Origin of the sequence: Streptomyces rishiriensis, from assembly GCF_030815485.1 — a bacterium.
GTDB lineage: Bacteria > Actinomycetota > Actinomycetes > Streptomycetales > Streptomycetaceae > Streptomyces > Streptomyces rishiriensis_A.
Genome location: NZ_JAUSWV010000002.1, coordinates 3782619 through 3840096, shown reverse-complemented (window position 1 = coordinate 3840096; position 57478 = coordinate 3782619). Strand labels below are relative to the sequence as shown.

Annotated in this window: 49 protein-coding genes and 1 pseudogene (2 of these 50 only partly in view); 29 read left to right on the top strand and 21 right to left on the bottom strand. The window is 72.6% G+C overall.

Annotated elements, in window-relative coordinates:
• Window positions 1–714: the 3' portion of a formyltetrahydrofolate deformylase gene (gene purU / locus QF030_RS19465; protein WP_307163947.1), read on the top strand. Its footprint begins 171 nt before the window's first position; 714 of the gene's 885 nt are visible here — the last part of the coding sequence; the start codon falls outside the window, past its left edge; its stop codon occupies window positions 712–714.
• Window positions 715–866: 152 nt separating this feature from the next.
• On the opposite strand, the gene QF030_RS19460 is transcribed toward purU, so the two are convergent.
• Both QF030_RS19460 and QF030_RS19455 read right to left on the bottom strand, forming a co-directional pair.
• The gene (locus tag QF030_RS19460; RefSeq protein WP_307167625.1) at window positions 867–2216 is read right to left on the bottom strand and encodes an anti-sigma factor family protein; all 1350 of its coding nucleotides are present in this window, start codon (window positions 2214–2216) and stop codon (window positions 867–869) included.
• 284 nt (window positions 2217–2500) lie between these two features.
• On the bottom strand, window positions 2501–3091 hold the full coding sequence (locus QF030_RS19455) for an RNA polymerase sigma factor (protein ID WP_307163946.1): 591 nt from the start codon (window positions 3089–3091) through the stop codon (window positions 2501–2503).
• A 319-nt stretch (window positions 3092–3410) separates the two neighbouring features.
• Here QF030_RS19455 and QF030_RS19450 point away from each other — a divergent pair, with 319 nt between their 5' ends.
• Window positions 3411–3791 (top strand): STAS domain-containing protein, encoded by a 381-nt coding sequence (locus QF030_RS19450; RefSeq protein WP_307163945.1) that lies wholly within the window; start codon window positions 3411–3413, stop codon window positions 3789–3791.
• Between the two features lie 176 nt (window positions 3792–3967).
• Window positions 3968–4480, top strand: coding sequence for an EF-hand domain-containing protein (locus tag QF030_RS19445; protein ID WP_307163944.1), 513 nt, complete (start codon window positions 3968–3970; stop codon window positions 4478–4480).
• 182 nt (window positions 4481–4662) lie between these two features.
• Here the strand turns inward: QF030_RS19445 and QF030_RS19440 are convergent, their stop codons facing one another.
• Entirely contained in the window at window positions 4663–6171 is a 1509-nt protein-coding gene (locus QF030_RS19440) for a class I adenylate-forming enzyme family protein (protein WP_307163943.1), read from the bottom strand.
• A gap of 246 nt (window positions 6172–6417) precedes the next feature.
• On the opposite strand from QF030_RS19440, the gene QF030_RS19435 reads away from it, so the two are divergent.
• From QF030_RS19435 to QF030_RS19420, 4 genes are all read left to right on the top strand, one after another.
• Window positions 6418–7614 carry an amidohydrolase family protein gene (locus QF030_RS19435; protein ID WP_307163942.1) on the top strand — a complete coding sequence of 399 codons (1197 nt, stop codon included), beginning with the start codon at window positions 6418–6420 and terminating at the stop codon, window positions 7612–7614.
• Between the two features lie 123 nt (window positions 7615–7737).
• On the top strand, window positions 7738–8871 hold the full coding sequence (locus QF030_RS19430; RefSeq protein WP_307163941.1) for an acyl-CoA dehydrogenase family protein: 1134 nt from the start codon (window positions 7738–7740) through the stop codon (window positions 8869–8871).
• A gap of 10 nt (window positions 8872–8881) precedes the next feature.
• Window positions 8882–9766: an acyl-CoA dehydrogenase family protein gene (locus QF030_RS19425; protein WP_307163940.1), complete on the top strand. Its 885-nt coding sequence runs from the start codon at window positions 8882–8884 to the stop codon at window positions 9764–9766.
• 551 nt (window positions 9767–10317) lie between these two features.
• Window positions 10318–10812, top strand: coding sequence for an ATP-binding protein (locus tag QF030_RS19420; RefSeq protein ID WP_307167624.1), 495 nt, complete (start codon window positions 10318–10320; stop codon window positions 10810–10812).
• 596 nt (window positions 10813–11408) lie between these two features.
• Here QF030_RS19420 and QF030_RS19415 read toward each other — a convergent pair.
• The gene (locus QF030_RS19415) at window positions 11409–12335 is read right to left on the bottom strand and encodes a cyclase family protein (RefSeq protein WP_307163939.1); all 927 of its coding nucleotides are present in this window, start codon (window positions 12333–12335) and stop codon (window positions 11409–11411) included.
• A gap of 101 nt (window positions 12336–12436) precedes the next feature.
• Between QF030_RS19415 and QF030_RS19410 the strand changes: the two genes are divergently transcribed.
• The 3 genes from QF030_RS19410 to QF030_RS19400 all read left to right on the top strand — a co-directional run bounded on the left by QF030_RS19410 (window position 12437) and on the right by QF030_RS19400 (window position 15765).
• Window positions 12437–13351, top strand: coding sequence for an SDR family NAD(P)-dependent oxidoreductase (locus QF030_RS19410; protein WP_307163938.1), 915 nt, complete (start codon window positions 12437–12439; stop codon window positions 13349–13351).
• A gap of 183 nt (window positions 13352–13534) precedes the next feature.
• A complete protein-coding gene (locus QF030_RS19405) occupies window positions 13535–14683 on the top strand; it encodes an acyl-CoA dehydrogenase family protein (RefSeq protein ID WP_307163937.1) in 1149 nt (382 codons plus the stop codon).
• A gap of 32 nt (window positions 14684–14715) precedes the next feature.
• Window positions 14716–15765, top strand: a complete 1050-nt coding sequence (locus QF030_RS19400) for a Zn-dependent alcohol dehydrogenase (RefSeq protein ID WP_307163936.1) — start codon at window positions 14716–14718, stop codon at window positions 15763–15765.
• Window positions 15766–15928: 163 nt separating this feature from the next.
• Here the strand turns inward: QF030_RS19400 and QF030_RS19395 are convergent, their stop codons facing one another.
• Window positions 15929–16972, bottom strand: a complete 1044-nt coding sequence (locus tag QF030_RS19395) for a GlxA family transcriptional regulator (protein ID WP_307163935.1) — start codon at window positions 16970–16972, stop codon at window positions 15929–15931.
• A gap of 71 nt (window positions 16973–17043) precedes the next feature.
• Between QF030_RS19395 and QF030_RS19390 the strand changes: the two genes are divergently transcribed.
• Both QF030_RS19390 and QF030_RS19385 read left to right on the top strand, forming a co-directional pair.
• Window positions 17044–18387, top strand: a complete 1344-nt coding sequence (locus QF030_RS19390) for an MFS transporter (RefSeq protein WP_307163934.1) — start codon at window positions 17044–17046, stop codon at window positions 18385–18387.
• Between the two features lie 293 nt (window positions 18388–18680).
• Window positions 18681–20210, top strand: coding sequence for a multicopper oxidase family protein (locus QF030_RS19385; protein ID WP_307163933.1), 1530 nt, complete (start codon window positions 18681–18683; stop codon window positions 20208–20210).
• 23 nt (window positions 20211–20233) lie between these two features.
• Here QF030_RS19385 and QF030_RS19380 read toward each other — a convergent pair whose 3' ends face one another.
• The 6 genes from QF030_RS19380 to QF030_RS19355 form a co-directional block, all read right to left on the bottom strand.
• A complete protein-coding gene (locus QF030_RS19380) occupies window positions 20234–20833 on the bottom strand; it encodes a flavin reductase family protein (protein ID WP_307167623.1) in 600 nt (199 codons plus the stop codon).
• Between the two features lie 62 nt (window positions 20834–20895).
• The gene (locus QF030_RS19375) at window positions 20896–21639 is read right to left on the bottom strand and encodes an enoyl-CoA hydratase/isomerase family protein (protein WP_373428902.1); all 744 of its coding nucleotides are present in this window, start codon (window positions 21637–21639) and stop codon (window positions 20896–20898) included.
• 254 nt (window positions 21640–21893) lie between these two features.
• Window positions 21894–24119, bottom strand: a complete 2226-nt coding sequence (locus QF030_RS19370; protein ID WP_307163932.1) for an acetate--CoA ligase family protein — start codon at window positions 24117–24119, stop codon at window positions 21894–21896.
• Window positions 24120–24256: 137 nt separating this feature from the next.
• The gene (locus QF030_RS19365; RefSeq protein ID WP_307163931.1) at window positions 24257–25747 is read right to left on the bottom strand and encodes a flavin monoamine oxidase family protein; all 1491 of its coding nucleotides are present in this window, start codon (window positions 25745–25747) and stop codon (window positions 24257–24259) included.
• Between the two features lie 170 nt (window positions 25748–25917).
• Complete coding sequence (locus QF030_RS19360; RefSeq protein WP_307163930.1) at window positions 25918–27105, bottom strand: flavin-containing monooxygenase; 1188 nt, start codon at window positions 27103–27105, stop codon at window positions 25918–25920.
• Window positions 27106–27400: 295 nt separating this feature from the next.
• Window positions 27401–29053, bottom strand: a complete 1653-nt coding sequence (locus QF030_RS19355; protein ID WP_307163929.1) for a subtype B tannase — start codon at window positions 29051–29053, stop codon at window positions 27401–27403.
• A gap of 210 nt (window positions 29054–29263) precedes the next feature.
• Here QF030_RS19355 and QF030_RS19350 point away from each other — a divergent pair, with 210 nt between their 5' ends.
• The 3 genes from QF030_RS19350 to QF030_RS19340 are packed head-to-tail and all read left to right on the top strand — an operon-like array spanning window position 29264 to window position 31241.
• The gene (locus tag QF030_RS19350) at window positions 29264–29671 is read left to right on the top strand and encodes a Zn-ribbon domain-containing OB-fold protein (protein WP_307167622.1); all 408 of its coding nucleotides are present in this window, start codon (window positions 29264–29266) and stop codon (window positions 29669–29671) included.
• Between the two features lie 25 nt (window positions 29672–29696).
• Complete coding sequence (locus QF030_RS19345) at window positions 29697–30299, top strand: GNAT family N-acetyltransferase (RefSeq protein WP_307163928.1); 603 nt, start codon at window positions 29697–29699, stop codon at window positions 30297–30299.
• A gap of 51 nt (window positions 30300–30350) precedes the next feature.
• Complete coding sequence (locus QF030_RS19340; RefSeq protein ID WP_307163927.1) at window positions 30351–31241, top strand: GNAT family N-acetyltransferase; 891 nt, start codon at window positions 30351–30353, stop codon at window positions 31239–31241.
• Between the two features lie 342 nt (window positions 31242–31583).
• On the opposite strand, the gene QF030_RS19335 is transcribed toward QF030_RS19340, so the two are convergent.
• The 3 genes from QF030_RS19335 to QF030_RS19325 form a co-directional block, all read right to left on the bottom strand.
• A complete protein-coding gene (locus tag QF030_RS19335; RefSeq protein ID WP_307163926.1) occupies window positions 31584–32249 on the bottom strand; it encodes a pyridoxine/pyridoxamine 5'-phosphate oxidase in 666 nt (221 codons plus the stop codon).
• Window positions 32250–32266: 17 nt separating this feature from the next.
• Complete coding sequence (locus tag QF030_RS19330) at window positions 32267–33256, bottom strand: expansin EXLX1 family cellulose-binding protein (RefSeq protein WP_307163925.1); 990 nt, start codon at window positions 33254–33256, stop codon at window positions 32267–32269.
• Window positions 33257–33403: 147 nt separating this feature from the next.
• Window positions 33404–34573 carry a thiolase C-terminal domain-containing protein gene (locus QF030_RS19325; protein WP_307163924.1) on the bottom strand — a complete coding sequence of 390 codons (1170 nt, stop codon included), beginning with the start codon at window positions 34571–34573 and terminating at the stop codon, window positions 33404–33406.
• 112 nt (window positions 34574–34685) lie between these two features.
• Here QF030_RS19325 and QF030_RS19320 point away from each other — a divergent pair.
• Together QF030_RS19320 and QF030_RS19315 are read left to right on the top strand one after the other, a co-directional pair.
• Window positions 34686–35901: pseudogene (locus QF030_RS19320) on the top strand (acyl-CoA dehydrogenase family protein).
• Window positions 35898–36371: a nitroreductase family deazaflavin-dependent oxidoreductase gene (locus QF030_RS19315; RefSeq protein ID WP_307163923.1), complete on the top strand. Its 474-nt coding sequence runs from the start codon at window positions 35898–35900 to the stop codon at window positions 36369–36371. The pseudogene QF030_RS19320 and the gene QF030_RS19315 overlap by 4 nt, the downstream one beginning before the upstream one ends.
• A 119-nt stretch (window positions 36372–36490) precedes the next feature.
• Here QF030_RS19315 and QF030_RS19310 read toward each other — a convergent pair whose 3' ends face one another.
• Window positions 36491–37105, bottom strand: a complete 615-nt coding sequence (locus tag QF030_RS19310) for a LysE family translocator (protein ID WP_307163922.1) — start codon at window positions 37103–37105, stop codon at window positions 36491–36493.
• An 82-nt stretch (window positions 37106–37187) separates the two neighbouring features.
• Here QF030_RS19310 and QF030_RS19305 point away from each other — a divergent pair, with 82 nt between their 5' ends.
• A complete protein-coding gene (locus QF030_RS19305) occupies window positions 37188–37640 on the top strand; it encodes an Lrp/AsnC family transcriptional regulator (protein ID WP_028807204.1) in 453 nt (150 codons plus the stop codon).
• A gap of 87 nt (window positions 37641–37727) precedes the next feature.
• On the opposite strand, the gene QF030_RS19300 is transcribed toward QF030_RS19305, so the two are convergent.
• Window positions 37728–38363 (bottom strand): TetR family transcriptional regulator, encoded by a 636-nt coding sequence (locus tag QF030_RS19300; RefSeq protein WP_307167621.1) that lies wholly within the window; start codon window positions 38361–38363, stop codon window positions 37728–37730.
• 134 nt (window positions 38364–38497) lie between these two features.
• Between QF030_RS19300 and QF030_RS19295 the strand changes: the two genes are divergently transcribed.
• The 5 genes from QF030_RS19295 (at window position 38498) to QF030_RS19275 (ending at window position 43927) form a co-directional block, all read left to right on the top strand.
• On the top strand, window positions 38498–39220 hold the full coding sequence (locus QF030_RS19295) for a VOC family protein (RefSeq protein ID WP_307163921.1): 723 nt from the start codon (window positions 38498–38500) through the stop codon (window positions 39218–39220).
• A gap of 188 nt (window positions 39221–39408) precedes the next feature.
• Window positions 39409–41793, top strand: a complete 2385-nt coding sequence (locus tag QF030_RS19290; RefSeq protein WP_307163920.1) for an outer membrane protein assembly factor BamB family protein — start codon at window positions 39409–39411, stop codon at window positions 41791–41793.
• A 165-nt stretch (window positions 41794–41958) separates the two neighbouring features.
• Window positions 41959–42498, top strand: coding sequence for a hypothetical protein (locus QF030_RS19285; protein ID WP_307163919.1), 540 nt, complete (start codon window positions 41959–41961; stop codon window positions 42496–42498).
• A 128-nt stretch (window positions 42499–42626) separates the two neighbouring features.
• On the top strand, window positions 42627–42758 hold the full coding sequence (locus QF030_RS19280; protein ID WP_307163918.1) for a DUF397 domain-containing protein: 132 nt from the start codon (window positions 42627–42629) through the stop codon (window positions 42756–42758).
• Window positions 42759–43039: 281 nt separating this feature from the next.
• Window positions 43040–43927, top strand: a complete 888-nt coding sequence (locus QF030_RS19275) for a hypothetical protein (RefSeq protein ID WP_307163917.1) — start codon at window positions 43040–43042, stop codon at window positions 43925–43927.
• Between the two features lie 58 nt (window positions 43928–43985).
• Here QF030_RS19275 and QF030_RS19270 read toward each other — a convergent pair whose 3' ends face one another.
• Genes QF030_RS19270 through QF030_RS19260 form a run of 3 tightly spaced genes read right to left on the bottom strand, consistent with a single transcriptional unit; the run spans window position 43986 to window position 46350 of the window.
• Entirely contained in the window at window positions 43986–44759 is a 774-nt protein-coding gene (locus QF030_RS19270; RefSeq protein ID WP_307163916.1) for an enoyl-CoA hydratase/isomerase family protein, read from the bottom strand.
• Window positions 44756–45172 carry a Zn-ribbon domain-containing OB-fold protein gene (locus QF030_RS19265; protein WP_307163915.1) on the bottom strand — a complete coding sequence of 139 codons (417 nt, stop codon included), beginning with the start codon at window positions 45170–45172 and terminating at the stop codon, window positions 44756–44758. The genes QF030_RS19270 and QF030_RS19265 overlap by 4 nt, the downstream gene beginning before the upstream one ends.
• 29 nt (window positions 45173–45201) lie before the next feature.
• Window positions 45202–46350 (bottom strand): lipid-transfer protein, encoded by a 1149-nt coding sequence (locus tag QF030_RS19260; RefSeq protein WP_307167620.1) that lies wholly within the window; start codon window positions 46348–46350, stop codon window positions 45202–45204.
• Window positions 46351–46459: 109 nt separating this feature from the next.
• Here QF030_RS19260 and QF030_RS19255 point away from each other — a divergent pair, with 109 nt between their 5' ends.
• Window positions 46460–48040, top strand: a complete 1581-nt coding sequence (locus tag QF030_RS19255) for a FadD3 family acyl-CoA ligase (protein ID WP_307163914.1) — start codon at window positions 46460–46462, stop codon at window positions 48038–48040.
• Window positions 48041–48152: 112 nt separating this feature from the next.
• Here the strand turns inward: QF030_RS19255 and QF030_RS19250 are convergent, their stop codons facing one another.
• Window positions 48153–48347, bottom strand: a complete 195-nt coding sequence (locus QF030_RS19250) for a hypothetical protein (protein WP_307163913.1) — start codon at window positions 48345–48347, stop codon at window positions 48153–48155.
• A 202-nt stretch (window positions 48348–48549) separates the two neighbouring features.
• The gene (locus tag QF030_RS19245) at window positions 48550–51528 is read right to left on the bottom strand and encodes an AfsR/SARP family transcriptional regulator (protein WP_307163912.1); all 2979 of its coding nucleotides are present in this window, start codon (window positions 51526–51528) and stop codon (window positions 48550–48552) included.
• A 191-nt stretch (window positions 51529–51719) separates the two neighbouring features.
• On the opposite strand from QF030_RS19245, the gene QF030_RS19240 reads away from it, so the two are divergent.
• The 5 genes from QF030_RS19240 to QF030_RS19220 form a co-directional block, all read left to right on the top strand.
• The gene (locus tag QF030_RS19240) at window positions 51720–52982 is read left to right on the top strand and encodes an amidohydrolase family protein (RefSeq protein WP_307163911.1); all 1263 of its coding nucleotides are present in this window, start codon (window positions 51720–51722) and stop codon (window positions 52980–52982) included.
• Complete coding sequence (locus tag QF030_RS19235; protein ID WP_307163910.1) at window positions 52979–53902, top strand: LLM class F420-dependent oxidoreductase; 924 nt, start codon at window positions 52979–52981, stop codon at window positions 53900–53902. Before QF030_RS19240 ends, QF030_RS19235 begins: the two co-directional genes overlap by 4 nt.
• A 75-nt stretch (window positions 53903–53977) precedes the next feature.
• On the top strand, window positions 53978–54748 hold the full coding sequence (locus QF030_RS19230; RefSeq protein WP_307163908.1) for an SDR family NAD(P)-dependent oxidoreductase: 771 nt from the start codon (window positions 53978–53980) through the stop codon (window positions 54746–54748).
• A 112-nt stretch (window positions 54749–54860) separates the two neighbouring features.
• Window positions 54861–55979 (top strand): LLM class flavin-dependent oxidoreductase, encoded by a 1119-nt coding sequence (locus QF030_RS19225; protein WP_373428782.1) that lies wholly within the window; start codon window positions 54861–54863, stop codon window positions 55977–55979.
• Window positions 55980–56153: 174 nt separating this feature from the next.
• On the top strand, window positions 56154–57478 hold the 5' portion of the coding sequence (locus QF030_RS19220) for an N-acyl-D-amino-acid deacylase family protein (RefSeq protein ID WP_307163907.1). 406 nt of this gene lie beyond the right edge of the window; 1325 of the gene's 1731 nt are visible here — the first part of the coding sequence; it begins with the start codon at window positions 56154–56156; its stop codon lies off the right edge, out of view.

Genomic DNA, 57478 nt, shown 5'->3' with positions numbered 1-57478 from the left:
TTCCTGCGCGTCCACTTCTCGGCCGAGCCGCCGGTGACCGTGGAGAAGCTGCGGGCGAGCTTCGCGGCGATCGGCGACTCCTTCCACATGGACTGGCAGATCAACCGGGCCGACGAGAAGATGCGCGTCGTCCTCATGGTCAGCAAGTTCGGGCACTGCCTGAACGACCTGCTGTTCCGCGCGAGCATCGGCGCGCTGCCGGTGGAGATCGCGGCCGTGGTGTCCAACCACACCGACTTCGCCGAGCTGGTGGGCTCGTACAACATCCCCTTCCGCCACATCCCGGTGACGAGGGAGAACAAGGCGCAGGCCGAGGCGGAACTGCTCGAGCTGGTGCGGGAGCAGGACGTCGAGCTGGTCGTCCTCGCCCGCTACATGCAGGTCCTCTCCGACGACCTGTGCAAGCAGCTCAGTGGCCGGATCATCAACATCCACCACTCCTTCCTGCCGAGTTTCAAGGGCGCCAAGCCGTACCACCAGGCGCATGCGCGGGGCGTGAAGCTGATCGGGGCGACGGCGCACTATGTGACGGCCGACCTCGACGAGGGGCCGATCATCGAGCAGGAGGTCGAGCGCGTGGGGCACGGCGTCACGCCGGACCAGCTCGTCGCCGTCGGGCGGGACGTGGAGTGCCAGGCGCTGGCACGGGCCGTGAAGTGGCACGCGGAGCGGCGGATCCTGCTCAACGGGCGACGTACGGTCGTCTTCGCGTAGCCGGGGCGCAGCCGTCGCGCGGCCCCGCCGAAGTTCCCTGCCCCGCCCCCTCGCCCCCCGCTCCCTTCCCCAGGCACCGGGCCCCTGTGCCAGGCCCGGCACAGGCGCCCGGCACACGGGCGCTTGCATCCTGCCGCTCCGGCGCCTGTCGGCTACATCCGGCTCAGCGACGCCGCCGCGAACAGGACGTCCCTGATGGCCTCGCGGTCGCCGAGCTGCCCCGCCGCGGCCTCCTCCGGGGAGACATGACCGGCGGCCAGACGGCAGAACTCCACGTCGTCCAGGGCGACATGGGCCACCTCGTGGTCGGCTGAGCCCACGGCGCCCGGCGAGTCCAGCGGGATCAGCCACTGGCCGCCGCCCGAACCCTCGATCTCCAGACGCAGGCTGCGCCCGGGGCGGCCAGCGGTCACCAGATGGCGGGTGCGCGAGGGAGCGGCGAGTCCGGCGCGGCGACGGGCCGCCAGGGTCTCGGGCAGCATCCGCGCGGCCAGGTCGATCATGCCGTGCAGGTGGCGCGGGGCGGGCGGCGCGTAGGGGTAGTCCACCGCGTCCGCGATGTCCTCGGCGTGCACCCAGCACTCGAAGGCCCGGTCCAGCATGGCGTCCCGCAGGGGCAGTTCGAAGCCGCCGTACGACACCGGCATGGTGCCGGGGCCTCCGCCGGTGAAGGACACCGTCCGTACGAGGGCGTGGGTCTGTTCGCGCCAGGGGCCGCGCACCGAGCGGGTGGGCGGGAAGTGCGAGCCCGCCCAGAACGACTCGGTGCGCCGGGCCGGAGTGTCCACCGGTTTGCCGGAACGGTGCGACCCGTCCCGTCCGACGGTCTCGTCCGGCCGGTCCGTCTCGTCCGTCCCGCCCATGTCGTCGGTCCGGTCCGTCCGGTCCGTCTCGGCGGCCGCGCCCGGCCTGTCGCCGGTGGCGAACGGGGTCAGCGGGTCGTCGAGGCCCAGGGCGACGGCCACCAGCCCGTCCACGGCGAGCAGGTGGGCGATGACTCCCGCGACGGTGGTCCGGCGGCTCGTGGCTCCCTCGCCGCGGAACCAGCGCAGCCGCACCGGCGCGTGCCACTCGGCGTCCCCGAAGTCCTGGAGCAGGGCGTCCAGCCGCGCGGTCTCGGCGTCGTACGACGCAGCCCAGACGGGCACCGGGATGCGGGGCGGACGCCGGTCCAGACAGCCGTCGAGGACACGGGTGCGCAGGCCCGGGTCGAGGTCGAGGCTCTCCGGGCGCTGGAGCAGACCGACCGCCTCGCGCAACCGCCGTGCCTCGTCGGCGCAGGCTCCGCAGTCGCCGAGGTGCTCCTCGACGGCCGCCGTCTCCTCGGCCGAGCAGGCCGCCAGCGCCCAGGCGCCCAGCAGGGACTTCAGCACCGGGTGCTCGAGCGTGAGCGGGCCCGGACCGGCGGGCTCCGCCGGCGGCAGCGGCAGCCCGCCGTCCTCCACGGAGGCGCGGGGGAGCGGGATGCGCGGCGCGCGGCCGGATCCGCGAGCCGGAGACATGCCGTCCCCGCCACGGGAAACGCTGTCAGCGGGCCTGCCGTCACCGGAGCCGCTGTCGCGGGAGGCGTCGTCGGCGGGCCTGCCGTCGCCGGAGCCGCCGTCGCGGGAGGCGTCGTCGGCGGGCCTGCCGTCGCCGGAGCCGCTCGGTCCGTTGCCGTTGTCGTCTGCTTGGGCGTCGTCACCGGATGGCGTTGCCCCGGCCTCTTGCGGGTTCGTCCGCTGGTCGTTCCTCATGTCCTCTTCGTCTCCGCCGTCTTCGGGCGACGGGAACACGTTCTCGCCACTCATGCCGCACCGCCGTACCCCGGCGGCGCCCCGGGAGCCGCGGCGTCGTGGGCGGTGGACAGCAGCTGGAGGCCGAGGCGGAGCCGACGGCGCGCCTCGTCCTCGGTGACGCCGAGGTCGGCCGCCGTCTGGCGGTAGTCGCGCCGCTGGAAGTAGGCCAGTTCCAGGGCGGCGCGCAACGGGGCGGGCATGGCCTGGACGATGTAGTCGGCGCGGGCGGCGACCGAGGCGTGCCGCACCCTGCGTTCCAGTTCCTCGGTCGCCTCGGCGGAGCCGGGGCCGGCCTCGGCCAGCGCGGCGGTCTCGGTGGTGCGCAGGCGCTGCACGGCGAGGCGGTGGGTCAACGCGGCGACCCAGGTGCGCAGCGGACCCTGCTTCGGGTCGTAGGCGTCGGGGTTCTCCCAGACATGCGCGAAGACCTCGCGGGTGATGCCGTCGGCCGCGCGTTCATCTCCGAGCACGCGGTGGGCGAGGCCGTGCACGAGCGAAGCGAACCGGTCATAGAGCTCGCCGAGGGCGGCCGCCTCACCGCGTGCCAGCCGCTGCTGCATCTTGCGGTCCCAGCGGGGCGGTGCGTCCTTCTTCGCCATGCGGCCCCCTCCCCCGTGTGCGTGTCTCTGCCTGTGCGTGTGTCCAGCGTGCGTCCACCGTCACCTCGAATGTAGTCGGCACGTCCGACAACGCACGCCCCTTTGTTTCAATGTGCGCCCCCTGTCCGTGAGGGGGTGGTATGGGCGGCGCCTACCCGACAGATAAGGATCGAACCGGACGGGATGCGACTGGAACAAGCCTCTTTCTCTCTGTTTCTGTTTTTCCGTCGGCGTTTCGGGGCACGGCCGCTGGGCAGCCGCGCTGCAAGGAAGCGAAGGGACGGCTTCCGTTTTCCGCGAGTTACAGCGAGCGAAGGGCGTGGTGGTGGCCTTCAAAGTGACCGGCGGGGAGCAGGGCGGATGGGCCGTGCTCCATGTGTCGGGCGAGCTGGACCTGATGACCTCGCCGGTGCTGCGCCAGAAAGTGCACGACGAGGTGGCCGAGGGTCGCCACAGTCTCGTCCTCGACCTCTCCGAGGTGTACTTCTGCGACTCCAGCGGCGTCGGCGTGCTCATCGCCTCACGCCGCCTGATCCGTTCCTGCCGGGGAAGCCTGCGCCTGATACTTCCCGCGCGGGGCGCGGCGGAGGGCTCACACGTCAACCGGGTGCTGGGCGCGCTGGGTGTCCGCCGCCTCTTCGACGTCTACGGGGACCTCGCGGCCGCCGTGGACGAGGGAACGGAACCGCTCTCGGCGTAGGTCCGCGCGGGTCCGGCGAAGGCCCCCGCTCCGCTACATCCCCGTCCCGGAATTCACCCGGTCTCGGGACAGGCGTCGCTTTCCCGATGCCCGGGAGTCGCCGGCGTCGTACGCTCCCTGCCGGAACCATTCCCAGCCACATCTCCACGCGATGACGTAAGGCGGCCCGAGAAGACATGGTCAGCAGCGAGTACGAACGCAGGATCGCCGCCCGGTTCGCCACCTTCGACCAGGACGGCAACGGCTACATCGACCGGTCGGACTTCGGCGCGGCGGCCAAGGCGCTGCTCGCGGAGTTCGGCACCGCGGCCCGGTCCGACAAGGGGCAGGCGCTGTACGCGGGAGCCGAGGCGTTCTGGCAGGGCATGGCCGGCATCGCAGACCGGGACGGCGACCAGCGCATCACCCGGGACGAGTTCGTGAACGGCGCGGTCAAGCGGTTGCGCGACAACCCGGAGCGGTTCGCCGAGATCGCCCGCCCCTTCCTGCACGCGGCCCTGGACATCGCCGACTCCGACGGCGACGGCCGGGCCACGGTCGCGGACACCGTACGGGTGCTCAGGGCGCTCGGAGCGCCCGAAGAGGTGGCCCAGGGGGCCGCCGCCGTCCTCGACGCCGACGCCGACGGCAAGGTCGGCGAGGCGGAGATCGTCCCCGCCTTCGCCCGCTACTTCACGATCGCCGAATAACGTCCGGCCGACCAGCGGTCACCCGCGCGGCGCGCAGCCGACCAGTGGTCGCCGGAGCAGCGCGCAGCCGGCGGTGACCATCCGGCCAACGGTCGTCCGAGCGGCGCGCAGTCGGCAGCGGTCACCCGATCAGGGCGTGGCCGACCAGCGGTCACCGGGACGGCACTCGGGCCCAGGCGGCTTCATCGGGAGAAGCGCTCGCGCAGCTTGTACTTCAGTACCTTGCGCAGCGTCTCGTTGCGGGGCAGGGCGTCCACCGACTCCAGCCGCTCCGGCAACTTGTGGACCGACAGGCCAGCCGCGCGCAGATACGAGCTCATCGCCTCGAGCGTCAACGGCTCCCCGGCCCCAGGCGCCCGTTCCACCACCGCGCACACCAGTTCCCCGCGCTCCGCGTCGGGCAGGCCGATCACCGCCACGTCCCCGACGGCCGGGTGTGCGGCGAGCAGGTCCTCGATCTCCTTGGCCGACACGTTCTCCCCCTTGCGGATGATCACGTCCTTCAGCCGCCCGGTGAGGACCAGATGCCCGCTGTCCGTCACGTGCCCCAGATCGCCCGTGCGCAGGAATCCCTCCGCGTCGAACGCCTCGGCCGTCTGGGCGGGATCCAGGTACCCCTGGCACACGGCCTCGCCGCGCAGCCGCACCTCGCCCTCCACCACCCGTATCCGCATGCCCTCCGGAGGCCGGCCCTCCGTCGTCGCGAGGTTCTCCGGGGTGTCGTCCGGCGCCCCCATGGTGATCATCGGCACCTCGGTCATCCCGTACCCGTGCGTCAGCTGCACCCCCATCTCGCGTACGACGGCGTGGTACACCTCGGGCGGCTTGGGCGCCCCGCCGCCCGCGAGCAGCCGCAGCGAGGGGATCAGGGGCGCCTCGGGCCGCTTGCGCTGCTCGGCGAGGAACATCGAGTAGAACGCCGTCGATCCGCCCGCGACCGTCACCCCGTGCCGCCGGTAGTCCTCCAGCGCGTCCGGCAGCGCGAAGTGCTCGAACATCACCGCCGGGAAGCCGTAGAGCAGCAGCATGACGGTGTAGTCGGGGCCGGCGATGTGCGCGTAGGGGAACGCCATCGAGCCGACGTCGTCCGAGGTGAGGCGCAGCGCGTGGGCGAGGCAGGAGCCGCCCGCGATCAGCGACCGGTCGGTGTGCAGCACGCCCTTGGGGTCGGAGGTGGTGCCCGAGGTCCAGTAGATCCAGCGCACCGAGGTGCCCTCGGCGGGCGGCGGCGGAAGCACGGCCGGGTCTCCGTCCGGCAGCTCGTCGTACGCCTCGAAGACGCCCTTCGCGCCCAGCCGCCGGGCCATCTCGGTGTGGTCGAAGCCGCGCCAGACGCCCGGCACCGCGAAGAACTCCGCCTTGGACTCGCGCAGCGCGAAGCCGACCTCGCGATCACGGTAGAAGGGGATGACGGGCGACTGCACCGCCCCCAGGCGGGCCAGCGCGAAGGACAGGACGGCCGTCTCGAGGCGGGTGGGCAGCTGCCAGGCGACGACCGTGCCGGGGCGTACCCCCCTGTCGTACAGCCCGGCGGCGACCCGCTCGGCCCTCTGGCGCAGCTCTCCGAAGGTCAGCGCCCGGTCGTCCTGGAGGAGGACCCGGCGGCCGGGGGTGCGGTCGGCGCGGCGGACGAGCAGGTCCCAGAGGGTGCGGGACGCGCTCAGCTCGTGGGCGGTGGCGGTGTCGTTCACATCTGCCCCCTGGCGTAACTGACGGACTGTCAGATTTTGGCAGAGCGTAGGGCCGGTCGCCTTGTCGGTCCAGGGGGTCGGAGCTAGCCTGCTGGGGAGGGATGACCTGACGGTCCATCAGATAGCCGTCATCCGTCGGTCGTCATGAGACAGCCGTCGTCCGTCGGTCGTCATCTGTCAGCCGTCATCAGATTGCCGGGACACGTCCATCGGACAACTGGCGTTCCGCCAGGCGGAGGGGAAGCCGTGAGCACCGAACTGCCGCGCATCGTCAGCGTCGACGACCATGTGATCGAGCCCGCGCACCTCTTCGCGACCTGGCTGCCGCAGAAGTACCGGGACCGGGGGCCGCAGCCGCTCACCGCAGGGATCGGCGAGCTCGCCTACGTCGCCGGGAAGTACCGGATCACGATGGACCCGGACGGCCAGCCGACCGACTGGTGGATCTACGAGGACCTGAAGTTCCCGTACAAGCGCAACATCGCCGCCGTCGGCTTCGACCGTGACGAGATGACGCTGGAGGGCATCACCCGCGAGGAGATGCGGCGCGGCTGCTGGGACCCGAAGGCGCGGCTGGCGGACATGGACCTCAACCACGTCGAGGCCTCTCTCTGCTTCCCGTCCTTCCCCCGCTTCTGCGGGCAGACCTTCGCCGAGGCGCACGACAAGGAGGTCGCGCTGGCCTGTGTGCGCGCCTACAACGACTGGATGGTCGAAGAGTGGTGCGGGGACAGCGGCGGGCGGCTCATCCCGCTCTGCCTGATCCCGCTGTGGGACATCGACCTGGCGGTCGCCGAGATCCGGCGCAACGCGGCCCGCGGGGTGCGCGCGGTGACCTTCTCCGAGATCCCCAGCCATCTCGGGCTGCCGTCGATCCACTCGGGCTACTGGGACCCGTTCTTCGCGGTGTGCGAGGAGACCGGGACGGTCGTCAACATGCACATCGGCTCGTCCTCGCAGATGCCGGCCGCCTCGCCGGACGCACCGCCGGCCGTCCAGGCGTCCCTTTCGTTCAACAATGCGATGGCCTCGATGATGGACTTCCTCTTCAGCGGGGTCCTGGTGAGGTTCCCGCGCCTCACGCTCGCCTACTCCGAGGGCCAGATGGGCTGGATCCCGTACGCCCTCGAGCGGGCGGACGACGTCTGGGAGGAGCACCGCGCGTGGGGCGGGGTCAGGGATCTCGTCCCGGAGCCGCCGTCCACGTACTACTACCGGCAGATCTTCTGCTGCTTCTTCCGCGACAAGCACGGGGTCGCGTCCCTGGACGTCGTGGGGCGCGACAACGCGACCTTCGAGACCGACTACCCGCACGTCGACTCGACCTTCCCGCACACCAAGGAGGTCGCCCTCGACCACGTCAAGGGTTTGGACGACGAGACGGTCTACAAGCTCATGCGGGGCAACGCGATCCGCATGCTGGACCTGGACCTCGACAAGTAGCCGGGCCGAAGAACAGAGGAACAGAGAGGCAGAGAGGCAGAGAGGCAGAGAGACAGCGGAAACAGCGGAAACAGCGGAAACAGCGGGAACTGAGGTCACTGAGGGAACGGGGGGATCAGGAGCATGGATCTCGCGGACAGCCCCGAGGACGCGGAGTTCCGGGCCCGGCTGCGCGAGTGGCTCGGCAAGGTGCTGCCCACGCTCCCGCCGAAGCCGTCGCCGGACGACTGGCCCGGCCGCCGCGCCTACGACCTCGGCTGGCAGCGGACGCTGTACGACGCCGGGTACGCCGACGTGCACTGGCAGGCCACGCCGGGCGTCCGGCTGATCTTCCTGGAGGAGACGGAGAAGGCGGGCGCGCCCTATGTGGGGGCCGGCTTCGTCGGGCTGCTGCACGCCGGGCCGACGATCGCCGCCGAGGGAACGGCCGGACAACGGGCGCGCTGGCTGCCGCCCATCCTGCGCGGCGAGGAGGTCTGGTGCCAGGGCTTCAGCGAACCCGACGCCGGGTCGGACCTCGCGGCGTTGCGCACGCGCGCGTGGCGTGACGGTGACGACTACGTGGTGAGCGGGTCCAAGATCTGGACCTCGCACGCGGAGGTCGCCGACTGGTGCGAACTGCTGGTCCGCACGGATCCGGGAGCGCCCAAGCACAAGGGCATCACCTGGCTGGCCATGCCCATGGACACCCCCGGTATCACCGTGAGGCCGCTGCGCACCCTCGCCGGATCCGCCGAGTTCGCCGAGGTGTTCCTCGACGAGGTGCGGGTGCCGGTCACCCATCGGGTGGGGGAGGAGAACGACGGCTGGCGGGTGACGATGGTGACGCTGTCGTTCGAGCGCGGCACCGCCTTCGTCGGCGAGGTCGTCGCCTGTCGGCGCGTGCTGGGCGAACTCGCCGTGGCGGCACGGAGGAACGGACGCTGGGACGATCCCGTCCTGCGGCGGCGGCTGGGCGCCCTCAACGCCGAGTTCCGGGCGCTCTGGCGGCTGACGCAGTGGAACGTCAGTGCGGCGGAGGCCCAGGGCGGTCTGCCGGGCGTCGGAGGTTCGGTTTTCAAACTGAGGTACTCGCAGGCGCGCCAGGAGCTGTACGACACGGCCGCCGACGTCCTGGGGGACGAATCCCTCGACGCCGACCGCCCCTGGGTCCACGACCGGCTCTCCTCCCTCTCGTACACCATCGCGGCCGGTACCTCGCAGATCCAGCGGAACATCGTGGCCGAACGGATCCTGGGCCTGCCGAAGGGACGGTGAACCCGACATCATGCGTTTCCGACTGACGGAGGACCAGCGAGCGCTGCGGGACGGGATGCGGGGGCTGGTGGCGCGCCGCTTCGACCGGGCGGCGCTGCGGGCCGCCGTGGACCGGCCGGGGCGGCTGGACCGGGTGCTGTGGCGGGAGCTGGGGGCGGCCGGTTTCTTCGCTCTGCGGTTGCCCGAGGCGGACGGCGGGGTCGGACTCGGGCTGCCGGAAACCGTGTTGGCGTTCGAGGAGGCCGGCCGGGCCCTGCTGCCGGGGCCGCTCGTGGCCACCCACCTCGCGGCGGGCCGCGTACCCGGCGCGGCCGAGGGGGAGACGGTCGTGGCGGCCGTGGACGCCGGCGGGCTGGTGGAGTGGCTGACGGAGGCGGACGTCGTGTGCGGAGAGGTGGACGGGGCTGTGCCGCTGCGGTCGGTGGACCCGCTGACGCCGTTGCACCGCGTTGCGGGCGTCACGGCGGCCGTGGATCCGGTCGCCGTTCTCCTCACCGCGGCCGAGCAGCTCGGCACGGCCACGCGCGCGTGCGAGCTGGCCGTGCAACACGCCCGGGCGCGCGAGCAGTTCGGGCAGCCGATCGGCGCCTTCCAGGCCGTCAAGCATCTGTGCGCGGAACTGCTGGTGCGGGTGGAGGTGGCCCGCGCGGCGGTCTACGCCGCCGCCGTCACCGCCGACCCGGCCGACATCGCGGCCGCCCGGCTGCTCGCCGACGAGGCCGCCGTGCGCGGCGCGCGCGACTGCCTCCAAGTGCACGGCGGCATGGGCTTCACCTGGGAGGCGGACGTGCATCTGCTGCTCAAGCGGGCCTGGCTGCGCACCCGGCGTGCGGGAGGCGGCACGGAGAGTGAGGAGCTGCTCGCGGCCGACCTGTTGTCCGCAGCGGGCCGTTAGCGGCGCCCGCCTGGGGTGACGGCAGGGTTGCCGCAGGGGCGGCCGTACGGATGTCACGGATCGTGGCATACCGAAATCACGGAGCGTTGATATCGGGTTGTGGCCGATGCGTGACCCGTTACGGCCCGGAGTCGGCAGGCCTCTCCGGTACCTTCTGTGGGATGCGAGTGGTTCCGAGCATGAGCCATGCCGGCGGTGCCCCTGGGGCGGTGCCGGATCCGGCGGTGCGCGCCGCCGCTCGCAGGGCGGACGGGCTCCGGGGGCCTGTCTGTTCGACTTCCCGCAACGAGCGTCGCACAGTATGCCGCACGGGTACTCCTTCGCGCTGGAATATGCCCGAAGCGCTTGTTGAGGTGACTGTATGTCAACCAAGCTGTCTCGTAAGGGATTCACGTTCCGTCACCCTGCCTCTGGCTGTTGTCCTGGCCATGCAGAAAATGGCTACGATCGTGGCCCCCGTCGTCATGGTGCACACGCGGCTCGCGTGGCTCGCGTGGCGCACGGCCATGTGTCCGCCGGTTCGGATGGTGTGAGCGGTGCAGGTGCTTCAAGTGCAGCTGGAGATCCGGCCCGACCCCGCTGAGGTGGGGCGCGCCCGCAGGTGGGCCCGTTCGCGCCTCGCCGGGTCCGGGATAGGGGACGAGGAGCCGCTCGCCGAGACGCTGATCCTGCTCGTCTCCGAACTGGTCACCAACGCGGTCGTGCACACCGGCTGTCCGGCCGTGCTGCGGCTCTCCCTGCCGGGCGGGACGGCCGAGCCGTCCACCGTCCGGCTGGAGGTGGCCGACACCAGCGACCGGGCGCCCGTTCCCCGGTGCGCCGGTGACGAGGCGACAGGCGGCCGTGGCCTGGCCCTGGTCGACGGCCTCGCGGACCGCTGGGGCTGGAGCGTCGAAGGCGCCGGCAAGCGCATCTGGTGCGAACTGGACCGCTGCGCGGAGCCCGGTGGCGCCGAGGTGGGCCACGGGGGCGCGGAGACGTGCCGGGGCGCGGTCCCGGCGGAGCCCGAGCCGGCGTATGGAGGCCTCGCTTACGAGGTCGTCTGAGCGGTGTCCGGGCGGCGGTGGTCGAGTGGGATCCGGCAACGGTGTTCGGGCAGTGGAGTTCAGGCGGCGGTGATCGGTCAGTGGTGGTCGGCGGCCGTGATCGGGCGGCCCTGATCGGGCGGCCCTGATCGGGCGGCCCTGATCGGGCGGTGGCGAGGGCGCACGGGTGCGGAGCGTCCATGGGAGGCGCGGAGTCGCGGTGCACGGGCGCAGAAAGCGCTGTCGTCGATCGTCCGGGCCGGCATCGGTGCGCCCGGCTGTGCTTCTGTGCGCGCCCACCGCAAAAGCGGACGTAAGTAATAAATGGCCGTTCAGGTGTTGACGCCTGGTGTCCGTTTGATCACGCTTGTGGTCAGCGATTCGCCGTGAGGGGACGACGAGGGCTTCGGTGACGGAGGCTCTCGCCGAGTGCGGGTCGCGATTCGGCGTCGGCTCCCTCAGGGCCGAGGGGAGTTGGTGGGGGTCGCTCCCGCTCGGGCGGAGTCGGGAGTGGGGGAGGGCGCGCCGAGGTCGGATGGCGGTGCGCGGTGCCGTGCTCGGGGCGGGCAGCCGCGTACCGCCAGCCGGCGTGGCGAGCGCCGGTCGGCGCAGCTCTCCTACAGCACCGCCACGGGGGCGACCGGAGTTCCGGTCCCGCCGACGAAGGGCTCGGGCATCGCCGACAGCAGGAACGCGTAGCGGCCCGTTTGTCCACAGGCTGTGGACAACTCTTCGAGATTCCAGTTCTGGCCCTGGAACATCCCCATCTCCACCAGGTCGAGCGCGTGCACCGGCAGCCACAGGTCGTCGATCTCCGGCGGGAAGATCTCGAAGGTGAGGGTGTCGTTGGCGACCGCCGCCACATCGCGCGCGTGGAACCACTCCGGCGTGCGGACCGAGAGGCCCGGCGACGGATAGCCGTACGCCTGCCTGTCGCCGGCCAGGTAGATCTGCACCTGCCCGGTCCGTACGAGCACGATGTCGCCGGCGCGCACCCGGGTGCCGGCCAACTCCTCCGCCGCCGCCAGGTCCTCCGGGGTGACCGCGTGCCCTCCGTCCAGCCGGTCGACGCCACGCGCGCGTGCCACGTCCAGAAGGACCCCGCGCGAGACGACGTGCCGGGCCTTGTCGATGCCGCCGAACTCGGCGCCGCCGTGCGGGGTGATGGTGGCGGCCGGCCGGCCGTTGTAGAGCTTCCCCGAGTGCGAGACATGGGTGAGCGCGTCCCAGTGGGTGCCGGCCTGGAGGCCCATGGTCACGGCGTCGTCGCTGCACGCCACCGTGCCGGGCCCGAAGATCTCCTGGTTGATCTGCACCATGGCGTGCAGGGGGTTGACCCGCCCCGGGATCAGCCCGGTCTGCACGCCGTCCTCCCGCAGGGGGAGCGCGAGCGGGACGCGGCGGCCGGTGCGGACCTCGGCGACGGCCGCGCGGACGACGTCGTCGGTGATGAGGTTCAGCGTGCCGATCTCGTCGTCGGCCCCCCAGCGTCCCCAGTTGTTGACGCGCTTCGCGATGTCGTGGAACTCGACCGGCAGTGTCATTCCATGCCTCCCCGGGGCTTGTCCCCGACCGACGGACGGGTCAACCTAGACCTCGAATCCAAATCTAACGGTCCGTCAGAAACTGTGGGAGGGGGCCGGACGTGGGGAACTTCCTGACCGGCAAGGTCGTCGCCGTCACGGGGGCGGGACGAGGCATCGGACGGGCGGTGGCGCTCGCGGCGGCGGCCGAGGGCGCGCGGGTCGTCGTCAACGACTACGGGGTCTCGGTGGACGGCGCCTCACCCACCAGCGAGATCGCCGAGTCCGTCGTCAAGGAGATCGAGGCGGCGGGCGGGGAGGCGGTCGCCGTCGCCGACGACGTCTCGACGATGGCCGGCGGGCAGCGGGTCGTCGACACCGCGCTGGCGTCGTACGGGCGGATCGACGGCGTCGTGTGCGTCGCCGGGATCCTGCGGGAGCGGATGCTGTTCAACATGTCCGAGGACGAGTGGGACCCGGTCGTGGCCACCCATCTCAAGGGCACGTTCACCGTGTTCCGGGCCGCGTCGGCGGTGATGCGCGGGCAGCGCTCCGGCACACTGATCGGCTTCACCAGCGGCAACCACCAGGGCTCGGTCTCGCAGGCCAACTACAGCGCCGCCAAGGGCGGGATCATCTCGCTCGTCCGCAGTGCCGCACTGGGGCTGCACAAGTACGGGGTGACCGCGAACGCGGTGGCTCCCGTGGCCCGTACCAGGATGTCCGCGGGCGTTCCCATGGAGCTGGCGGAGATCGGTGAACCGGAGGACGTGGCCGCGTTCGTCGTGTATCTGCTGTCCGACCGCGCGCGGGACGCGGGGGTCACCGGGCAGGTGTACACCGTCGCCGGGCCGAAGATCGCGGTGTGGGCGCAGCCCGGTGAACTGCGTTCGGCCTACGTGGAGGGAGGTTCCTGGACGCCGGAGCGGATCGCGGAGGTGTTGCCGGGGACGGTGGGGGTGGAGCCGATGCCGATGCTCGCCCGGTTGGAGGAGATGGCCCGGGCCGCGCGGGAGGGGAACCGGCCGAACCGGTGAACGTACCTGGTGCCGTCTGCCGTCTGCCGTCTGCCGTCTGCCGTCTGCGGGCCGCGTGTGGCCGGCGGACACCGCCGCCCCCGTGGCGGCCCGAGACGCCTGCCGCCGACAGCGGGCGGCAGTGTCGCGCAGTTGCCCGCGCCCCTGGGTGGGTTGCACCTGCCCCGGCTCAAGGAGCTGAACGTGGATTTCGGTTTTACCTCCGTGGACGACGAGTTCCGCGCCGAGGCGCGTGCCTGGCTCGCGGCGAACGCCCCGTACCCCGCCGACCGGCGGGCCTGGGAGCGCACGCTCGGGGCGGCCGGGTGGATCGGGCTCGGGTGGAGGGAAGGCGGGTACGGGAACCGGAGCGGGAGTCTTACGCAGCAGGTCGCCTGGGCCGAGGAGTACGCGCGGTCGGGGGCGCCGGCCCGCTCCGGGCACATCGGGGAGAACCTCCTCGCGCCGACCCTCCTCGCGCACGGCACGGCGGAGCAGAAGGCGCGCTTCCTGCCGCAGATCGCCCTCGGCGCCGAGCTGTGGTGCCAGGGGTACAGCGAGCCGGGCGCCGGGTCCGACCTGGCCGGGGTCCGTACGAAAGCCGAACTCGCCCCCGACGGAAGGTCGTACCGCGTCACCGGGCAGAAGATCTGGACCTCCCTCGCGCATGAGGCCGACTGGTGCTTCGTGCTCGCCCGCACCGATCCGCGGTCCAGGCGGCACCACGGACTGACCTTCCTCCTCGTCCCCATGGACCAGCCGGGACGGATCGAGGTGCGGCCGATCCGGCAGCTGACCGGCACCAGCGACTTCAACGAGGTCTTCTTCGACGGGGCGCACGCGCGCGTGGAGCACGTCGTCGGCGCGGTGGGCGACGGCTGGCGGGTGGCGATGAGCCTGCTCGGCTTCGAACGCGGGGTGTCGACCCTCGCCCAGCAGATCGGCTTCGCCCGGGAGTTGGAGCGGGTCGTACGGACGGCGGTGCGGACGGGGGCGGCCGACGACCCCGTCGTACGTGAGCGGCTGGTGCGGCTGTGGGCCGAACTGCGCACCATGCGGTGGAACGCGTTGCGGACGCTGGGAGGCTCCGGCGGCCCGGGTGCGCCCAGCGTGGCGAAGCTGCTGTGGGCGGGCTGGCACCAGCGGCTGGGGGAGGTGGCGGTGCAGGTGCGGGGGGCGGCGGCGAGCGTCGGCCCCGCGGACTGGTCGCCGTCGTCCCCGTACGAAATCGACGACACACAGCACCTGTTCCTGTTCTCCCGGGCCGACACCGTCTACGGCGGCTCGGACCAGATCCAGCGCACGATCATCGCCGAGCGGGTGCTCGGCCTGCCCAGGCAGCCCAAGGGATAGCGACGGGAAACGGACAGGACGGTGGGAACGCGATGCGAGGCGTGGTGTTCGACGGGAAGCGGGCCGAGGTCGTCGACGATCTGGCCGTCCGCGATCCGGGGCCGGGCGAGGTGCTCGTCGCGGTCTCGGCGGCCGGGCTGTGTCACAGCGACCTCTCGGTCGTCGACGGGACGATTCCCTTTCCGGCGCCCGTCGTCCTCGGCCACGAGGGCGCGGGGGTCGTCGAGGCGGTCGGCGCGGGGGTCGCCCATGTCGTGCCGGGGGATCATGTCGCGCTGTCCACCCTCGCCAACTGCGGCACGTGCGCGGAGTGCGACCGCGGCCGGCCGACGATGTGCCGGCGGGCCATCGGGCGCCCGCGGAAGCCGTTCACGCGCGCGGGGGCCCCGGTGTACCAGTTCGCGGCCAACTCCGCCTTCGCGGAGCGCACGGTGGTGAAGGCCGTACAGGCCGTCCGGATCCCGGCGGACGTCCCGCTGACGTCCGCCGCGCTGATCGGGTGCGGGGTGCTGACCGGTGTCGGGGCCGTGCTCAACCGCGCGCGGGTCGGGCACGGGGAGAGCGTCGTCGTCATCGGGACGGGCGGGATCGGGCTGAACGTGGTGCAGGGAGCGCGGATCGCGGGCGCGTCGCGGATCGTCGCGGTGGACGCGAACCCGGCGAAGGAGGCGGTGGCCCGGCGGTTCGGCGCCACCGACTTCCTGACCTCGACGGACGCCGTGCGGGAGGTGCTGCCCACGGGCGCGGACCACGTCTTCGAGTGCGTCGGCCGGGTCGAGCTGATCCGCCAGGCGATCGATCTGCTGGACCGGCACGGCCAGGCCGTGCTCCTCGGAGTTCCGCCGGCCACCGCCGAGGCGTCCTTCCTGGTCTCGTCGATGTACCTGGACAAGTCGATCCTGGGCTGCCGGTACGGCTCGTCGCGCCCGCAGCGGGACATCGCGCTGTACGCCGATCTGTACCGCGCCGGTCGTCTGCTCCTCGACGAACTGGTGACGGACACCTACCCGGTGGAGGACTTCGCGAAGGCGGTGGCGGACGCGGAGGCGGGACGAGTGGCACGGGCGGTGCTCACGTTCTGACCGGAGAGCCCGTCCGGCTGCCCGGCCGTGCCGCCCAGCCGCGGCCATCGGGGGTTGCGCGCGCTGCTCGGCGGGTGGTCGACCCGTCGGCGGCGATTCTGGCCGGGGTCGGGGTGACCCTGCTTCTCACGGGGGTGGGGGGGAGGTGCGCACCGGCGGGAGGTTACCGCAGGGCCGCGTCGACGGCGCCGTCACGACCACCGCTCTCGCCGCTTCCGGGACGGAAGGTGCGGAAGGTGCGCCGATACGCGGTCGGCGTGACCCCGAGGGCCGCCTGTAGGTGCTGCCGCATCGACTGGGCGGTGCCGAAACCGGCGTCCCGGGCGATCCGGTCGACGGACCGGTCGCTGGACTCCAGCAGGTGCCGGGCCCGCTCGACCCGTTGCTGGGTGAGCCACTGGCCGGGGCTGATGCCCACCTCCTCGCGGAAGCGGCGCGTGAACGTCCGTACCGACATGGCCTCCTGTTCGGCCATGTCGCGCAGCTGGATCGGTTCGTGGAGACGGCCCAGCGCCCAGGCGCGGGCGGTGGTCGTGGTCGCCTGCTGCGGGTCGGGCACGGGGCGCTCGATGTACTGCGCCTGGCCGCCGTCACGATGCGGCGGTACGACCGTACGGCGGGCCACCTCGTTGGCGACCGCGGCGCCGTGGTCACGGCGCAGGAGATGGAGGCAGAGGTCGATCCCGGCCGCCACCCCGGCGGAGGTCAGGACGTCGCCGTCGTCGATGAAGAGCACGTCCGCGTCGACCCGGATCCTCGGGAAGAGCCGCTGGAAGTGCTCGGCGTGCATCCAGTGCGTGGTGGCCGGGCGGCCGTCCAGATAGCCCGCGGCGGCGAGGACGTAGCCGCCGGTGCAGATGGAGACGAGGCGGGTGCCGGGGCGGAGGCGGGCGAGGGCGGCGGCCAGTTCGGGGGTGAGCACACCCTGCTCGTAGACGGGGCCCAGCTCGTAGGAGGTCGGGACGACGACGGTGTCGGCGTCGGCCAGCGCCTCGGGACCGTTGGCGACCAGGACGGCGTAGTCGGCGTCCGTCTGGACGGGGCCCGGCGGCCGGACGGAGCACGTGACGACGTCGTACAGGCGACGGCCCGCCGCGTCGCGCGCCTTGCCGAAGATCCGCTGCGGAATGCCCAGCTCGAAGGGCATCAGCCCGTCGAGGGCGAGGACGACGACGCGATGGCGGGAGGGTGCGTACGGTTCGGCCATGGCCCGATCCTAGCGAATGCTGTCCCCCGGGCCACTCGCCCGGTAGGTTCCGCTATCGGAAGCTCTGTGACGTGACCCAGACAACCGAAACCCCGGCGTCCGCCGGGGATCCGCAGCCCGTCTCCGACCGTGTCCCCGGCCGCCGTCGCGGCCGCGTCCACCGCGCCTGGTTCGTCGCCGCCGTCACCTTCGTCACGATCATCGGCGCGGCGGCCTTCCGTTCCCTCCCCGGCCTGCTCATCGACCCGCTGCACCAGGAGTTCGGCTGGTCGCGCGGCACGATCGGCGCGGCGGTCTCGGTCAACCTGGCCCTGTACGGCCTCACCGCCCCGTTCGCGGCGGCGCTGATGGACCGCTTCGGCATCCGCCGGGTGGTCGCGGTGGCCCTGACGGTGGTCTCGGTCGGCTCGCTCCTGACGGTCTGGATGACGGCGGCCTGGCAACTGATGCTGTACTGGGGCCTGCTGGTGGGCCTCGGCTCCGGCTCGATGGCGCTCGCCTTCGCCGCGACGGTCACCAACCGCTGGTTCACCGAGCGCCGGGGCCTGGTCAGCGGCATCCTGACCGCGGCCTCGGCCTCCGGACAGCTGATCTTCCTGCCGCTGCTGTCCTGGCTGATCACCCGGCACGACTGGCGCCCGGCGGCGGTGACGGTCGCGCTGGCCGCGCTGGCCGTCGTCCCCTTCGTGTGGCTGCTGCTGCGGGACCATCCGGCGGACGTGGGCCAGAAGCCCTACGGCGCGACGGAGTTCGTCCCGAAGCCGGCCCCGGTGCAGGGCGCCGCGCGCCGCACCCTGCGGGTCCTCTCCTCGGCGGTCCGCACGGGCCCGTTCTGGCTGCTGGCCGGCACCTTCGCGATCTGCGGCGCCTCCACCAACGGCCTGATCCAGACCCACTTCGTGCCCGCCGCGCACGACCACGGCATGCCGATCACGGCGGCGGCCTCGCTGCTCGCGGTCATCGGCGTCTTCGACGTGGTCGGCACGATCGCCTCCGGCTGGTTCACCGACCGCTTCGAGCCGCGCCGACTGCTGGCGGTGTACTACGCGCTGAGGGGCGTCTCGCTGCTGTTCCTGCCGATGCTGCTGGCCCCTTCGGTGCACCCTCCGATGATCTTCTTCATCGTCTTCTACGGTCTCGACTGGGTCGCCACCGTTCCGCCCACCCTGGCCCTGTGCCGCGAGCAGTACGGCGACGACAGCGCGATCGTCTTCGGCTGGGTCCTGGCCTCCCATCAGGTAGGCGCGGCGCTGGTGGCCTTCCTGGGCGGCATGGCGCGGGACGCGTTCGGCTCGTACGACATGGTCTGGTACGCGTCCGGGGCGCTGTGCGCGGCCGCGGCGCTGATGGCGCTGGTGATCCGGCGGCGGCCGGCGGCCCCTGTGGCGGCGGCTTCCGTGGCGGCGGCCACCTGAGCCGGTGACCTGCCTGAGCCGGTGCCGGGGCGAGGTGCTGGTCCCGGCCCGTGCCGGTCCCGGCCCGTGCCGGTCCCGGCCCGTGCCGGTCCGGGCCCGTGCCGGTCCGGGTCGTGCCGGTCTGGGTCGGGTCGGGTCGGTGAGGCGAAGGTGGTTTCGGGGCTCCTTTACGTACCATATGGGCACATTCCGACACGGATGGCTGCGCTGTGCGGCCTCCGTGTCGTTGCTCTGCCCGACCGCTGCGGGACCGCCCGCCGCTTTCCGCTGCTCTCTGCCCATGGAGGCGATACGTGACATCTCTGGCCCGTCGTGGCGTGCTGAAGTGCCTGCCGGTCGCCGCCGGGGCGGTCATGACCGGCGTGGCGGGGAGTCCGCGGGCGGTGGCACGGCAGGAGGGCGACCCCTCCTTCCCGCAGCCGGAGATCCGCAGTTCGGCGCCGCGCACGGGGCGGCTGGAGACCCGTCTGACCGTCGGGTTCACCGAGCAGGTGATCCCCGGGGTCGGCACCGTGACCACGCGCACCTACGAAGGGGTGATCCCCGGGCCGACGCTGCGGGTGCGTCCGGGGGACTCGCTCGAGATCGAGCACATCAACGCGCTGCCGCCGAACGACGGGGCGGCGCATCACGACATGAACGTCCCGCATCACTTCAACACCTTCAACCTGCACACCCACGGCATGCACGTGGACCCCACCGGCGAGGCGGACAACATCTACCGCACCTTCGAGCCCTCCGACACGCCGGGGGACACCACCACCCACCGCAGCAGGGTCGAGGTGCCGGCGGACCATCCGGCCGGCACGTTCTGGTACCACCCCCACCATCACGGCTCCACGGCGACCCAGCTGCTGGGGGGCATGGGGGGCGCGCTGGTCGTCGAGGGGGACGTCGACGAGGTGCCCGAGATCGCCGCCGCCAAGGACGTCGTCGTCTTCATCAGCGAACTCAAGCTGTCCGGCGGGCGGGTGCCGGACCTGACCTCCCACGGCACCTACGAGGGCCTCGACTCCACCTTCCTGGTCAACGGCGCGAAGAACCCCGTGCTGACCATCGCCCCGGGGGAGGTCCAGCGCTGGCGGGTCGTCAACGCCGGAGCGGTCACCGCTCACTTCCTGAGCCTGCGCGGACACGAGATGCACCAGATCGCCTGCGACGGCATCACCTTCATGGAACCCGTCGCCACCAGCGGACTGACGTTGCCGATGGGCGGGCGCGTCGACGTGCTGATCCGCGGGGGCGAGCCCGGTACCTACAAGCTGACCGGCGGGGGTCCCTCGCAGACCCTGCTGACGCTCGTCGTCACCGGCGAGCCCCGCTCGATGCCGCTGCCGACGAGCCTGCCCGGCCGATCCACGAGCCTGCCCGAGCCCACCCGCACCCGGCACCTGATCTTCCGCAGTGACGAGAACGTCTTCTCAGGCGCCTTCCCGAACGCCTACCGCATCCTGGGCGACGGCGAGACACCGCCCGCCGACCCGCTGGCGGGCCGCAGCGACCTGGCCTGGGGCCGCCTCGCGGCCGACTTCGTCAACCAGCGCGTGCGGCTGGGCGAGGTCGAGGAGTGGACGGTCGTCAACGACTCCCACGCCCACAGTCATCACCCCTTCCACCTGCACACCAACCACTTCCTCCTGACCGCCGTCGACAACCGCCGCCTGGCCGCGCCGGTCTGGCACGACACGGTCAGCGTCCCGCCGAACGGCTCGATCACCTTCCGGCTGCGCGCCGAGGACTTCACCGGCCGCTCGATGCTGCACTGCCACCAGCTCCAGCACGGCGACGAAGGCATGATGCAGATCGTCGACTACGTGCGCTGAGCGGGGCGTACCGGCGCCGGCGCTCAGAGGAAGCGGCCCCGGTGGAACAGCAGGGGCGGCGCCTCCGCGGCCTCGCCCGTTCCGAGGGCGGTCACCCGGCCCACGACGACGAGATGGTCGCCGCCCGTGTGGACGGCGTGGATCGCGCAGTCGATCCACGCGAGGGTGCCGGCCAGGCGGGGCGCCCCCGACACCGGCGCCGGGTCGTGGGCGACACCCGCGAACCTGTCGGTGCCGCTCGCCGCGAAGGCGCGGCACAGACCGTCCTGGCCGGCGCTCAGCACGTTGACGCAGAAGACACCGGCGCGGGCGATACGCGGCCAGCTCGTGGAGGTGCGGCCGACCATGAAGGCGACCAGCGGCGGATCGAGGGAGAGGGAGGAGAAGGACTGGCAGGCGAAGCCCGCCGGGCCCGCGCCCCCGTCCTCGCCCTCGACGGCCGGTGCCGTCACGACCGTCACGCCCGACGCGAAGCTGCCCAGCACCCGCCGGAACTCGCCCTGGTCCACCGGTGCGCGTTCGTCCTCGCGGACACAGCGCAACTCCGGGCGGGGCAGCGCCTCGACCGGGCGGTCCGTCCTGAGGTAACGGACGGCCGCAGCCGCCATTCCCGCATGTCCCATCATGTGTTCCATTGAAACTGACGACATGTCAGATAGGAAGGGCCGCGGCAGCGGCGACCCCGTCACCGGCCCCGGAACCTCGGCTCACGTCGTTCGACGAAGCTCGTCACGCCCTCCCGCGCGTCCGCCGTCGTCATGTTGATCTCCTGAGCGGTGGCCTCGGCGGCGAAGGCGGCGGCCCGGTCGCCGTCGAGCGAGGTGTTGACCAGCTGTTTGGTGAGCGCCAGCGCGCGGGTGGGACCGGCGGCCAGGCGGGCCGCCCACTCGCGGGCCGTCCTGTCCAGCTCACCGTCCGGCACCACCCGGTTGACCAGGCCGAGGCGTTCGGCGTCCGGCGCGGTGAGCGCGTCGCCGAAGAACATCAGCTCCTTGGCCCGCAGGGGACCGATCAGCCGGGGGAGGAGATAGGCGCCGCCGCCGTCCGGGACCAGGCCCCGGCGGACGAACACCTCGATGAACCTCGCCGATCGCGCGGCCAGCACCAGGTCACAGGCGAACGCGAGGTGCGCGCCCAGGCCGGCCGCCACGCCGTTCACCGCGGCGATCACCGGTTTCTCGCAGTCGAGGACGGCGGAGACCAGGCGCTGGGCGCCGAGGCGGAGAGTGCGGGCCACGTCTCCCGCCACCCGCTCGCCGTCCGGGGAACCGCCCCGCAGATCCGCTCCCGCGCAGAAGCCGTGCCCGGTGCCGGTGAGGACCACGGCCCGGACGTCCGGGTCGGCCGAGGCCTGCGCGAGGAGATCGATCAGCTGGTCCCGCATACCGGGGGTGAGGGCGTTGAGGGCCTCGGGACGGTCGAGGGCGATGTGGGTGACCTGGCGGTCGGTCCGGTGGAGTACCGACGGCTCGGCTTGGGGCGGGGGCTCCGGCTCGTTGCTGGTGCTGGTGCTGGTGCTGGTGCTGGTGCTGGTGCTGGTGCTGGTGCTGGTCCCCGGTGCCGGTGTCGGGCCCGCCGTGCTTGGTGTCGATGTCGGGCTCGGTGCCGTGCTTGGTGTCGGTGTCGGGCACGGGCTCGGGCACCATCACGCTCCGTTCCGGGCGCTCGTCCGGGCGGTGGTCCTCACCGGCACACCGCCAGGGCGTCCAGCGCCACCGCGCCCTGGCCCCACGGCAGGACCACCAGGGGGTTGATGTCGAGTTCGGCGAGGTCGTCGCCCAGCTCCAGGGCCATCCGCTGCACGCGCAGGATCACCTCGACGAGCGCGTCCAGATCGGCCGGAGGGCGGCCCCGTACGCCGTCCAGCAGCGCTCTCCCGCGCAGTTCGGCCAGCATGTCGCGGGCCTGGTCCTCGCCGAACGGCGGCACCCGCACGGCGGCGTCGCGCAGGACCTCCACCAGGACCCCGCCGAGGCCCGCGGTCACGGTCGGGCCGAACAGGTCGTCGTGGGTCACGCCGACCACCATCTCCACGCCCCGCTCGACCATCTGGCACACCAGGACGCCGTCCAGCGAGATGCCCTCGTAGCGCGCGATGTCGGTCAGCTCGCGGTAGGCGTCCCGGACCTGGCTGGCCGAGGTGAGACCGACCTTCACCAGGCCCAGCTCGGTCTTGTGGGCGATCTGCCCGCCGGACGCCTTCATCACCACGGGGTAGCCGACCAGCGCCGCCGCCCGCACCGAGGCCGCGGCACTGGTCACCAGCTGCTCGCGCGGAACCCGGATGCCGTACGCCCGCAACAGCTGCTTCGCCGCGTGCTCGCTCAGCTGCTGTCCCGGCCGCATCAGCAGCTGCGCCTTGCGGAAGGACGGGGACTGGACGCGCGGTGCCTCGTCGAAGGGGGAGCGGTAGCCGCTCACGAAGCGGTGGTGCGCGAGGTGGGCGCGGACCGCCGAGACGCAGTTGGCGAGGGTGCGGAAGGTCGCCACCCGGGAGGAGCCCAGCAGGACGTCCCGGTAGGCCGGTTCGGTGCCCACCGGCGAGCCCCAGACCACGCACACCAGCTTGTCCGTCCGTTCCGCCGCGTCCACGAGATCCTGGACCAGACGGTCGCTCAACGGGGGGAACGGGCCCGTGATGGGGCAGATCAGCACGCCGACGGCGGGGTCGTCGAGGATCGCGTCGATGATCTTCCGGCCGCGCTCGTCGCCCACCGGGTGCCCGCCGTTGTCCACCGGGTTGGCCACGTTCAGGTAGGCCGGGATCCACTGGTGCAGCTCGGCCTGTCTGTCCGCCGACAGGGTCGGCAGGGTCAGACCGGCCGCCGTCGCCAGGTCGGCCGCGTGGGCGCCGGTGCCGCCCGAGATCGAGTAGACGACGACCCCGTCGGCCCGCGGCGGCCGGGCCCGGGCCAACAGGGCGGCGGTGTCCTGGAGTTCGTCGAGACCGTCCACCCGGATCACGCCGTACTGGCGCATCGCCGCGTCGACGACCTCGTCCGCGCCGGTCAGCTTGCCGGTGTGGGAGGCGGCGGTGCGGGCGCCGGTCTCGGTGCGGCCGACCTTGACCGCGACGACCGGCACCCCGCGCCGGGCCGCCCGGTCGGCGGCGAGGAGGAAGGACCGGCCGTCCTTCAGCCCCTCCACGTAACAGGCGATCGCGCCGACCTCGGGACGCTCGGCGAAGTAGGAGAGGAAGTCGGCGGTCTCCAGATCGGCCTCGTTGCCGGTCGGCGCCCAGTGGGAGAGGCGGATGCCGAGTTCCTGGAGGGCGAAGACCGGGCGGCCCTGGTGGCCGGACTGGGTGATCAGCGCGATCGACGGGCCGCGGAGGTCGTCGCGGAACCGCTCGAAGGCGTTGAGGTTGGTGTTGGGGCCGAGGAGGCGGATGCCCGAGCGCGCCACCGCCGCGGCGAGGCGGGCCTGCGCGGCCGCGCCCTCCTCACCCGTCTCCGCGAAGCCGGAGGCGAAGACGACGGCGAACCTCACCTTCGTCTCGGCGAGCTGCTCGATGACGGGCAGCGGGTCGGCGACCAGCAGGACGGCCAGGTCGACCTGTTCGGGCAGGTCGGCCACGGACGGCGAGCAGGGCCGGCCGAAGACGCTCCCGCGGGTGGGGTGCACGGGATGCAGCCGCGCCCCCACCCGCTCCGCCCAGTCCACCAGTTGCCGGGTGACACCGGTGTTCGGGCGTCCTTCGGCGTCCGAGGCGCCGATGACCGCGACCGATTCCGGCCGGAAGAACCGGTCCAGATCGGGGACGTCCGCATAGAGCGGACGGCCGCTGACGTCGAGGTCGTCCGCCTCGGCCGGCCGGCCGTGGACGGCGGGCCCGGGATGCTCGCCGCACGCGACGACCCGGGCCCGGCGTGAGTCGGTGGTGAGGGTGCCGTGGGTTGATCCAAGCATCGGTCCGCCCGCTCCTGTGTGACTGCCATGAGTGACCGTCAAGTAACTGACGCTCTGTCAGGTTACATACCTGACGGAGTGTCAGGAATGGTCGTGCACACAGAAAGGAGCGGGCGGGGAGCGGACGCGGTCACCGGCTAGAGCACCGCCAGCACCTCCTTCGCCACCCGCTCGCCCGACCGCACGGCCCCGTCCATGAAGCCCATCCAGTGGACGGAGGTCTCCGTCCCGGCCCAGTGGATCCCGCCGACCGGCTCGCGCAGGGCCGGGCCGTACTGCGTCAGGACGCCCGGCGCGGCGATCGAGACGGGGCCGCCGCGGGTGTAGGCCTCGTTGTTCCAGCGTTGCAGGACGAAGGAGGAAGGGGAGGCGGCTTTCTCGCCGAAGTACGTCACGTAGTCCTTCAGCACGGCCGCCCTGACCTCCGCCTCGCTCGCGGCGTCCAGCTTGCGGGCCTCGTCGGCCTCGATGAAGCCCATCAGCGCGCCGTACGAGGCGTCGGGCGGGGAGTTGTCGAAGGTGGAGCTGATCACCCCGGTGTCGCTGACGACCTGGCCGTTGAGGCCGTCGGCCCGCCAGAAGGGGGTGTCGTAGATCGCGATCGCCTTGGCCACCGAGGCCATCGGCAGGCGCTGGGTGAGCTGGTCGCGGGCGGCGGGCAGCAGCGGGTCGTACCGGATGCGGGCGGCGAGCGGCGGGGGCACGGCGACGACGACCCGCTTGGCGGTGACGGTGATGCCGTCGGCGGTGACGACGTACGTGCCGCCTGACCGGGCGATCGTGCGCACCGGTGCGTTCAGCACCACCCGGTCGCCGAGGGTGGCGGCGAGTCCGGCCGGCACCCGTTGGGAGCCGCCGACGAAGCGCAGCTCCTGGGCGCCGTTCGCGGTTTCGGTGAGGCGTTCCAGGGTGCCGGGGGTCGAGGCGTTGCCGGCGGCCGCGATGTAGAAGAGGACGAAGAGCAGCGAGAGTTCGCGGGGCTCGGCCGAGAAGATCGACGTGCAGGCCACGTCGAGGAGGAACTTGGCCGAGGGGACCACCGCGTTGGCGTTCAGCCAGCTCTCGAAGGTCTGCTTGTCCCACTCGGCGGCCTTGGCGGCGGTCCACGGAGCGTCGACCGGCACCTGCTTGGCCATGTCGTCCAGCGAGGCCTGCACGATCGCGGCGTTGGCGAGACCGGCGACATCGACGGGCGGGACCGAGCCGAGGAGGCCGTCGGTGGCGTACGGGGTCTTCCTGCCGTCCTTGTAGAGCAGGTTCTTGCCGGTGTTGTAGGTGGCGAAGGTGGCCACGCCCAGGGAGTCGGCGAGCGCCTTGATGCGGTCCTGGGTGGGGCCGATGAACTCGCCGCCGCCCTCGGTGACCCCGCCGTCGGGCAGGCGCAGGTTGACCACCCGGCCGCCCACGCGGTCGCGGGCCTCCAGGACGACGACCGTCCGGCCGGCGGCCACGAGGTCACGGGCCGCGGTGAGGCCGGCGAGCCCGCCGCCGACGATCGCGACGTCCACGTCCCGGGTGGTGGCCGCGGCGGCCGTCCCGGCGGTGGTCGCGGTGAGGGTGGCCGCCCCGGCCAGGGCGGCGGTACTGCCGAGCAGGGAACGGCGGGAGAGCTGTCTTTCACGTGCCACGTGCGTCCTCCGTCGAGCGAGAGGTGAAGTGAAGCCGGAAAGGTGAACAGGGCTCACATTCTGGCTCCGCGCGAGGGCGCACGACAACGGCCTCGTCACATCCGACACAGATGTAACGGGCAGCGGAAATACCTGAGTTGTACGGGAGACGGGCTACGGGAGGCGCGCGGTTAGGCGTTCTTGCGGACCGCCTTCGCGATCTTCTCCGCGTCGATCGCCAGTTCGCGGAGGGTGCCGCTGATGGGGGTGGTGAAGCCGGTGAAGTACAGGCCGGGGGCGTTCTTCGGGGCGCGGGCGCCGTGGCCGACGGGTCTGCCTCGGTCGTCCAGCACGCCGAGGTGGCCGACGAGGTCCTCCAGGCCGCAGACGTACCCGGTGGCGGCGACGACGGCGTCCGGGGTGATGCGGGTGCCGTCGGCGAGGGCGATCCCGCCGCCCTCCTCCAGTCCCGTCACGGCGGCGACGATCTCCACCCTGCCCTTGCGCACGGCGTCGATCAGACCGACGTCCTGCACCGGGATGGCGCCCTCCTTGACGCGGGAGTAGAGGCCGCTGCCGGGGCGGGGCAGACCGTGCGCCGACAGGTCGGGCACGCTGAGCCTCGCCATCGCCCGCGCGAGCCGGTCCACGAGGCGCACCGGCAGCCGCCGTACGAGCACGGCCGTGTACTGCGCGGCCCACCCGGCCGTCGAGCGGCGCACGATGTGCGGGGCGGTGCGCACGGACAGCCGCACCCGGGCCGCACCGCTCTCCACCAGGTCGACGGCGATCTCGGCGCCGGTGTTGCCGACGCCGACGACCAGGACGTCCCGGCCGGCGTACTCCTTGCCGCTGCGGTAGGCGGCGGCGTGCGCCAGCTCGCCCCCGAACGTCTCGCGGCCGGGCCAGTCCGGCAGGTAGGGGGTGTGGTTGTAGCCGGTGGCGACGACCACCGCCGAGCCGACGAGCTCGCGCCCGCCGGTGGCGCGCAGCAGCCAGCCGGTGCCGTCCGGGGTGCGCTCGACGCGGGAGACCTCGACGCCGGTGACGGTCTCCAGCTCGTGGACCTCGGCGTACTTCTCCAGGTAGCGCACCATGTCGTCGCGTGCCACCCACCGCCCGAACCGGCGTGGCATCGCCAGGCCGGGCAGGGCCGAAAGGCGCCGGGTGGTGTGCAGATGCAGCCGGTCGTAATGACGCCGCCAGGACGCGCCGACCCCGTCGGCCTTCTCCACGACGACCGCCCGTATGCCCTGGGCACGCAGCGCGTACGCGGTGGCGAGGCCGCCGGGACCGCCGCCGATGACGTAGACGGGGCGGTCGGCCGGGTTCGCGGTGGTGATCGCCGGGGGAGTCGGGAGCGGTGCGGAGTCTTCCATGAGCGCGAGCGTAATCACGCAGGCGGTTGATGGGTCTCGGTCAAGACCGGAATTGGTTGCGGATCGATCACGTGTGGGGGAAGTACGGGCAGGGCCGGTGACGTGGGCCCGTCGGTCGTGTTCGGCCGGGCGGATCGGTGAGGAACCGGTGCGCAACCCGGCGGGGGAAAAGTGCGACGCCCGGCCGAGGTGCGCTCGGGCCGGGCGTCGCGTGCGGACGGCGTCGGTGACCATGACGGGAAACTGACGCGGCCGCGTCCGGGGTGCCACCCGGCGGGACCGGGGGCGGGCGGAACTACTGCTTCTCGGCCTTGGCGCCGCTCCTGGCCCGGTGGCCCGTCACCTTGGCGATCCAGGTGATGAAGTCGCCGGGGTCGGTGTTGGCGCCGTGGCCCTGGTCCCAGTAGTAGAGGTGGTCGACGTCGTCGCCGAGGCCGTGCGCGGCGGCGGCGATGTTGGCGGAGACCGTCAGCGAGGTGTCGGAGTCCTTGGTGCCGAGACGGATCCACCAGTGCTTGCTGCGGCCCGGGTTGGGCTTGTCGGCCAGGAAGTACATCGGGTTCATCAGCCGCAGCACCTCGGGGATGTCGCTGTCGAGGCGCTTGGCGGTGAGCCCGGTGGTGTCGTTCTTCAGGCTGTACGCCGTGAAGTGACGGGAGATGACCGTGCCCTTGCCGAACTCGTTGTTCTCGCCCGCCGACAGGTCGAAGGCGTCGAAGGCCGGAACGGTCTTCTTGCGGGCGCCGACGTGGGTGAGGAAGTCCGCCCAGGAGAAGCGGGCCCTGCCGTTCTTCCAGGTGATGAAGGTGTTGGCGGCCAGGTACGTCTCGCGGGCGGTGTCGGAGAGGGCCGCGAGGTAGGTGGTGGCCGACGGCTCCAGGTACTGCTTGACCAGGTACTCGTCGTAGTTGCGGGCGTTCAGCGTGCCGAAGCCGTTCAGGCCCTCGAGCTTCAGTCCGGCCTGGTACTCGGCGAACTGCGCCCGGAGCGTCCTGGACACCGCCTGGTCGACCTGCTTGCCCGTGCCGAGGGCGTTGGTGCCCCAGTTCCACTCGTAGGAGGCGTCGGCGTGCTCCAGGTCGGTGATCGGGCACCAGGCGCCGGTCGCGAAGATCGCGTCGGAGGCGTCGGCCGCGCCGAGCTCCTCGAGGTACTTGTCGTAGAGCGGGCTGTCGCCGGACGCGCCGAGCAGCGAGGAGAGAGCGCCGCCCGCGCTGGTGCCGGCGGACACGATCCGGTCGGTGTCGCCGGGGACGACGCCCTTGTTGGCGCGCAGGTACCGCACGGCGGCCTTGAGGTCGACGATCGCGGCGGGTGCCACGCCGTAGTACTCGCCGGCGGAGTTCTTGAGCGTACGGCCGCGGGCGCCGGGCTCCACGACGACGTAACCGGCGGCCAGGGCCAGCAGCTGGTTGGAGGACAGGGCCCCGCCGGTGGCGTTGGTGTTGCCGTTGGCGCCGGGTGCCGAGGCGGAGGCCGACGCGCTCGCGGAGGGCGCTCCGGAGGGGGCGCCGCCGCCCATTCCGCCGCCCATTCCTCCGGCGCCGACCCCGGTGGCGTCCGCCACGGAGGACGGCATGTAGCCGCCGACGGAGTTCGCGAACAGGATCGGCGCGTCGCTCGCGTCTACCGCCGTGCCGTCGATCTCGACCGGCACGCTCACGTTGAGCGACTGGTAGGCGGCGTCCAAGGGCTTGGCGACGTAGGTGATCGCCTTCCAGAAGTGGTACGTCACGGAGTGCTCGTCGCCCGCCGTGTCCGTGACGGTCGTCGTGAGCTTGGTGTAGGCGTCCGGGTCGAAGGCCAGGGACCCGGCGTCCGAGGACGAGGACGCCGACGTGCCGCCGGAGGCCTGCGCGCTGAGGGCGATGCCGCCCACCGCCGCGGCACCCGCGGTGGCGCCGAGCCCCAAGACGACCGACCTGCGCTTGACTGCCCTGTGCTTCACGATGCTGCCTCTCCATGGACCGGGTGGTGACTGTGTGCTCTCTCTCCGGCTTGCGATGGTGAACGTATTTCTTCGCCAACAAAATCGTCAACAATCTTCGGCGCATTCACGGGCGACGCACAGCTTCGTGGCGGACGCACAGGGATCTCTCATGGGGAATGCGAGGGCTTCCCGCGTCCGGACGACTGACGTACCGTCAGATCCATGGAGATGGGCAACCGTTTCGACGTCCCCGAGGCCGACGCCTTCACCCGCGCGTACTGGACCGCGGCCGCCGGCGGCCGGCTGCTGATCCGGCGCTGCGGGGCCTGCGCGCGGGCCCACCACTACCCCCGGGAGTTCTGCCCGTACTGCTGGAGCGAGGACGTGACCTGGGAGGACGCGAGCGGCCGGGCCACCCTCTACACGTGGTCCGTCGTCCACCGCAACGACCTGCCGCCCTTCCGGGAGCGGACGCCCTACATCGCGGCGGTGGTCGACCTGGCGGAGGGGCCGCGGATGTCCACGGAGGTCGTGGGGGAGGCCGTGCGGGAGGGGGCGGGCCTCCGGGCCGGACTGGCGCTGGAGGTCGCGTTCCGGGAGGGGATTCCGGTGTTCCGGCCCGCGCCCGCGCGCTGAAAGACCCGCGGTGTTCAATGGCCGGATGACCGACATGCGCGAGCCGCGCCGGGCCGCCTCCGGCACCGGTCTCCACGGCCACGGACTGACCCTGCGGCCCTGGGACCCGGAGTCCGCCACCGACGTGGACGCCTGGCTGCGTGGGCACACCGACCCCGAGTTCCGGCGCTGGAACACCCCGCTGCGGACGATCACCGATTCCGCCGGCGCCCGGGCGTCACTGGCGGTCAGAAGCGCGGACGCGGCGGCCGGGACCTCCATGTCGTACTGCGTCACGGACGCCGCCGACGGCACGATCCTCGGGCAGGTCGGGGTCAACGTGATCGACCAGGTGCTGAGCTCCGCCAGAGTCGGCTACTGGATCCTGCCGGAGGCGCGGGGCCGGCACGTGGCCACCCGCTCCCTGCTGCTCGCCTCGACCTGGGCCTTCACCGAACTCGGCCTGCACCGGCTGGAGCTGGGCCACGCGCTCGGCCACGACGCCTCCTGCCGGATCGCCGAACGCTGCGGCTACCGCCACGAGGGGACCCTGCGCGGCGCGATGTGGGAGTCGGGCCGCCGGGACGCCTTCCGCGACGTCCACCTGCACGGCCGGTTGGCGACGGACGCGGAGCCGGATGCCCCGTGAGAGCGCGGTAAATGGCGCGCGACGCACGGTGTCCGCGCGTCACGATGGGGCATGCGCCCCGACGACTGGCACCTCACCCACGACCTCGACGCGTTCCTGGACCGCGCGGGCGACTTCCTGGCCTCCCGCCCCGACCTGCACACCGTGCCGCTGACGGTGCTGAACGGCCTGCGCCGCCGCGGCCTGCACATGTTCGGTGGCGGGGCCCCCTTGTTCGGCGCGCTGGAGACCCGGGACGGCGAGGTCGGCGCGGTGTTCTTCCGTACCCCGCCGCACTGGATCAACGTCACACCGCTCACCGAGGAGCAGGCCGACGCCCTCGCCGCTCGGCTGGCGTCCGCCGGGCACCGCCTCCCGGGCATCTCGGCGGAGAGCGCGACGGCCGCCGCCTTCGCCACCGCCTGGCGGCGGCACGCCGGTCCGGAGCCGCGGTTGCGCCGGTGTGAGCGGCTCTACCGGCTGGACCGGCTCACCGTCCCGGCGCCGGCCCCCGAGGGCGCCCCGCGGGTGGCCACCGCCGCGGACCGGGACCGTCTGGTCCGCTGGTTCGAGGAGTTCGGCGAAAGCATCGGCGAGGGCAACCGCCAGGACGGCGGAGGCTGGGCCGACTCCCGGATCGCCTACGGCGGGATCACCTTCTGGGAGTCGGCCGACGGCACACCCGTCTCCATGGCAGGCGTCACCCCGGAGGTGGCCGGCCAGATCAGGGTGGCTCCCGTGTTCACCCCGGCCGGGCTGCGCGGGCGGGGCTACGCGGGCGCGGCGACGGCCGAGGTGAGCCGCGCCGCGCGGGCCACAGGGGCGGAGGTGCTGCTCTTCACCGACCTGGCCAACCCGACGAGTAACGGCCTCTACCAGCGCATCGGGTACCGCCCCGTGGCGGACTTCGCGGTGTACGAGTTCACGGCGCCGACGGAACGTGCCGCCGCCTCTTCCCGGTGAGGGAGGGGCTGGGCGGGGCCGGTCGAAGGGCCGGGGAGAACTGGCGCGGCGGGCTCGCGAGAACACGTACCGCGCCTGGACCGTCCTGCGTACGGATGCCGCGCCGACCGCCGGGACTCCCCGGCACCACCGCCTCGGGGGCGGCCTGCCGCACGGCGCATGCCGGGGGCGGGCCTGCCAGCAGTGGCAGATCGAGGTGACCGGCAGCGGACGTGGCCGGTATCTCCTCGACACGTCCCGCGACGCGTGCCGGCTCGCCGTCGCCGGGACAGGGCGCCTTCGCCGGGACGGGGAACCCTCGCCGGGAGACCCACGTGCACTGACCGGCCCTGAGGGGTGTGCTCAGGGCCACAGCTGTTCCCTGGTCCAGGAGCCGCCCGACCGGCGGTACCTCAGTCGGGCGTGACGGCGGGTGCTGTCGCCCTGGAAGAACTCCACCTCGTCCGGGCGCAGTCGGTACAGGGTCCAGGTGGGGGACTTGGCCGCGGGGTTCGCGCGGGCGTGTTCCCAGGCCGCCTGCGACGCGCTCGCCAGTTCCTCCGTCGAGGTCAGGATCTCGCTCTGCCGTCCGGTCAGGGCGGCGGCCAGGGCTCCCGTCGAGCGGGCGTGCAGATCGGCCTGGGCCTCCTCGGAGGGGGCGGAGGCGACCGGGCCGCGTACCCGTACCTGGCGGCCCAGCACCGGCCAGTAGAAGGTGAGGGCCGCGTACGGGCGGGCCGCGAGCTGGCGCCCCTTCCGGCTGGTGGCATGGGTCGCGAAGGCCCAGCCGTCCGCGTCGGCGCCGTGCAGCATCACGATGCGGGCGTCCGGCAGGCCGTCCTCGCCGACGGTGGCGAGGGTCGTCGTGTGCGGCTCCCGCTCGCCCGCCGCCACCGCCTCGGCGAACCAGTCCGTGAAGAGGGACAGCGGCTCGGCGGGCGCCGCCTCCGGGGCGAAGGGCGGCAGCGCCGTCACCTCCGGGTCCCACACCCGCAGCGACCTCAGCAGCTCATGAAGATCCTTGGCCATACGGCGAGGGTATGCGGTCAGTGCCGGGCGAACTGGACCCGTGTCGACTGCACCGCGTTCGGCCGGACGGCGATCCCCTCGACCGTCAGCCGCTCCCCGTAGATGTCGGTGAGCCGGAGCGTGCCGCCGCAGCCGGTGCCCTGCTCGGAGAGGAAGTAGTTGTACTCGGTGCGCGGCAGAGGGGTCCAGCCCGCGCTGGTGCGGACCTCGAGGCGGGCCAGCGGGTTGCGGTGGCCGATCGCCTGGATGCCGCACCAGTACTGACTGGAGCCGGTCTTGTACCGGATCGAGATCGTGTCGGAGACGGCGGGGCTCAGCAGGCTCCACGTGACCGGGATCCGGCCCGCCGAAAGGGGCGCGAGCTCGGCGAAGGCCTGGCGGCTGAGGTCGAGTTGGCCGGCCTCGCAGGGTGCCGGGCACTCGTTGGTGATCCGGACCGTGATCGACGCTCCGCCTGCGGCCCGGACGAGGACGTACGCGCCGCACGCCTTGGACGTCTCGTAGTCGGCGGTGTTCATCGCCGCCGTCATGACGTCGGAGGTCGGCCCGTAGGAGCAGGCGCCGTCGCCGTCCCCGACGTCGTAGGAGGTGGCGATCCCCTGGTAGGCGGTGCCGGGGGCGATCCGCCCCGCCGCCGGTGCCGTGCCGGACGCGGTCCGGGCGGCGGGCGCGGCCGAACGCCCGCCGGCCGGGCCGGACGCACCGGTCGGGGTGGCGGCGGGCGTGGCCGACCTGCCGGCCGTCGCGCTCGGGGACGCCGTGGACGGCTTCGGCGACGGCGCCCCGGTGGTCCCGGTCGCCGTCGGCGAACCGCTCACCCCGGCCCCGGCGACGGGCTCGACCGCGTGCGCCCCGCCGTCGGCCCCGGCCTCGCCCCCGCCGTCGGGACGGAAGGCCACGACCAGGGACACGACGAGCGCGACGGCCGCCACGGCCACCACCGTGACGACGGATACGCGGGGTCGGCGCCGCTCGGGGCGGGATCGGCGGTGGGAGGGAGATGCCACGGATGAATCCTTACGCGGTTCGGCGGAGCACGTCCGGGAAAGCTGTCGACACGTCTGTCGCCGCCGCTCGCGGAAAGGTTGCCGCCGCCGAAGGGCCGCCGTTCCCGCTGCCGGGTGTGGACCGCCGGGAGGGGGGCGCGGTGGGTCTCAGTCGCGTCCCAGGACCACCGTCCCCGACGAGCAGAACCACCCGCCGGTCCCGGAGGCGACCCCCAGCCGGGGCAGGCCTCCGTCCGACGCCCTCACCTGTCGCTGCCCGCCCTCGCCCCGCAGTTGCCGCACCGCCTCCACCAGCAGGAACAGGCCGCGCATCCCCGGATGTTGGGCCGAGAGCCCGCCCCCGTCCGTGTTCACCGGCAGGGCGCCGGACAGCGTCAGCCGCCCCTTCTCCACGAACGCGCCGCCCTCGCCCTTCGCGCAGAAGCCCAGGTCCTCGAGGGTCACCAGCGTCATGTAGGTGAACGCGTCGTAGATCTCGGCGAAGTCCATCTCGCCCGGACCCAGCCCCGCCCGTCCGAACGCCAGCCGGCCGCTCACCGCCGCCGGTGAGACCGTGAAGTCGTCCCACTCGGACATGGAGGCGTGCGACACGTGCTCCCCCGTCCCGAGGATCCACACGGGGGCCGTACGGCAGTCGCGCACGTACTCCTCGGCCGCCAGGAGCACCGCCGCGCCGCCGTCGGAGCGCAGACAGCAGTGCAGTTTCGTGAACGGGTCGGCGATCATCGGGCCGGACAGGACGTCGTCCACCGTCACCGGGTAACGGAACATCGCGTCCGGGTTCAGGGCCGCGTTCGCTCGCGCCTGGACCGCCACCTCCGCCAACTGCTCGATCGTCGTGCCGTACTGGAGCATGTGGCGGCGGGCGGCCATCGCGTACTTGGCGATCAGGGTGTGGCCGTAGGGGACCTCGAACTGGAGCGGACCACGGCCGCCGAAGGCGAAGGTGCCGGTGCGGCGGCCCGCCTTCACGTCCGCGCGGGCCGTCGAGCCGTACGCCAGCAGGACCGCGTTCGCGTGACCGGCGGCGATCGCGTCGGCCGCGTGCGCCGCCATGACCTCCCAGGTCGAACCGCCGACGGAGGTGGAGTCGACCCAGGTGGGCCGCAGGCCGAGGTAGTCCGCCACCTCGACCGGGGCCAGCGTGCCGAGTCCGGCGGACGCGAAGCCGTCCACCCGTGACCGGTCGAGCCCCGCGTCCGCCAGCGCCCGCCGGGCCGCCTGGGCGTGCAGGGTGTAGGGGGTGGCGTCGTCCACTCGGCCGCAGTCGGAGAGGGCGACGCCGACCACGGCCACTTTCCGGGTACCGGATGCCATGAATCTGACGGTACATCAGATACCGCCCGCCCTGAAGGCGTCTCCTCTCTGGGCATTCCCCTCCCTCCGGCCTAATATGACGCCCCGTCAACTCCGGATGAGAGGGGTGGCCATGGACCCCGGCTTCAGCGCCGAACAGGACGGGATCCGCCGCACGTTGCGCGAACTGCTGCACAAACGCTGCGGCCCCGAGGACCTGCGCGCCGCCCTGGACACCCCGCGCGGCCACGATCCCGTCCTCTGGGCCGCCCTCGCCGAGCAGCTCGGGCTGCCCGGCCTCGCACTCCCCGAGGCGTACGGCGGTGTCGGCTGCCCGGTCACCGACCTGGCCCTCGCCGCCGAGGAGACCGGCCGGGCCCTCGCGCCCTCCCCGCTTCTCGCGACCTCGGTCCTCGCGGCGCCGCTGATCCTCGCCCTCGGCACCGACGCCCAGCGCGCCGACCTGCTGCCCCGGATCTGCGCCGGCACCCTGACCGCCGCCCTCGCCGTGCCCGCGCCCGCCCTCGCCACCGCCCTCGCCCTGACCGGCCCCCAGGGCGGCGACTGGGCCGGTGGCGGGCGCGCGGGCGGCATCCAGGCCCGGCGGGTCCAGGGCGTCTGGCGGCTGTACGGGGAGGCCGCGCAGGTGCTCGACGGGCACAGCGCCGGGGCGCTCGTGGTCGCCGCGCACACCGGGGGATTCGTACGGTCGCGCACCCTGCTGTTCGTCGTGGCGGGGGACGCCGTCGGGCTCGTCCGCACCCGGCAGACCGCCCTGGACGCGACCCGGCCGCAGGCCCGGGTCCAACTGCGTGACGTGCGCGCGGAGCTGCTCGGGACCGAGGATACGGGCGTACCGGAGGCCCTCTCCCGCACCGGTGACTTCGCGGCCGCCTTCCTGGCCTGCGAGGCCGTCGGGGCAGCCGACCGCGCGCTGGAACGGACCGTCGAACACCTCGGCAGGCGGGAGCAGTTCGGCCGGGTGATCGGCTCCTTCCAGGCGGTCCAGCACCAGTTGGCCGACGTGTACGTCCAGATCCAGGCGGCCCGGTCCGCCGCGTACTACGCCGCCTGGGCGGCGGACGGCCCTGGTGGCCCGGGTGGTTCCGACGGTCACCGGGAGCGGGTCGGCGGGCTCGCTCTCGGGCAGGCGCTGGAGGCTCTGCGGCACGCCGCCGCCGAGGGGATCCAGTTGCACGGGGGCATCGGCTTTCACCTGGGAGCACGAGGCGCATCTGTACTTCAAGCGGGCCGCCGGCGACGAGCTGCTGTTCGGGCCCGTGCACCGGCTTCGGGCGCACGCGGCCGAGGGAGCCCGGCTCTTCGAGCGGACGGAGGTGTCGGTGTGATCGGCGTCCGGGCGGTGCAGAAGGTCTCCTCGACGCGGGCCTTCGCGAAGGTCGCGCCGCATGTGGTCCCCGCCCTCGACCGGGCCGTCCACCGTCTCACCCGGGGAAAGGTGCTGCTCAGCGCCCAGCTGCTGCCCGGGGCGATCCTGACGTCCACCGGGGCGAGGAGCGGGCTGCCACGTCGTGCGCCGCTGGCCTGTATGCCGGAGGAGGACGGCGGAAGCTGGATCCTGATCGGCTCCAACTTCGGCCGCACCGGGCACCCCGCCTGGACCGGCAACCTGCTGGCCCACCCCGACGCCGAGATCAGCTGGAGGGGCAAGGACATCCCCGTGAGGGCCGTGCTGCTGACGGGGGAGGAGCGGGCGGCCGTCTGGAAGGCGCTGCTGACGTTCTGGCCGCCGTACGCGACCTACCAGGCACGCGTCGACCGGGAGATCCGACTGTTCCGGCTCACCCCGAGGACTTAGCGGGCCCCGAGAGCCGGACGGCCCTGGCGGTCCTGGCAGGCCGGGCTGTCCTGGCGGTCCTGGCAGTCGTGGGGGACTGACGGTGCGGTGAAGATGTGGGGAGCGAGGTGGCCGAAGGGCTAGAAGGCGTGCTGGACGAGCAGGAACGTGCCGATTCCCAGCATCGCCGCCCCGGAGGTGCGGGTCACCGCCCGGGCCGCCGCGGGGCGGGCGCCCAGCAGGCCGCGGGCCAGGACGCCCACCGTCAGATAGACGGCGGCGCAGCACGCCATGTGCAGCAGGCCGAGGGCGGTCGTCTGGGCGGCCACCGGCAGGCGTCCCTCGCCCGTGGTGAGGAACTGCGGCAGGACCGAGAGGTAGAGCAGCAGGCCCTTGGGGTTCAGGCCGCTGATCGTGGCCCCGCGCAGGAACACCCGCCCGCCGCCGGCCGTGATCTCCTCGCCCGCGCCCGGGGTGCCCGGCCGCCGCAGCACGGCCCACCCCAACCACACCAGGTACGCCGCGCCCGCCACCGTCAGCCCGGTGAGCAGCGCCGGCGAACCCGCGACCAGCACCGCGAGGCCCGCCGCGGCCAGCAGCGTGTGCACGGCGTACCCGCTGACCAGGCCCCCCACCGCCGCGCCCACCGAACGGCCGCGCAGCCCGGCGGAGATCACGTAGGCCCAGTCGGCCCCCGGTACACACACCAGCAGCAGGTCGACGGCGAGGAAAGAAATCAGCGTTCCCGAGTCCATACCGGGGACATTAGGCGCGATGCCGCCGAAAGTGTTCCCGAAGGTTTCGCGGATCGGCGTGGTCTGGGGAAAGATCTGCCTCATGGATGACGTGGACCGGAAGATTCTTGCCGAGCTTCAGCAGGACGGGCGGCTGACCGTGACCGAGCTGGCCGCGCGGGTGCGGCTGAGCGTCTCGCCCTGTCACCGGCGGCTGCGGGAGCTGGAGCGGTCCGGGGCGATCAGCGGCTACCGGGCGGTGGTGGAGCCGGCCGCCGTGGGGCTGACCTTCGAGGCGCTGGTCTTCGTCTCGATGAGGCAGGAGGACCGGGACACGGTCGCGGAGTTCGAGCGGGCGGTGGGCGAGGTGGAGCACGTCCTGGAGGCGCAGCGGCTGTTCGGGGAGCCCGACTACCTGCTGCGGGTGGCGACCGCCGACCTCGCGGCGTTCCAGCGGCTGTACGACGAGCGCCTCGCCACCCTGCCGGGGGTGCAGCGGCTGACGTCGACGCTGGTGATGAAGCACGTGGTGAGGGACCGGGCGCTGCCCGCCTGAGGCCGACAGCGCGGCAGGCGGCAGCTCACCGGGTGAGCTGCCGCCTGGCAGACAGGACTTGACCGTAAAAAGACAGTGGGGGCCGGGCTACTTGGTCGGCTTCTTGCCGGTGATGCCCAGGTGCACCAACAGCGCGAGGTTCGGCTTGAGTTCAGCCTGCTTGACGCCCCACGTCTGGAAGCCCTTCTGGTGCGAGGCGACGGCCGCGAGCATCGCGACGAGCGCGCCCGCGACCGCGGCCGGGTTCACGTCCTTGTCGACCTTGCCCTTGGACTGCAGCTCGGCGACCGCGTCCGAAAGGGAGTTGTTGACCGAGTTGAGGATCTTCATGCGCAGTTTGTAGAAGCGCTTGTCCCCCTCCGCCGCGCCGAGGTCGACGACCCGGAGGATCGCGTCGTTCTTCCGCCAGAACTCCAGGAAGCCGTCGACGAGTTCCTGCGCCGTCTGCCAGCCCGCCTTGCCGACCCACGAGCGACCCGCGACCAGTCCGGTCAACTCGGCGCCCTCGGCGGCCATTTGCTCGGCGATCTCCAGGACGGCGCCTTCGACGTCCGGGAAGTACTGGTAGAAGGTCGCGGGCGAAGTGCCTGCCTTCCGGGCGACGTCGATGACCTTGACGTCGCGGTACGGAGAGGAGCTGAGCATCTCGCTGAGGCAGTCGAGCAGCTTCTGCCGCGTCGCCTGCCCGCGCCGACCGGCCACGCGGCCGTCGACGGTACGCACTTGTCCTGTCATGCCGTCAGCTTACCGAGGGGTGATCGGAGCGCTATTCGGCCGACTGCAAATGGGGTGCGAGGGGGTGCGGAGGCGGGTGTGCCTGGTCTGCGGCTTGCGCGCGACGCCGTTAGTTTGGCTGCATGGCCGAAAACAGGGCATCGGTGTACGCAGAGGGCGTCCCCTGCTGGGTGGACGCGCAGCTCCCCGACGTGGACGCGGGCAAGCGGTTCTACGGTGAGCTCTTCGGGTGGGGATTCGAGGAGGCGTACGGCTCCTCCGTGTGGGCCCGGCTGGAGGGCGCGCCGGTGGCCGCGCTCGCCCACAAGACGGACGGCCGGATGCCCACCGTGTGGACGGTGTACTTCGCGACCCCGGACGCGCGGCGGACCGCCCGCCGTATCCAGCAGGCCGGCGGGCAGGTCATCATGGCGCCGCTGCCGGTCGACGGAGCGGGCACCGCCGTGCTCGCCGCCGACCCCGAGGGCGCGGTCTTCGGCCTGTGGCAGCCGGACGGCCATCCCGGCTTCGGCGTACGGCACCGGCCCGGCACCTTCGCCTGGGCGCAGCTCTACGCCCGGGACACCGAGGCCGCCAACACCTTCTACGGTCATCTCTTCCACGAGGCGCTGTTCGGGCCGGGCGCCGAACCCGACTTCGGGCGGGCGCCGGTCGGCGATGTCTTCCCGGAGGTCATGCCGCCGCATTTCCTCGTCCACTTCGGCGTGGAGGACTGCGAGGCGACCCTCGGCGCGGTGAGCCGGCTCGGCGGACGGGTACAGGCGGGTCCGTTCACCGCCTCGTACGGAACGGTGGCGGTCGTCACGGACAATCAAGGGGCGTCGTTCGCGCTTCTCCAGCGCTGACGGGCGCCGTGTGCGTGCTGTATGCGCGTATATGAGATGAGACACCCCGATTGCCTCCGGGTTCGCAACCGGCCGTCCGGCCAGGAAGAATCAGGGTGCGTGCCGCCATGGCGGTGCGGTGGTGAGACGCTGCACGGGGCCGTGTGCACAAGCGGGTGACGCGGTTCGTACGGGGAGGTGGCAGGCAAGTGGTGGATCAGCTGACGCAGCACGATCCGCGGCGGATCGGGCCGTTCGAGGTGCTGGGACGGCTGGGGGCCGGCGGCATGGGGCTGGTCTATCTGGCCCGTTCGGCCTCGGGCCGGCGCGTGGCGATCAAGACGGTCCGGACCGAGCTCGCCGAGGACCAGCTCTTCCGGGTGCGTTTCACGCGCGAGGTGGAGGCGGCCCGGGCGGTCTCCGGGTTCTACACGGCCGCCGTCGTCGACGCCGATCCCCGCGCCGCCGTGCCCTGGCTGGCCACCGCGTACGTGCCCGCGCCCTCCCTCGAGGAAATAGTGAACGACTGCGGGCCCATGCCCGCCCAGGCCGTGCGCTGGCTGGCGGCGGGCGTCGCCGAGGCGCTCCAGTCGATCCACGGCGCGGGGCTGGTCCACCGGGACCTCAAGCCGTCCAACGTGCTCGTCGTCGAGGACGGGCCCCGGGTGATCGACTTCGGTATCGCGTCCGGCGTCTCGAACACGCGTTTGACGATGACGAACGTGGCTGTCGGCACCCCCGCCTACATGTCCCCCGAGCAGGCGAAGGACTCCCGCAGCGTGACCGGCGCGAGCGATGTCTTCTCGCTCGGCTCGATGCTGGTCTTCGCCGCCACCGGACACCCGCCCTTCCACGGCGCCAACCCGGTCGAGACGGTCTTCATGCTGCTGCGCGAGGGCCCGGACCTGGAGGGCCTGCCGGACGAGCTGCGCCCGCTCATCGAGTCCTGTATGCAGATGGACGCCACGGCCCGGCCCAACCCGGCCGACCTCCAGGCCCAGCTCGCCCCCCACCTCTTCGGCTCCGGCTCCGACGACAGCGGTACGGCGTCGGCGTGGCTGCCCGAGAAGGCGGTCACCCTGATCGAGACCCGCCGTGGCGGCCGCCCGGCGAAACCGGCGCCCCCGAGCCCCCGCAGCGGCGGCGGAGGCGGCGTGGGCATGGCCCGGCCCGCCGCCGGTCCCGCCGTACCGCCGCCGCCGTCCCACGCCCCCGTGGTCCTCTCCCGTCCGGCGTCCGCTCCCGTGGCCGTCGGCGCTCCCGACGTCGGTCCCGTCCGGCTGGCGGGCGCCGCCGTGCCGATCGGGCCGGGTCCGCGCGTCGCCGACGTCCGTGCCACGGCCGCCGTGAAGGCGCCGGTGGCCGAGCCCGGCCTGGTCGCCAACTGGTCGCGCCCGCGCCCCGGCGTCAACGGCGCCGACACGACCGTGCCGGCCCCCCAGAGCGCGCCCGCGGAGACCCCGGCGGGCTGGCGGCCCTGGCGTTTCCGCATGTCGAACGATGTGTGGGGCACGCCGTCCGTCGCCGGGGACCTGGTCTACGTCACCTCCTTCGAGGTGCACGCCCTGGATGTGGCCACCGGTCGGCGCCGCTTCAAGACGCGGGACGTGGCCTGGTCGATGGCGGTCGCGGACGGCAGGGTGCACGCCTCCGACGGCCCCACCCTGTTCGCGCTGGACGCCCGGGAGGGCGGCGACCTGTGGCGGCTGTCGACGGAGGCCTGGGTGTACTCGCTCAGGGCCGACCGGGGCACGGTCGTCACCGGCACGCGCGGCGGCGGCGTCCAGGCCTGGGAGGCCTCGACCGGGCAGAAGCTCTGGGAGATCACCGGCTGCCAGACGGACTTCGAGTCCCCGGAGGCCGGCCCGGTGCTGCACGAGGGCACGGTCTACGTCTGGCAGGACGCCCGGCTCAGAGCCCTGGACGCCCGCACGGGCGAGGAACGCTGGTCCTACCCCGTCGGCGACACGGCCTCCTGCGGCGGTGTCCCGGTCCGGGTCACCCCGGCCCCCGACGGCTACGTCTACCTCGCCGCCGGCACCCGCGTCCTCGCCGTCGACGTCGCGAGCGGCATGGTGCGCTGGCACTTCGAGGCCCCGGCGGTCTTCCTGTCCCCGCCGACGTTCGTGCCCGGCCCGGCGGTGACCGGCGGTGGCGTCTACCTCGCCGACTACCTCGGCACCGTGTACGCCATCGACGCCACCGACGGGCGCGACCGCTGGCGTATCGCCACCGAGGCCCGGGCGTCCGTCGACCCGGTGCTGGTGGCTGCCGGACATGTCCACGTCGGCAGCGGCAAGGGTCTCTACACCCTGGACGCGGTCACCGGCACGCCCAAGTGGCGCTTCCAGGCGGGCGGCGACATCGTGGGCGCCCCGGCGGTCGCGGAGGGCCGTATCCACTTCGGCTCCACGGACCACCTGCTGTACACCCTGAAGGCCGACGACGGCCGGCTGCGCTGGAAGCTGGCGACCGGCGGCGAGATCACCGGCTCCCCGGTGGTCCGCGACGGCGTCGTGTACGCGTCCAGCAAGGACCGCTGCGTGTACGCGCTGGACGCGGAGAAGGGCACGGGCACCGCGCGCACGGCCTGAGCCGGCCGCTCGGTGCGAGGAGGACGGCCGTCGGACCGGGACGGCCGTCGTGCCGGGTGCACGGAAGGGAGCCGGACGGCGGCCGCCACCCAAGACGCTACGCCGGGGACCGGCCGGTCGCCACGCGGTGACATGGTCGTGACAGCCATTGCCTAGGCTGGCGGCATGGATCCACGGGGGCAGAAACTCAAGTTCACAGCGGTGGCGGTGTTCGTCGTACTGGCGCTGACCGGTTTCTCGACGAGCCGGGGTCACGGCAGCAGCCACGGCGGCGGGGGCGGCGGATGCAGCAGCTCCAGCCAGAACCACGACAGTTCGTCGAGTTCGGGTTCGACGTCGAGCGGCTCGTCCGGCAGCACGTACCACGACTACGACGACGATGACGACTACACGGACGACACCTCCGGCGGCGGCTCCTCGAACACGTCCACGGTCCTCCAGGACGCCACGGTGGAGCTGATCGACTGCGCGACGCCGAGCGAGCCCTACGCGACGGTCGAGGTCAGCAACCCCAACTCGACCGGCGGCTACTTCACCGTCACGGTCGACTTCCTCGACGCGGGTTCCGGCCGGGTGGAGGAGCAGAGCGAGGAAGCGTACGTCTCGGGGAACGGCACGGCGAAGGTACAGCTCGACCTGTCCGCCCCGGCCGTCGTGGCGAAGGTCGACCACTGCGACCCGGAGCCGTACGCACCGGCCCGCTGACCGGACGTCTCTCAACGGACCGACGCCTCCACAGGCACCTCCGCCCACACCGTCTTGCCGGCCCACGTGGTGCCAGGCGTGTTGCAGACGGTGAACTACGCGCGGGCGGTGCTGGGTGTCGGTCGGAGGTGGCCGACGGGTTCCGGGCCGTCGTCCCGGTCCGTGACAGCAAGGTTCCGCACGGTCCCGCGCTGTGCTTCGAAGTCGCTTCCTGGGCCGATTTCATAGGCGAGTTGAAGGCCGGGCACCACCGTCCCTGAGGCGGCCGGATCCCGGCCACCGTCCACGTTCTGGCTCACCGGGCCCTTGTCCGCGAGGGTCCGGCGGGCCGCTGACCTCCTGAAAGAACCGGGGGAAAGAACTTCCCGCCCGCCCACCCTCCCCGGCCGGGAAAGCCGCGTCACCCGTCCGAGTGACCGGCTTGCAGCGGCGGGATACGGGCCGTTACGTTCGCCGCGACAACCGCAAACAGATACGGCCCCCGGCCGGGACTGGCATCCCGAACGAGGGCCTGACCGATCAGGAAGCAGAACCCTTCCCGATGGCTGAATCGCAGTCTAACGCGCCCCTGCGCGTCGACGCCGGAGCTCCGACGTCCGGAGTGATCCACGTCCGCACCCGCCTCGCGGCCGACTTCACCGTGATCTCCAACGCCCTCGCCCAACGGCGTGGCAGCGCGGTCACGATCGGCGTCGCGGCGTACATCGCCTCCCTGCCCGACGGCTCCCCCGTGACGATCACCGCACTGTGCGAGCACTTCAGCGAGGGGGAGATCCTGATCTCGCGAGCGCTCAGGGAGCTGGAGGCGGCCGGATACCTGGAGCGCCGCCGCGAGCGAACGCCCACCGGACAGGTCGGTACCCGAACATACTTCTACGACGTACCCGACGGCGCGCCGCATCCGGACGGGCCTCCCGAGCCGCCGAAGCACCGTCGCCCCCGCAGGCAGCCCGCCGTCGTACGCGGACCGCTGCGGCCGCCGGTCCAGCCCGAGGCGGAGATCCCGGCCCCGCTCACCGATGTCGCCGATGTCGCCGACGCCGCCGTCGCCGACCCCCGAGCCTTCGCCGCACTCACCGCCCTGCGCCGGGTCGACCCCCGCCTCGTCCTGTCCGCGCGGGAAGCCGCCCGCCTCGCCCCGGCCGTCACCCGGTGGCTCGCCGCCGGTCTCCTGCCCACGCACATCACGGACCACCTCACCGCGAGGCTCCCGGACCGGTTGCTGGCCCGCCCGGCCGGCATCCTCGCCTACCGGCTCGCGGAGACGCCCCTTCCCCTGCCCGCACCGGCTGGAAGCGCGGAAGCCTCCGCACGTCCGGCGGTTGTGCGCATGCGGAACTGCGACGGCTGCGACCGCGGATTCCGTACGACGGAACCCGGCCGCTGCCGGGACTGCCGGGCACGGGACCAACTCCGTGCGGCCGGCTGAGGCAATGAACCGGCGGGCGTTCCGCGCGCCGGAGCCGCGATCATCCGCACCTGTCGGCTCAGCGGACCCGGGGGGCGGCGGCCGAGCGGCCGGCGAACAGCTCCGCCTGCTCCCCGGTCGGCAGGTTTCCCAGTGAGATGAGGTGTGGCGCCTGGGCGAAGGCCATCGCGCGGGCCGCCTCCTTCGCCGCCCACAGTGCCCGCACGGTGCCCTGGACCCCGGCGGGGGGATATCCCGCGACGACGGCGGCGCAGGCGACGGCGGCGGCCGACGCCCCGCCGGGGTCGGTGAGTTCGGAGACCAGCCCGACGTCGAAGGCGCGCCGGGCGGAGATCCGTTCCGCCGTCCCCAGCAGCATCATCCGCGCGACCTCCCCGTACGGCATCCGCTGCGCCAGCAGCACCGACTCGTACGCGCTGACCATTCCGTAGGCGGTGTGCGGGTCGAAGAACACGGCGTCGGCGCCGGCCACGATGAACTCGCACTCCCCGAGCAGATAGAAGGCGCCTCCGCAGGCCATCCCCTCCACGGCGGCGACGACCGGCTTCCACAGGTCGTTCGCCTTGGGGCCGACGGTGAGCAGCGGATCGTCCTGCATGTACGGGGAGCCGGGCTGGGGCACGACGGCGTCCCGGTCGAGGCCCGTGCAGAAGGCCCGCTGCCCGGCCCCGGTGAGGACGACGGCCCGCACCGCGTCGTCGAACCGCAACGCGTGCCAGATGTCCCTCAGTTCGCGGACGGTCTCGAGGTCGAGGGCGTTCAGCCGGGCCGGCCGGTCGAGGGTGACGACGGCGACTCCGGTGACCTCGTCGGTGTCCAGGCGCACACTCACGGCCGCTCCAGGATCCACTGCGGAAGCCCGTCGCCGTCGAAGACGACCTGGACGCGGGCGCCGATGCGGACCTGGTCGGGGGGGAAGGAGCCGAGCGGCGCCCCCGGTTCGCTCACCAGGTTCCCCACCATCCGGATCCGGGGCGCGTCGGCCAGCTCGACGAGGATGACGTTGTAGGGGGCCTGGGCGGCGTAGTCGGGCAGCAGGGGCGGATGCGGGACGACGTAGGACCAGATCCGGCCGCGGCCCGACGTCGGCCGCCACTCGCTGGTGAAGGACCGGCAGTGCGGGCAGCAGGGGCGGGGCGGGAAACGGGGTTCGCCGCAGTCCGCGCAGGCCTGGACGCGGAGTTCGCCCCGGGCGGCGTACCGCCAGAAGGGGGCGCCGTCGGCATCGGTGACAGGGGTGAGCATCGCGGGATCGACTCCTCGGTGCGTCGGCTTCAGTTCCTGAGCAGCAGGGCGGAGGTCGGGACGCCCTCACCGGCGGTGACCAGGCAGGTCGCGGCGCCCGGCACCTGGGCGGTGCTGGTCCCGCGCAGCTGCTTGACGCCCTCGTTGATGAGGTTGAAGCCGTGGACGTAGGCCTCGCTGAGTCCGCCCCCGCCGGTGTTGAGGGGCAGCCGTCCGCCGGTCTCCAGGGCGCCTCCCTCGGTGAACGCCCCGCCCTCTCCCCGGCCGCAGAACCCGTACCCCTCCAGGGAGAGCGGGACGAGGGGCGTGAAGGCGTCGTAGATCTGTGCGACGTCGACGTCGTCCGGGGTGAAGTCGGCGTGCTTCCACAGGTGCCGGGCGGCCGCCCAGGCGGGGCCGGTGAGCGGGTCGTCGTTCCAGTAGTTGACCATGCCGTGGTGCTGGGCGGGCAGGCCCTGGGCCGCGGAGTGGACGTAGACGGGTGCCCGGCGGCAGTCCCGGGCCCGTTCGGCGCTCACCACCACGCATGCCAACGCCCCGTCCGTCTCGAGGCAGTTGTCGTACAGGCACAGGGGTTCGCTGATCCATCGGGACGACATGTACATCTCGCGGGTGAGGGGCCGTTCGTACATCACGGCGGCCGGGTTCTGGTTGGCGCGGTTGCGGCAGGCGAGGGCGACGTTGAAGAGGTGGTCGCGGGTGGCGCCGTACTCGTGCAGATAGCGGCGGGCGAGCATGGCTATCTCGTCGGCGGGCCGCAGCAGCCCGAAGGGCCGGGTCCACTGGGCGGGGGTGGGCAGCTGGACGGCCGTATTGGTCCACGGGCGCGGCCCTGAGCCCCGTTTGCGCGACCGCCAGGCGACGCCCACCGTGGCCTGCCCGGCGGCGATGGCGGCGGCGAGGTGGGCGACGGTGGCGCAGGAACCGCCGCCGCCGAACCCGATCTTGCTGAAGAAGGTCAGGTCCCCGAAGCCGACGGCCTTCGCCAGCTCGACCTCGTCCGTCTCCTCCATGGTGTAGGAGGCGAGCGCGTCGACCTCGCCGGGGGCTATCCCGGCGTCGTCGAGGGCGGCGAGGACGGCCCGGCAGGCGAGGGTCCTCTCGTCCTCGGGGAGGTGCTTGGCGAAGGACGTCTGCCCGATGCCGACGATGGCCGTGGCGTCCTTGATTCCGGTCACTGCGGGCACGCTCCACGCACCTCCACACGACGACAGCGCTGCTGACAGTCCGTCAGGTTACCGCTAATCTGACGGTCAGTCAGCTAGTGGTCCGGCGGGGAGGCTGGTCGTGCGTGGTGACATCGAGTGGGGGACGATCCCCGGCCTGGTCCGCTGGTCGGCCGAGCGGTACGCGGAGACCGAGGCGGTGGTGGAGGGACGTACCCGGATCTCCTACGCCGAACTGGGCGTCCGCGTCGAACGCGCGGCGGCGGCCTGTCTGGCGAACGGGGTGCGGGCGGGCGACCGCGTCGCCGTCTGGGCCCCGAACTCCCTGGACTGGATGGTGGCGGCGCTGGGCGCGGTGAGCGCGGGAGCGGTGCTCGTGCCGCTGAACACCCGCTTCAAGGGCACCGAGGCGGCGGACGTGCTGCGCCGCAGCGGGACGCGTCTGCTGTTCGTGACGGGCACCTTCCTCGGAACGTCGTACGTGGCGTCGCTGCGCCGGGCGGCGGCGGAGGGCGACGGTGGCGGCCCGCTGCCGGGGCTTCCCGCGCTGGAGCAGGTGGTGGTGCTCTCGGACGACGCTCCGGCGGACTTCTGGACCTGGAAGGACTTCCTGGCGAGCGGGGAGGGCGTCGGAACGGCGGAGGTACGGGCGCGGGCGGACCGGGTGGCGGGGGAGTGGCCCTCGGACATCGTCTTCACCTCGGGCACGACCGGCCGCCCCAAGGGCGCGGTGATCACCCACACGCAGACGCTGCGGGCGTACGGGATCTGGACCGACCTGGCCGGGCTGCGGCAGGGCGACCGCTACCTGATCGTGAACCCCTTCTTCCACACCTTCGGCTACAAGGCGGGCGTGATCGCCTGTCTCATGCGGGGCGCGACGATGATCCCCCAGCCGGTGTTCAACGTGGACACGGTCCTCGCGAACGTGGCGTCGGAACGGGTGTCGGTGCTCCCCGGGCCGCCGACCCTGCACCAGTCGCTGCTGGACCACGCGTCCCGGGACAAGCACGACCTGTCGGCGCTGCGGCTGGTGGTCACGGGCGCGGCGGTGGTGCCGCTGCGGCTCGTCGAACGTCTGCGGGGCGAACTGGGCGTGGAGACCGTCCTGACGGCGTACGGCCTCTCGGAGGCGAGCGGTGTCGTCACCATGTGCCGTCGCGGGGACGACCCCACGGTCATCGCCTCGACGTCGGGCCGCGCGATCCCCGGCACCGAGGTGCGGGTGGACGCGCCGCCCGGCCGGCCGGGGGAGGTCCTGGTCCGGGGCTTCCATGTGATGCGCGGCTACTACGAGGACGAGGCGGCGACGGCGGAGGCCCTGACGGAGGACGGCTGGCTGCGCACCGGCGATGTGGGCGTCCTGGACGCCGCCGGCAACCTCCGGATCACCGACCGCCTCAAGGACATGTTCATCGTCGGCGGCTTCAACGCCTATCCGGCGGAGATAGAGCAGCGTCTGGGCCTGCACCCGGACGTGGCCGACGTGGCCGTGATCGGCGTCCCGGATCCCCGCCTGGGCGAGGTGGGCAAGGCGTACGTGGTCCGGCGGCCGGGCGCGGTCTCCACGGCCGACGACCTGATCGCCTGGGCCCGGCGGGAGATGGCCAACTACAAGGTGCCGAGGTCGGTGGAGTTCGTGACCGCGCTGCCCCGCAACGCCGGCGGCAAGGTGGTGAAGGGCGAACTGCGCTCCCCCTGACCTCCCGCACCCGCACCCGCACCCGCACCCGCACCCGGACACGCCTCGGCCGCGGCGGCTCCCCTCCGCGCCGCCGCGGCCGATCCCCGTCGCAGTGGTGACGGACCGGTGCCTACTTGCCGCCCAGATCCAGGGCGGGCGGGACGGGCGCGTGGTTCTCGAGCGTGACGATCTTCTGCTCGGCCGCCTCGGTGTCCGGCGTCGCGGGTGCCGCGGGCTCGGACAGGGCAGGCAGGATCGGAGCGTGGTTCTCCAGCGTGGTGATGTCGGCGGTGACGTCCGTCGGCTGCTTCTCGGCGTTGCTCATGTTCGGCTCCCCCTGGGAGTGTTCAAGTGAGTGAGGCGTCTCTGTCCGGCGATTCCCCCGAGTATCGCCGGACAGAGACATGTGCCGGAGCCCACCCCCCAGCGGGCTCGTACGGCCCGTTCGTCCCCCGATGCGACGGACCGTTGAGTAGACCTTGCCCGATCGTCATAAACGTTCGATGAACGCCACCCGCCGGGGTCGCTCACGACGCGTCCAAAGGGGCCAGCAGACGGTGCACCTCGGCCGCCTCGGGCGCTCCCGACCGCTCCAGGAGAGGCAGGGCCTCCTGCCAGCAGGCGCGTGCCCGGTCCGACTGGCCGAGTGCGTGCAGGCTCCGGCCGAGTGCGGTCAGCACACCGCCGCGGATGAGGTCCCCGCCGATGAACCCGATCGCCAGGGCCTGTTCGGCGTGTCGCGCGGCCTGGGCCGGGCGCCGGTCGGCCAGGTGCAGCTGCGCGATGCGGTAGTGCGTCGTCCCCTCCCACAGGCGCTGCCGGTTGCTGCCGAACATCTCCAGCGCGTCGGAGAGCTGCACCAGACCCTCGGCGAGCCGGCCGGCGCTGATCAGCGCGACGCCGAGGGCGTAACGGCCGTTCGCGAGGCGCAGGGTGAGCCCGAGCTGCTGGTAGATGTCCACGCCCTGGCGGGCCAGGGTGACCGCGTCGGGCGGCCGGTTCATCCGCTCGTAGAGCCGTGAGAGGTTGCACAGCGCGTTGGCCTCTCCCGGCCGGTTCCCGTCCGCCCGGTAACCGTCCCTGGCGGTGGTGAGGAACTCCTCGGCCTCTTCGTAGCGGCCCTGGCCGAGCGCGATGATCCCCCGGTCCGTGGCCGCCCAGCTGACCGGCGTCGCGTCGTGCGCCGCCGTGGCGAGCTCGATCGCGCGCGCGGCCTCCTCGTCCGCCTCGGAGTAACGTCCGGCGGCCAGGTGGACGTTGGACAGCGCCGTCCGCGCGCGGCTCTCCGCGCGGATGTCGGCGGCGTCCTGCGCGGCGTCCCGCAGGGCCGTCGCCGCCCACTCGTACTGCTTCGCGTTGGCGCCCGACTCCGCCAGGTCCTTGGCGGCCCAGAGCAGATCGACGGCACGGCGCAGCCCGCTGCCCGTCTGCTGCTGCCGTGCGCACGCCAGCAGGCACTGCGCCTCAGCGAAGAGCCAGTCGAGGGCCTGGGTCCGCTCGTCGAAGGAGAGACCCCGGTACGACGTGGGCTCGAGGTGGACGACCGTGCGGTCGCCGGGCCGCTCGATCGCGTAGACCCCCGCCGCCGTCGCCAGATAGAAGTCCAGCAACCGCGACAGCGCGGCGTCGCGCTCGCCGGGCGGCTCGTCGCGGTCGGCGCACGCACGCGCGTAGAGCCGTACGAGGTCGTGGAACCGGTAGCGGCCGGGGGCCGCCGATTCCAGCAGGGAGGTGTCGACCAGGGACTCCAGCAGGTCCTCGGTGTCCTCCACCGGCAGGTCCAGGACCGTCGCGGCCGCGGCCAGGGAGGTGTCCGGGCCGTCGGCCAGGCCGAGCAGCCGGAACGCGCGGGCCTGGGCGGGCTCCAGGGCGCCGTAGCCGAGTTCGAACGTCGCCTTCACCGCGAGGTCGCCCGCCTGGAGTTCGTCCAGCCGGCGCCGTTCGTCCGCCAGCTTGGCGGCGAGGACGGACACCGTCCAGGTGCGGCGGGCCGCCAGCCGGGAGGCCGCGATACGGATCGCCAGCGGCAGGAAACCGCACGCGGCGACCACGTCCAGCGCGGCCTTGCGCTCCGCGGCCACCCGCTCCTCGCCGACGATCCGGGTGAAGAGGGCGAGGGCCTCCTCGGGGGACATCACGTCCAGGTCGACGAGGTGCGCTCCCGCCAGGTCCACCATCCGTACCCGTGAGGTGACCAGCGCCGCGCAGCCCTCCGTGCCCGGCAGCAGGGGGCGTATCTGGGCCGCGTCCTTGGCGTTGTCCAGCAGCACCAGCACCCGTCGGCCGTCCAGCACCGAGCGGTACAGTGCCGCCCGCTCCTCCAGGGAGTCGGGGATCGCCGAGTCCGCCGTGCCCAGGGCGCGCAGGAACGACCCGAGGACGGTCTCCGGCTCCGCCGACCGTGGCCCCGCGCCCTGGAGATCGACGTACAGCTGCCCGTCGGGGAAGGCCGGACGGGCCTGGTGGGCCACGTGCACGGCGAGGGTCGTCTTGCCCACGCCCCCGATGCCCGCGAGCGCGGACACCGCCATCACCCGGCCGCCCCCGCCCGGGCCGTCACCGGCGCGCGCCAGCACCTCGCTCAGCTCGCGCACGAAGGAGGCGCGGCCGGTGAAGTCCGGGACGGTGGCGGGGAGCTGCGCAGGCCGGACGCGTACCACCGCCGGTTCCGCCACCGGCGCCGACGGCTCCGCCAGTTCCGGGTCGGCCTGGAGGATGCGGCGCTGGAGCTGCCGCAGCCCGGCCCGCGGATCCACCCCGAGCTCCTCGGCCAGCAGCCGCCGGGTGTCGGCGTAGACCGCGAGCGCCTCCGCCTGCCGGCCGCTGCGGTACAGCGCCAGCATCAGCAGCTCGCGCAGCCGCTCGCGCAGCGGGTACGCCGCGGTGAGCGCGGTGAGTTCGGAGACGGCCTCCGCGTGGCAGCCCTGCTCCAGGTCCATGTCCAGCCGGGACTCCAGCAGCCCCAGCCGCCATTCCTCCAGCCGGACGCGCTGTGCCTCCGCGTACGGCCCGGGGACGCCGGCCAGGGCCTCCCCGTCCCACAGCCCCAGCGTCCGGTTCAGAACCTCGCGGGCGTGGGACAGGTCCCCGGCGGTCCGTGCCTTCTCCGCCTGCGCCGCCCACTCCTGCGCCACCGCCAGGTCCAGCGCGCCCTCGGCCAGACCGCGCACGGCGTAGCCGCCCGACTCGCTCACCAGGACGCCCGGGTCGAGCACCTTGCGCAGCCGGGAGGCGTAGGTCCGTACCGCCGCCAGCGCCTGTGACGGAGGGTCCTCGCCCCACAGCGCGTCGATCAGCTCGGCGGCCGTCGCCGTACGGCCCTCGCGCAACAACAGGGCGGCCAGCAGGGCGCGTTGCTGTGGTGAACCGGTGGCCAGCCGTTCGTCGCCGCGGCATGCGCGTACCGGGCCGAGCACGTCGAAGCGCAGCGTCGCCGGCTCCTCGGGGGAGCCGGGCCGTCTCTGCTCCGGCACACGCGGGTCGCGGCGTCCTACCCGGTCGTCCATCAGGGCTCCCCTTAGGCATCCGAATTACCAGGCCAGTTTGCCCTGTCCATGCCGGAACCGTCAGCTCCCCCCGGTGGTGCGCGGGAGTCCACACGCCCCACCCGTCCGATGCGCACACATCCCCCGGACCCGATCCGCCCGGCTCCCGCCCGCTAGCTGACGATCCGTCAGATCGGCGCTACCGTGCCCCCATGGAGAACGCACTGGAGAACGCATCGCAGACCGCGAAGGCCACGGAGAACCTCCCGCTGATCATCTCCGTGGACGACCACACCGTGGAGCCGGCCACCGTCTGGCAGGACCGCCTCCCGAAGAAGTACCTGGACACCGGACCCCGTGTCGTGCGGGCCCCGCTGAAGGAGATGACCTTCCTCGGCGGCCGCTTCAAGCCCGTCATGGGCGAGCCCGGCGACGACGGCCCGATCGGCGACTGGTGGGTCTACGAGGACCTGCGCCGCCCCCTGACCCGCCTGGACACCGCCGTCGGCTTCAGCCGGGACGAGATCAAGCTGGAGGTCATCACCTACGAGCAGATGCGCCCCGGCTCCTACGACGTCCCGTCCCGCCTCGCCGACATGGACGTCAACCACGTCCAGTCGGCCGTCTGCTTCCCGACCTTCCCCCGCTTCTGCGGCCAGACCTTCACCGAGGCCGCCGACCGCGAACTGGGGCTGCTGTGCGTGCGCGCCTACAACGACTGGACGGTGGAGGAGTGGTGCGGCCCGCAGGCGCGGGGCCGGCTGATCCCGCTCGCCCTCATCCCGCTCTGGGACGCCGAACTGGCGGCGGCGGAGGTCCGGCGCAACGCCGCCCGCGGGGTCCGCGCGGTCGCCTTCTCCGAGATACCCCCGCACCTCGGCCTGCCCTCCGTCCACACCGACTACTGGGACCCCTTCCTCGCCGCCTGCGACGAGACCGGCACGGTCGTGGCCATGCACATCGGCTCCTCCAGCCGGATGCCCTCCACCTCCGCCGACGCCCCGCCCGCCGTCGGCTCCACGATCACCTTCGCCAACTGCTGCTTCTCCATGGTCGACTGGCTGATGAGCGGCAAGTTCGAGCGCTTCCCGAACCTGAAGGTGATGTACGCGGAGGGGCAGATCGGCTGGATCCCCTACATCCTGGAGCGCGCCGACGTGGTGTGGGAGGAGAACCGGGGGTGGGGCGGGGTCGCGGACAAGGTCCACCGTCCCCCGTCCGAACTGTTCGCCGACCACGTCTACGGCTGCTTCTTCGACGACGCCTTCGGCCTCAGGAACCTCGACTCCATCGGCGTCGGCAACGTCCTGTACGAGACGGACTACCCGCACTCCGACTCCACCTGGCCGAAGTCGCGCGAGGTCGGCGAGGCGCAGATGGGCCACCTGGCGCCGGACGTGGTCGAGCGGATCGTACGGGGCAACGCGATCGGGCTGCTGGGGCTGACTCCGGACGGCCTGTGGAGCCCGCGGTGAGCCTCGGCTACGGCATCCAGCTCCCGGTCCAGTCCCAGTCCACGCTCTACGCGGAGCCCTGGGAGGCGGACGCGGGCCCCGCCGACCTGGTCGAGGTCGCCCGCGCCGCCGACCGCGCCGGATTCGCCTATGTCGCCGCCTGCGACCACGTGGCGATCCCGCACCGGCTGGCCGGGGCCATGAGCACGGTCTGGTACGACCCCGTGGCCACCCTCGCCCACCTGGCCGCCGTGACCGTTCGCGTCCGGCTGCTCGCGCACGTAGCCGTCGTCGGCCTGCGGCACCCCCTGCTCACCGCCAAGCAGTACGCGACCCTCGACCACCTCAGCGGCGGCCGGCTGATCCTCGGCGTCGGCGCCGGTCACGTACGGGAGGAGTTCGAGGTGCTGGGGGTGGACTTCGAGCGGCGGGGCGCCGTGCTCGACGAGACGATCGACGCGCTGCGCGCCGCGCTCGGTCCTGACGAGTTCCCCTCCCACCACGGCAAGTCCTTCGACTTCGAGGGGCTCGGGCAGCGGCCCCGGCCGGCCCAGGCGCGGGTGCCCCTCTGGGTCGGCGGATCCTCTCCGGCCGCGGTCCGCCGGGCCGCCCTCAAGGGGGACGGCTGGCTGCCCCAGGGCGACCCGAGGGAGCGGCTGCCCGCGCAGATCGAGACCCTGCGGCGGCTGCGGGGGGACGGCGCGCCGCTCACCGTCGGGGCCATCACCGAGCCGCTGTACGTCGGCGCCCCCGGCTGGGAGGTGGGCCGCCGCACCCTCACCGGGCCGCCCGGGGCCCTCGCCGAGTCGCTGCGGGCCTACGGCGCGATGGGCGTGCACCAGATCCAGGTGCGCTTCCGCTGCCGCGGCCGCACCGAACTCGTCGACCAGATCGACCGGTTCGGAGCCGAGGTGGGGCCCCTGCTCGACGGCGCTTCCTGAATCGGCGCACGCATCTGACGGTTCGTCAGCTATGGCGATACGATGCCGAGCTCCACCGATGCGAAGGGAGCCGGCATGGGCAAGCTCGACGGACGGGTGGTCCTCGTCACCGGATCGGCGCGCGGCCAGGGCGAGCAGGAGGCGCGGCTGTTCCGGGAGGAGGGCGCCGAGGTGGTCGTCGCCGACGTGCTCGACGAGCAGGGCCGGGCACTCGCCGAGGAGATCGGCGCGCTGTACGTCCATCTCGACGTGGGGGTGGAGGAGGAGTGGGTCGCGGCGGTGCGGGAGGCCAAGCGGGCGTACGGCCGTCTCGACGGGCTCGTCAACAACGCCGGCATCCTGCGTTTCAACGCTCTCGTCGACACCCCCCTCGACGAGTTCATGCAGGTCGTACGGGTCAACCAGGTCGGCTGCTTCCTGGGGATCCGGACCGCCGCGCCGGAGCTGTCCGACGGCGGCACCATCGTCAACACCGCCTCCTACACCGGGCTCACCGGTATGGCGGCGGTCGGGGCCTACGCGGCGACCAAACACGCCGTACTCGGCCTCACCCGGGTCGCCGCCCTGGAGCTGGCGCCCCGCCGTATCAGGGTCAACGCGGTCTGCCCCGGAGCCGTCGACACCGCGATGTCCAATCCGTCCCGGCTGGAGCCGGACGCCGACGCCGAGGAGACGACGCGTGCCCTCGACTCCCTCTACCGCAAGCTCGTGCCCCTGGGGCGGATCGGCCGAGCGGACGAGGTGGCCCGGCTCGCCCTCTTCCTCACCTCGGACGACTCCTCGTACATCACCGGGCAGCCGTTCGTGATCGACGGGGGCTGGCTGGCGGGCGTCTCGGTCATCTGACCGTTCGTCAGCTATTGACCATCCCGGTGCCCGGTGCCACAGTCGGCGGCATCCGCTGAATCTGACGAACCGTCAGTTAGTCACGACCCAGGAACCGGGACGGTGAACCTCCGTGGAATTCGGGCTCTTTGTACAGGGATACGTGGGCAAGCGCGCCGAGACCGATCCGCTCGCCGAGCACAAGGCACTGATGGAGGAGACCGAGTACGTCATCCAGGCGGACAAATCCGGCTTCAAGTACGCCTGGGCGTCCGAGCACCACTTCCTGGAGGAGTACTCGCACCTCTCCGCCAACGACGTCTTCCTCGGCTACCTCGCCCACGCGACCGAACGCATCCACCTCGGCTCGGGCATCTTCAACCCGCTCGCCCAGGTCAACCACCCGGTGAAGGTCGCCGAGAAGGTCGCCATGCTCGACCATCTCACCGGCAACCGCTTCGAGTTCGGCAGCGGGCGCGGCGCCGGCTCGCACGAGATCCTCGGCTTCCTCCCCGGCATCACCGACATGAACTTCACGAAGGAGATCTGGGAGGAGACGATCGCCGAGTTCCCGAAGATGTGGCTCCAGGACGAGTACGTCGGCTTCCAGGGCAAGCACTGGCAGCTGCCGCCGCGCAAGATCCTGCCGAAGCCGTACGGGAAGTCCCACCCGGCGATGTGGTACGCGGCCGGGTCGCCGCCCTCGTACGCGATGGCCGCCCGCAAGGGCCTCGGAGTGCTCGGCTTCAGCATCCAGAAGGTCTCCGACATGGAGTGGGTGCTGGAGCAGTACAAGACGGCGGTGGTCGACGCCGAGCCGATCGGCGACTTCGTCAACGACAACGTGATGGTGACGACGACGGCGATCTGCGCGCCGACGCACGACGAGGCGATCCGGATCGCCGTCGAGGGCGGGCTGCACTATCTGCCCTCGCTGGTGTTCCGCTACCACGACACCTTCCCGCGGCCCGAGGGTTTCCCGGTCTGGCCCGAGACGCTGCCCGAGTACAACGCCGAGTTCGTCGAACTCCTCGTCGAGGAGGAACTGCTGATCTGCGGCGACCCGGACGAGGTGCTGCGGCAGTGCAAGCGGTGGGAGCAGGCGGGGGCGGACCAGCTGTCCTTCGGGCTGCCGGTCGGCGTGCCCAAGGAGGAGACGCTGCAGACGATCCGGCTGATCGGGGAGCAGGTCATTCCGAAGATCGACACGGATCCCGTGCACCGGACGACGCGGTTCCGCCAGGGCGCGTAGTCGCTGTCGCGGACCGTGCGGGCGCGTGGTCGCTGTCGCGGGTCGCGGACTTCACGGGCGCGTGGTCGCCGTCGGGGTCCGGGGCGTCCGGCGGCTGCGGCGCCGTCGTGGCAGGTCGCGCAGGTCCCCGCGCCCCTGAGTAGGCATGCCTCACGCATCCCGAGGAGTCACCCCATGCTTGATCACGTCATCGAAGGAGCGACCGTCGTCGACGGGACCGGCGCGCCCGCCCAGGTCGCCGACGTCGGGATACGGGACGGACGGATAGCCGTCGTCGGCACCGTCACCGAGGAGACGCGGACGTCCGAGGACGCGCACGGCCTCGTCCTCGCTCCCGGGTTCGTCGATCCGCACACGCACTACGACGCCCAGCTCTTCTGGGACCCGTACGCCACCCCGTCCCTGAACCACGGGGTGACCACGGTCGCGGCCGGGAACTGCGGGTTCACGCTCGCGCCGCTGAACCCGGACCGTCCTGAGGACGCCGACTACACCCGTCGGATGATGTCCAAGGTGGAGGGCATGTCCCTCGTCGCGCTGGAGGAGGGCGCGCCCTGGAGCTGGCACGGCTTCGGCGAGTACCTGGACGCGCTGGAGGGGCGGATCGCCGTCAACGCCGGGTTCATGGTGGGCCACTGCGCGCTGCGCCGGTACGTGATGGGCGCGGACGCGGTGGGCGGGCAGCCGAGCGAGGAGCAACTGGCCGACATTGTCCGGCTGCTGCACGAGGCCATGGACGCGGGGGCGTGGGGCTTCTCCACCACGCAGTCCTCGACCCACTCCGACGGGGACGGACAGCCGGTCGCCTCCCGGCACGCCCGCCCGGAGGAGCTGCTCGCGCTGTCCCGGGCCGTCGGCGAGCACGAGGGCACCCAGATCGAGGCGATCGTGGCGGGCTGCCTCGACCAGTTCAGCGACGCCGAGATCGATCTGTTCGTGGAGATGAGCGCGGCCGCCGGACGCCCCCTGAACTGGAACGTCCTCACCGTCGACGCGGCCGTTCCGGAGCGCGTGCCCCGGCAGCTCATGGCGAGCGAACGGGCGCGGAAGGCCGGCGGCCGCATCGTCGCGCTGACCATGCCGATCCTCACCCCGATGAACATGTCCCTCGGCACGTTCTGCGCGCTGAACCTGATCCCGGGCTGGGGGCCGGTCCTCGGCCTCCCGGTCCCGGAGCGGATCGAACGGCTGCGGGACCCGGAGGTCCGGGCGGAGCTGCTGAAGCGGGCGAACTCCAAGGAGGCGGGCGTCTTCCGGCGGCTGACGAACTTCGGGCGCTACGTCATCGGCGACACCTACAGCGCCGCCAACGAGGGCCTCACCGGGCGCGTGGTGCGCGACATCGCCGCCGAACGCGGCCTGGACCCCTTCGCCTGTCTGGTCGAGATCTGCGCGGCCGACGAGCTGCGTACGGTCCTGTGGCCCATGCCGACGGACAACGACCCGGACTCCTGGGCCCTGCGGGCGGACACCTGGAGTCACGAGGACGTCCTGCTCGG

What these genes read in the sequence shown, in the direction of transcription:
- QF030_RS19460 (WP_307167625.1), bottom strand. Translation starts at nt 2,216, where the DNA reads ATGTCTCCGGCTCGCGGATCCGGCCGCGCGCCGCGCATCCCGCTCCCC.
- QF030_RS19455 (WP_307163946.1), bottom strand. Translation starts at nt 3,091, where the DNA reads ATGGCGAAGAAGGACGCACCGCCCCGCTGGGACCGCAAGATGCAGCAG.
- QF030_RS19445 (WP_307163944.1), top strand. Translation starts at nt 3,968, where the DNA reads ATGGTCAGCAGCGAGTACGAACGCAGGATCGCCGCCCGGTTCGCCACC.
- QF030_RS19430 (WP_307163941.1), top strand. Translation starts at nt 7,738, where the DNA reads ATGGATCTCGCGGACAGCCCCGAGGACGCGGAGTTCCGGGCCCGGCTG.
- QF030_RS19425 (WP_307163940.1), top strand. Translation starts at nt 8,882, where the DNA reads ATGCGTTTCCGACTGACGGAGGACCAGCGAGCGCTGCGGGACGGGATG.
- QF030_RS19415 (WP_307163939.1), bottom strand. Translation starts at nt 12,335, where the DNA reads ATGACACTGCCGGTCGAGTTCCACGACATCGCGAAGCGCGTCAACAAC.
- QF030_RS19400 (WP_307163936.1), top strand. Translation starts at nt 14,716, where the DNA reads ATGCGAGGCGTGGTGTTCGACGGGAAGCGGGCCGAGGTCGTCGACGAT.
- QF030_RS19395 (WP_307163935.1), bottom strand. Translation starts at nt 16,972, where the DNA reads ATGGCCGAACCGTACGCACCCTCCCGCCATCGCGTCGTCGTCCTCGCC.
- QF030_RS19380 (WP_307167623.1), bottom strand. Translation starts at nt 20,833, where the DNA reads ATGGGACATGCGGGAATGGCGGCTGCGGCCGTCCGTTACCTCAGGACG.
- QF030_RS19370 (WP_307163932.1), bottom strand. Translation starts at nt 24,119, where the DNA reads ATGCTTGGATCAACCCACGGCACCCTCACCACCGACTCACGCCGGGCC.
- QF030_RS19360 (WP_307163930.1), bottom strand. Translation starts at nt 27,105, where the DNA reads ATGGAAGACTCCGCACCGCTCCCGACTCCCCCGGCGATCACCACCGCG.
- QF030_RS19350 (WP_307167622.1), top strand. Translation starts at nt 29,264, where the DNA reads ATGGGCAACCGTTTCGACGTCCCCGAGGCCGACGCCTTCACCCGCGCG.
- QF030_RS19345 (WP_307163928.1), top strand. Translation starts at nt 29,697, where the DNA reads ATGACCGACATGCGCGAGCCGCGCCGGGCCGCCTCCGGCACCGGTCTC.
- QF030_RS19340 (WP_307163927.1), top strand. Translation starts at nt 30,351, where the DNA reads ATGCGCCCCGACGACTGGCACCTCACCCACGACCTCGACGCGTTCCTG.
- QF030_RS19335 (WP_307163926.1), bottom strand. Translation starts at nt 32,249, where the DNA reads ATGGCCAAGGATCTTCATGAGCTGCTGAGGTCGCTGCGGGTGTGGGAC.
- QF030_RS19325 (WP_307163924.1), bottom strand. Translation starts at nt 34,573, where the DNA reads ATGGCATCCGGTACCCGGAAAGTGGCCGTGGTCGGCGTCGCCCTCTCC.
- QF030_RS19310 (WP_307163922.1), bottom strand. Translation starts at nt 37,105, where the DNA reads ATGGACTCGGGAACGCTGATTTCTTTCCTCGCCGTCGACCTGCTGCTG.
- QF030_RS19305 (WP_028807204.1), top strand. Translation starts at nt 37,188, where the DNA reads ATGGATGACGTGGACCGGAAGATTCTTGCCGAGCTTCAGCAGGACGGG.
- QF030_RS19295 (WP_307163921.1), top strand. Translation starts at nt 38,498, where the DNA reads ATGGCCGAAAACAGGGCATCGGTGTACGCAGAGGGCGTCCCCTGCTGG.
- QF030_RS19285 (WP_307163919.1), top strand. Translation starts at nt 41,959, where the DNA reads ATGGATCCACGGGGGCAGAAACTCAAGTTCACAGCGGTGGCGGTGTTC.
- QF030_RS19275 (WP_307163917.1), top strand. Translation starts at nt 43,040, where the DNA reads ATGGCTGAATCGCAGTCTAACGCGCCCCTGCGCGTCGACGCCGGAGCT.
- QF030_RS19265 (WP_307163915.1), bottom strand. Translation starts at nt 45,172, where the DNA reads ATGCTCACCCCTGTCACCGATGCCGACGGCGCCCCCTTCTGGCGGTAC.
- QF030_RS19250 (WP_307163913.1), bottom strand. Translation starts at nt 48,347, where the DNA reads ATGAGCAACGCCGAGAAGCAGCCGACGGACGTCACCGCCGACATCACC.
- QF030_RS19245 (WP_307163912.1), bottom strand. Translation starts at nt 51,528, where the DNA reads ATGGACGACCGGGTAGGACGCCGCGACCCGCGTGTGCCGGAGCAGAGA.
- QF030_RS19240 (WP_307163911.1), top strand. Translation starts at nt 51,720, where the DNA reads ATGGAGAACGCACTGGAGAACGCATCGCAGACCGCGAAGGCCACGGAG.
- QF030_RS19230 (WP_307163908.1), top strand. Translation starts at nt 53,978, where the DNA reads ATGGGCAAGCTCGACGGACGGGTGGTCCTCGTCACCGGATCGGCGCGC.